Below are 42,988 nucleotides of genomic sequence, written 5' to 3' on the forward strand. Positions count from 1 at the left end.
CACCTGCGTTAACATAATAAAAAATTTAGCCTCTTTTTGTGGGGTCTCATACGAAGCAATGAACATCATCCTATTTGTTATTGTACACCCTTTAATTACCCTTACTCTTTTTTTATTACTAATTTTCAGAAAGAAAAAACCCAACCAAGCTAACAACTCAATTGGGTAATTTTGGATAAAATGTCATAAGTATTATAGCTGACATTTACTCCCTCAATCCCTATGCTGCTTCTTGATAGGACTCTTCATTACAATTCATCATTTCTTGAAACTTTTTATGGAGTAAATCCCTAATGAGTAATCTAGTGTGATTTAGACTATAATCTTCAATGTATCTATTACAATCCCTTTTAATTCTAGAATAAACTTTATAAGAAGACACTTGTTTTAGACTATTCCAATAATAAGGATTTGTACAGTCGCAAATCAATCCTATATGGCACTTATCTAAGACTTTTTCCATGCCTTTAAGGTCTACTATTAGTAACTTATCAAATTGCTCTAACAGGAGCTGAAAAAGCCTAAACATAACATCCTGACTTCGTAAATCTCTAAGATTGTAAATTTGTTTATTCTCTAATAACCGAGAACGAGTTATTTTTATCTCAAATCTCACAACATTTCCCTTTTGCTTGTAATGCTTGGACTTATTATAAATCTTAAAAGAATAATCTGTTCTTTTAAATTCCCTATAATTACCCCTTCCATTAAAAGTCTCATTACGATTTGGAGCTTTAAAGTCATACATTAAAAGCATATGATTTAAAAAGCGGTCTGCATCTATTGGTAAATCGATATTCAACCCAAATTCTAGGTTTGTAATTTTAGTTTCGTCTGGGCGGATATACAATTCATCACACATAAAATCCAATGTTTGCTCAAGTTCGCAAAAACTAAAGTCATTATAATTATGCTCTTCACCGTCAAGAATTATGTTGTGTAACTTATGCAAGCTTCCTTTAATAAATGACTTTTCCTTTAGTAAATCTACCTGCATATTATAGTACCTCCCCTTTTTAGGGTATTCTTCAATTTCCCCTGTTTGACGATTAAACTTTGATTTAAGCTCAACTGTTTGCTTTTCTTCCGTTCTAAAATCAAAATTCTCTTTCTCTGTAATGTAATATTTCATGTTGTCTATCATTAGGCTGCGTTTTTAAATGGTTCATAATTAACTGTTCTTGGGTTGTTCAGTGGCACTAAGCAATTTAATACCTCGTTTTTTTTGTAATACCGTTGGTGCTTGATGCCGTATTGAGGAATAATACCATCTCTGACCCAACGCCATAGCGTAGAAGAATCAATTTTTAATAGACTGCAAGTCTCCTTTGGCGTTAATAACTCATCAACTGTTTTAGGTTGACCAAGTTCCTTTTTGAAATCTTTTAAAAGGTTTTCGACTGTTTTTTTAATAAGGGATTGTAATTCTTTTACCTCCATCCCTTGCATGAAAAGGTGTTTCTCTTTAACCATAAATATTATTTTAAAAATTTATGATGCAAAGATGCGGGAAGGGAAATCGGGGGAAAATAAGGGAAAAAATAAATTTGAAAACACAATGTTTTCAAGGTCTACGGGGTGAAAAAAAAATATTTAAGGGATTTGTTTTAACTTTTCCCTTTTGATTTTGGCAATACCACCTATTTTATCCAAAAATTTATTATAGGATTTAAAAGGATAATGCCTGTTTTCTTCATTAGAATTAGAATTCTTGTAATATTTTAGTAATTGGTTGTGTTTTTCCTGAGAGTTAGGGATTATCTTTTGGATCTCAAGAATTTTCTTAAAATCGGCTTCTTTATCAAAGTTTAAAGACTTTTTCTCTTTATAATAGTCAAATATGTAGAGGGTATAAAAAAGGCGAAAAACATCTACTTGCTTAAGATTATCAATGTGCCTATAGTTAAGTGCTGTGTATTCTCCATTTGATAGGATATTTAAAATAGTGTTGATTTCTAGGTCAGTAAAAGACTTTTCCTTTAAGTATAGGATTATAGAGCTATTTTCTTCTTTACATTTTTCAAACTTTATTTCAAGTTCATCTTGGCGGTATAATTTTTTACCAGACAATTTATTCTGGAAGTATTCATATGCTAAAAAAGATGAGGATTTTTCTTTATTAGGAAATTCTTCAAAAGTATATTTTAAAGTTTCGGGAAACTCCTTCAAAAACTGTAAATAAGTAGAAATCGTTTTTCTTTGGTTAAAATACACACCATTGACATCAGTAAAGCCTAAAAATTGCAAGGTGTTATCGGCTGTATCATTAAACAATCGATTCTTATATGAATTATATCTATTTGTTACATATTCAGATTGAAGGTTATTAGGGAGTGATTTTTTGTTATATAAAATGCTATCAATTTTTCTTGTTTCCGTTTTGAGCTGCCTATGGACACTTTCATCTAATGTATTAAAAATTGCAATGAAATAAGATATATAAGCATCTTGGTTTATTTGGTAGTATGATAGATAGTTTGAAAAATAATCTTTAATCTCTTCTTCTGTTAATTTCAAAGAAAGGTTACCTCCATAAACACCATCATTATCAGCATCAGGATAGCCCCAATTAAAATTATATTCTAAATACTTTATTAAATTAATCAACTCTTTATTCGTGAGTAAATTTTTAAGAGATTTTAGTTCTCTTACTTTGGTGTCATTTTCAACTATCTTATCTGTCACAATATATTCCTTTAGAAAGTCCATATAATTAGGAATAACTTCATTCTGGTCTTGGAGTGGATGTTTAGATTCTTGCCAAAAGAAATAGTTAGCATTTGACAAAAGCTCTTCATAGTCAAGAAGTATAAATGCTATAAAATCTATGATTCTATTTTCTTTCGTCATATTATAAAGTTATATATATTCACTTAATTCAATAGCTTTGTCTTTGCTTGTTTTACCAATGTATTTGAGGAACATGTTTTCTGAACCATGACCTGTTGCATTTATCAATAACGCCGTTGGTATATCGGTACTATAATAATTTGTTGAAAATGAACGCCTTCCAACATGGGAGGTTATTAATTTCCACTTTTCAAATATACCCTTTTCGTTTCTATACTTTTTACTACCTTTCTTAGTTTCTTTTTTTATAGCTCCATTTTCAAGAGAATTGATTTTTGCAAGTCGGCAAACTTCTTTGATATATTCATTATATTTTTGTTCTGATATTTTTCTTGGAAATTCGCCATGACGCTTTTTTAAGATTTCTTGTATTTCAGGAAATAAAGGTAAGGACACATTCTTACTGGTCTTCTTTTGTTTAAAATCAATTATAGGCACCGTCTTATTACTTCTATTTGTTTGATAACTTATCATTTCTTTTTTAAAATTCATGAAGTCAGAAACTCGTTGACCGCAATGGCAGCTAATAAGTAACCAATCCCTAGCGTTATCTAAACGTTCATTCTTTGTAAGGTCTAATTCTTGTATTTTTTTTAATTCTTCAAAGTTTAAATAAATGTGATGGGTATTTTCATTTTTAGTCTTGATTGCGTCTAATTGGTAATGAGTTTCTATACCATTGGTACGAGCATGCACACAAAAGGTTTTTATATACCGTAAATTTCTTGCAATGGTATTTAAAGAGTACCCATCTTTAAAACAGTATTCCGTAAATTGTGTTTTAAAGTCTAAATTAACATCTTTTATAAAGAGTGTCTTTTCAAGATACTTTTCATAGCGAATTAATAGTTCTTTGATTACATTAAGTTTTTTTAATGTGGAATTACTTACTTCTCTTCTTTTAGTGTTTTTATAGTGTTCAATATACTTGATGAGTTCATTCGAGATTTTATTTTCATTCGGATTGTAAAATTCATGTACTGCATTCTTAAACCAATCTTTAGTAACCTCTGATATAATACTTTCACTAAACTTCATTAATATATAACTTTCAAGAGCTTCTATTTTATTATTTAGATATAGTATTTCACTTCTCAAGGATGCGTCTTTAGTATTTTTATTTCTCTTTTTGAATAGGTCTTTAGATACAAAAATTTTAGTTTTTGCATCAAATTGATAATTCGTGTTTTGGAATGAAAATAACAATCTAGCTGTAATATTAGCTTCTTTTTTTACCGAGCGAAATAAGAAATTAACTGTTGCCATACAAAAAACTATTTATCGTACAAATATAGTTATAATTGTATTATTATTGTACGATTAAATGCAATCTTGTGAAAATTAATGCAATTAATTCAGGCTAATATCATTTATATAAAATGCTGATTATATTGTAATTATTGTGATATACCTTGATTCAGTTAAGTTTATAAGATAATGATGATTGCATAATATGTGGAGCGATATGCTCCACCAAAGGCAACGTTTATAGCGTTGCCTTTTTTATTTTAAGAAAACAATAACGCAAGCTATTTTAATGGGTCTTTGTTAGCTTTTATCTTTATGGAAAAATTAAACTAAAATGGATTTAAAAGGAAAAGTAGCTTATATAACCGGAGGCACAAAAGGAATTGGATATGGAATTGCCGAAGTATTGTTGAAGCATGGAATGAAAGTGGCCATAAGCGGGCGCAAACTTGAAGACGCAGAGAAATCGGCATCGTCTTTGAGTTCAAGCCCGGATGAGGTTCTTGGAATTTCATCGGATGTAACAAAATTATCGGATGAAAGAAATGCCATTGAAGGGATTTTGGACAAATGGGGGCATGTCGATGTAATTCTAGCCAACGCAGGAGTTGGTCATTTTGCTCCCATAGACGAACTGGAAGATGATAAATGGCAGCAGATGATAAATACCAATTTAAATGGCGTTTATCACACTTTAAAAGCTTCTGTTGAAGCCTTGAAGCAATCTAAAGGGTATTATATAACATTGGCAAGCTTGGCAGGAACCAATTTTTTCCCAACGGCGGCAGGCTATAACGCTACCAAATTTGGGGTTGTAGGGTTTACACAAGCGGCCATGCTCGATTTAAGACCGTATGATATAAAAGTATCGACCATTATGCCGGGCTCTGTAGCTTCTCATTTTAACAACAACACACCTTCAGATTCTGATGCATGGAAAATTCAACCCGAAGATATTGGGGGATTGGTTGTGGACTTGCTAAAAATGCACCCAAGAACATTGCCGAGCAAAATTGAAGTACGGCCAACGCGTCCGGATAAGAAATAACAAATTAGCTTAAGGCAAATTTAATAGACGCTTCCACAACCTGTTGCATGTGTTGTGGGAGCTTTTTTTCTTCCCATGGATGTTTTCCTCCAAACACATGATCGGCATCTTTAATTATGACTAATTTACTTTTAGGATTCCACTGCTGAAGCGCTTGGGCCTCTTTAATATTTACTGTAGGGTCGTTTGTGCCGTGGACAATGAGTTGTGGTGCTTCAAGCCTTTCAGAAGCGGTTTTAATGGTTAAACGGGCTTCGTTTGCTATAAAATCTTCATAAAACTGATAATAATGGGGCAATTGTTGTTTCGTGCGGCTATTTTCAATATAAATTATTCCATTTTCCTGCCAATACGCCCGTGCTTTTTCATCGGCAAAACGTGCCTTGAAATCGCAAACGCTGGCCCAGGTTATAATTTTGCTTACCCGGGAGTCTTCAGCCGATTTAATGATGGAAATCCCGCCCCCGCGTGAATGGCCGATTAATACAATATTTGTGGTGTCAATTCTGCCGGCTGCATCAAAATCTTTACTTGTAACCCAATTGATAACTGTATCTAAATCGTCTAATTCAATTGAAAAATTGTTTTTTGCAAACGCTTCAGGATCTGGAAAATCTATGGGCTGTTCAACGGTGCCGCCATTATGCGAAAAATTAAACTTTACAAAGCAAAAACCGTTTTCGGCAAATGTTTTTGCTACCAAATCCCAATAACCCCAATCTTTAAAGCCTTTATATCCATGACTGAAAATAACAATAGGGGCTTTTGCTTGGTTGTTTTTTATATAAACATCGGTTAAAATGGGTTTATGGTGCTTTCCTTGAAGTATATGGTTTCTTTTAATATTCATGTTTTTGTATTTCTTTTTCCTGAAAAGGAATGGCTTCAGAAAAAATTTCGTGTATCAGATTTTTTAAAATTTCCTCAAACGTTTCGATTAGTTGTTGGTCTATTGAATATATTTTTACGGCACCTTTCCCTTGTTTATCCTTTTTGGCAAACTTGATAACTTCGCTTTGTAAATTTTTAAAGGAAATTATTCCGCCTTCAAATAAATTGTATGGTGTTTCCTTATACATCATATATGCATAACAGAGTATTTGAAAGGCTTTACTGTATTTATAATCCTCTGTAAGGGCGCTCCAGTTTATTATTTCTACGTCTTTTTGTTCCACCTTTCCGGTTTTATAGTCTATAATATTGATGATTCCGTCCACTTCTTCCACACGGTCTACCTTTCCTTTGATATAAATAGGAAAGTCGTAATCGGGATGTTTGATTTGCGACTTTACCTTGGTTTCAATTTGAAGGATTTTAATTTTTTTGCCTTTTTTTAATCGCTTTTCTTCAAAGTTCATGAAATTTTCAATGTAACGCTTGGCTACATGGTACGCAATAAGGTTTTTTCCCTGCAAATTGGATGTGCTGGTATAAGATTGTGAAAAATGCTCAGCAACCAACTTTTCAATGTTTTTGCGCATTTGTTGGATGTGTTCAATATGCAGGAATTGTCCTTCCAATGGTTTGTATAAGGCTTCGAGCGTATCGTGAACAATAGTGCCCAATGTATTGGCGGCAATGGTTTCTTCTACTTCCTCAATTTCTTTTATGCCCAAGATGGTTTGTGTGTAAAAGCTAAGCGGATTCCTGATATAATTGCTTAATGATGTAGGTGAAAAACCTTTATTGGCAACCTCTTTTAACCGCTGGATGGCTGCATTGCTTTTATTGATCTGGAAAAGCTCTTTTTTATTATTTTTTATATGTGGATTGGCAATAAATTGAGTTATGTGGTGGTTATCCTGTTTCAACATGGTTAATTGCTGAAGCAGCCTGCTCTTTTCCCCACCTTCCAAAACATCGGGTTCTGTATTGTACAGAAGGTATATGTTTTTGGCCCTTTGGAGCAAGCGGTAAAAATGATAGCTATAAATGGCATCCTTCTCTTTGTAGGTTGGAAGGCCGAAGGCTACTTTTAAATCGAACGGGATAAATGAATTATTGCTTTTTCCCGCCGGCAGGATCCCTTCATTTACCGAAGTAAGGATAACATTGTCGAAATCTAAGTTCCTGCTTTCAAGCATTCCCATAATTTGAAGCCCTTCTAAAGGTTCTCCTTTAAAGTCTACGGTTTCGCCGCTTAACAGCTCGTCGTATATTTTTTTTAAGGAACGTATTCCGGTAATAAAAGCATGCTCTTGATTAAAGGTATTAAGCTGATTGAATATTTCGTAAAAACGATAGAGATATTCCAAAAACAACGAGTTTCGTTGGTTTTCGTTGGAATAATGGACTTTCAGGGCAAGGATAATGTCAATACAGTTGTTAATAATTACATTAGTGGTCTTATTTGTAGCCGGAATGAATAATTGAGCGCTTATATTGGTAACTGTTTCATCATTGAGGTAAATAACGTTTTCCTTATTGATTTTTTGTATAAGCGCTCTCGTTTCTTCTTTTTTGCCTGTAGTAAATGTATGAGCAATGGGGTTTGATAGGATTTTTATGACATCTTGATAATACCATAAGCCATCTTTATTCTTTTCCCAGACTTCCATTAGCATTTCAAAAAAAGGGGCAAAGGGCGAAAGCTCCAAGGGAAATCCACTGGTAATATTTGCTTTGTTTATGGTTTTGGGGATGCTGTTCAAGATTGGGTTTAATAAATTTTCGTTTCCAAGAACAATTGCAGTGTTTTTTATATCAAGGCTCGGTTGGGTTAAAAGGTTCCCCACGTATTTGGCCTGACCGATATTTTTTGGGACGCCAATTATTTGTATATTTTTTTCCTCTTGAAAATGAGTGCTTATAACTTTAAAGGGATGCTGTTTAAAATAAGGCCATTGGTCTTTATATTTTCTTAAAAACAAACCGGCATCGTGTTCTGTGTGCTCAATGAAAAATGCGTCTATATCCCAATAAATATCTGCTTCGGTATTGGTGAGGAGCTCCTGAAAAATATTTTTTTCGGCATTGTTTAGGGCATTGAACCCAATTAAATAATGTTTTATACTTTTTTTACTCTGAATGTAATGTTCTATATTTTCATTGGCTTCACGGTATATCATCCCTTGATACCCAATTCCTTTTTGTATTAAATGGTTGTTGAAGGCTGTATAATACACATACAATTTTTCCCAAAATTTAAGATATTGCAACTGTAAATTGGTTTTGTTTTCGGTATTTGTCCAATGAAATTGGTCTAATTCCTTGATATGGAAAAGGTGTGAAAAAAAACTTTTTGGGTCGATTAAGTAGCGATCTATTTCATTAAAATCCTGTAGTACCGTTTGTGACCATGAGGTAAAGGTGTGAAAATCTTCTAACTGGTCTTCTGGGGTGAGTTTTTTGTAGATGCTATAAAACTCGAATGATAATTGAATATTTGTAGCTAGCTTTAAATTGGCAAGATCTTGGATAAATTCTTCAATGCTAATAATTTTTGGGGCAATAGTTGCTTTTTCTACCAATTTTAAAAGCTCGTTTCTTAAAAAGGTAACGGCTCTTTTACTGGGAAGTATAATCACTAATGTGGATAACGAGTTTTGGTTTTTGGTATATATCTCTTTGGCTACTTGAGCTAAAAATGATTTCATGTAAAAGGGTTTGCTTGTACTAAAGTACCAAAAATAAAAGCAAAATAGTATAAATAAAAAAACGCTCCGAATTTCGGAGCGTTTCTTGTATGGTTTGAATTAATCTAATTATTTAATTAGGTTAATTTCAACTCTTCTGTTTTGAGCTCTACCATTTCTAGTTGAGTTAGAAGCAATTGGCTTAGTTTCACCATAACCATGAGACTCTAATCTACCAGCGTCGATACCGTGCTCGATTAAATAAACTTTAACCGCACCAGCTCTTTCTTCTGAAAGTCTTTGGTTCAATGAATCACTACCAGTGCTATCTGTGTGCCCGTCGATAGAGAACTTAGCATTTGGATATTCGTTAAGGATTCCAACGATATCTGTTAATACTTGTGCAGATTCAGTCTTGATAGTTGATTTACCAGTGTCGAATAAGATAGTTTTAGCATAATCGTTCAATGCTTTCTGAACTGCTTCAGATAACTCAGGACAACCATTGTTAGCAACAGTACCTGCAGTTTCAGGACATTGGTCATCTTTGTCTAATACACCATCGCCATCTTTGTCAGGACAACCGTTTGTAGCGGCAGGACCAGCAACATCTGGACATTGATCGTCTTTGTCAGCTACACCGTCTCCGTCAGAATCAGGACAACCAGCAAGTTCTTTAAGACCTGGAGTTTCAGGACACTCATCTTGAGGATCAGCTACACCGTCACCATCAGAATCAGGACAACCGTTCATTTCGGCAGTACCAGCTTCGTTAGGACAAGCATCTTTAGAATCTTCGATACCGTCGCCGTCAGAATCAGGACAACCGTTGAAAGCTTCTAAACCAGGAACTTCTGGACAAGCATCATCCTTATCGTAAACACCGTCACCGTCAGAATCAGTTCCACCGAACTTGATAGCAAGACCAGCTAAGTGTTGGAAATGAGGAGTACTGTAGTCTTCAAATACATGCTTGTAGCTAGATTGTAAAGTAAGACCTAGGTTTTCAGTAAACCATACATTGAAACCAACACCTCCATTAAGAGTACCGGCTCCAATCTCGTCCAACCAAGTGTATCCACCACCTACTTCAACAAAAGGGTCGAAAATGTGTCCTTCCGCGAAATTGTATTTGATAGTACCATCAACACCGTAGTAAGACCAATCATCTACTTCGGTATCTCCAAGTTTATCAATTTTGTTTAGCGATCCTCGAACCCCTACTGAAAATCCACCACCTACGTATTTTGAAACCGATACATAAGAGATAGAAGGTAGAATGTTCCAGTGATCACTTGCGTTAAAATACTCGTCGAACCATTTCTCTGAAGCATATGGCCTATCAGAATTTGTAGGGTATGCGTCAACCGCATTTACCCCAAAGCTAATCTGCCAAGGATTGTTCTGGTCTTGAGCATTCATGTTGCTAATCCCTACAAATAGGAACGCAGCAACTAGTAATTTGCTAAGATGTTTCATGTTCAATTATTTAATTTTAAGTGTTAATTTAAAGACAAATGTAAGCTGTTACAACTTATTAACAAAAACAAATATATAATTTTTTAATTAAAATGAAAAGATAGCGAGCTTAAACTACCCCTAGTTTTTTGCCTACCTCTGTAAATGCTTTTATGGCCTTATCCAAGTGTTCACGCGTGTGAGCGGCCGATAATTGCACTCTAATACGTGCTTTTTCCTTGGGAACCACCGGGTAGAAAAATCCTATAACATAGATACCTTTTTCTAGAAGTTCGTCGGCCATAGTCTGCGAAAGTTTTGCATCGTACAGCATGACCGGCACAATGGCCGAATCTCCGTCTATGATGTCAAAGCCTGCTTTTGTCATGCCTTCTTTAAAATATTTTGTGTTTTCTTCCAGGCGGTCTCTTAATTCGGTACTTTTAGATAGCATCTCAAAAACTTTAATCGATGCGCCTACAATATTAGGTGCCAAAGAATTTGAAAACAAATAAGGGCGGGAACGTTGACGAAGCAACTCAATTATTTCTTTTTTCCCGGTGGTATAACCGCCCATGGCACCGCCAAGTGCTTTTCCTAGGGTACCGGTTATTATATCTATCCTTCCCATGACATTTTTTTCTTCCAGGGTGCCTCTTCCCGTTTCGCCAATAAACCCGGTAGCATGGCATTCGTCTATCATTACCATGGCATCGTATTTGTCTGCAAGGTTGCATATGTTATCGAGTGGGGCTACTAGGCCATCCATAGAAAAAACACCATCGGTAACAATTATTTTAAAACGTGCTCCATCTTCATTGGCTTGTTTTAATTGCTTTTCAAGATCGGCCATATCACTATTTTGGTATCTATAGCGCTTGGCCTTGCATAGCCGGACACCGTCAATTATGGATGCGTGGTTTAGGGAGTCTGAAATAATGGCGTCTTCGGCAGTCAATAAAGGTTCGAATACCCCCCCGTTTGCATCAAAAGCAGCAGCATAAAGAATGGTATCTTCAGTTCCGTAGAAATCGGCTATTTTTTGTTCAAGTTCTTTGTGGATATTTTGTGTGCCACATATAAAACGTACCGATGACATTCCAAACCCATGCGAATCCAACGTGTTTTTTGCTGCTTGGATAACTTCGGGGTGCGACGAGAGCCCTAAATAATTGTTGGCACAAAAATTTATAACCGTTTCTCCGGTACTAATGGTTATCTCGGCACCTTGTTGCGAGGTAATGATACGCTCTTTTTTATACAGCCCAGCTTCTTTAATGTCCTGTAGCTCTTGTTCTAAGTGTTCTTTTATTTTACCGTACATTTATTCTGTTTTTTTACAAAGTTATATAGATTATAATATTATACGGAGATTACTTCAATATTTTCGTTTATGAAAACCAGAAACTTTTGATTTATTTCGAATCCGGCTTCTTTTAAAACATTTGCATAATTGTTTACTTGTGTTTTGTATTTCTCTGAAGGAGCTCCTGTTTTATAGTCTATTATGGTTGCCTTGTTGTTTTTTACCACAAACCGGTCTGGCCTTAAAAATTGGCCTTCGGGGCTCATTATTTCGCTTTCGTTATAAATGGTATATGCTTGGGTATAATATTCTTTTAGCAATGGGTGTGCAACTAAATTAGATAAATATTGTTGAATCTGCGATTGTTCTTCTTTTGGAATTAATCCATTATCGACGGCCTCCGTAACTGTTTGGGCTATATCAAATGTGTAATATATTTTTGAAAGCAGATAGTGGTAGATATTTCCTTTGTCGATGGCTTCTTTTTGTTTGGTGTTCCACAGGGAGCCGGATTTGGTTATGAGCTGGAAGGTATTTCCAAAGGAATCGTTGCTTATAAATTCAATTTTTTTGGTAACCGACGTTGTTTCTTTTGAGCGCGATTGCTTCTGCGGAATGCCAATTTTATAATTGGACTCCTGCTCTTGCCAAAGCATTTTTGCTTTTAAGTAATTAATGAAAAGTCCTGCAAAACTGTTTTGGTTTTCAATTCCTTTGGCATTGCTGTCTTTTTTGCAAATAATGTACAATTGCTCGACCGCCCGTGTTAGGGCTACATAGAGAATGTTAAACTGGTCCAGTTCTTGTTTTTCTTTGTACAACTGTATTAAATCTGCCCCTGTTTGATTTATGTTTTCAACGGCACTTTTTTTACTGAAAAGGGCATAGGAAACCCCAAAAAGCTCCAAATCTACCGGAAACCATACCTTAAAGTCTTTTTCCCTATAAATATCCGTGTTTGCATAAGGATAAATTACCACCGGGAATTCAAGCCCTTTGGATTTATGAATGGTAAGAATCTGTACAGCATTGGAAGCTTGCGGTGCAACTATGCTCAACTTGTCTTTCTTCTGGTCCCAATATTCCAGAAAACTGCCAATGCTTCCGTTATTGTTCTGTGCAAAGGCAAAAACTTCATCTAAAAAAAACTGTATGTGCGCATCCGATTTATCGACCAGATTGAACGAATTGATACTGTATTCAATGGCATTGTAAAACGGAAGCTGTAAAAAATACGTCTCATCAAAACCTTCTTCCTTTAAAATTGTTGACAGACGGTACAGGTTTTTTGCAAAATAATCATGGAGGTTTTCAACTCCGTTTTTATGGGCCAGGAATTTTAAAATCTCAAGATGAAGTTCTGGATCGTCGGGCCGGTTAAAATAAGAGATCAGCTGGATGATAAAATTTACTTTAATATCGTTCTTGAGCAATAAAGTTTCAGATGAAACAATGGGGATGTCCTTCGCCAAAAGGTAATCGGCAATGGCAACCCCTTCGTTTTTTTTGCGGGTTAAAATGGCAATATCCTTAAAATTGAAGCCTTTGGCAATGCATTTGTTTATGGCGTCTAGGGTAGCGTTGCAATACGGATCTTCGTCGTTTTCGCTATCTTCCTCCTTATCGATAAAAGAAATATCAATATAGCCTCCCGGTTTACCGTTGGTTTGTTGTGTGCTCTTTTCTTTAAATAGGTCTCTATAAGTTTCGTTTTTTAAATTTTGGGAAATGTGCTTGAAAAACTCATTGTTGAACGTTACAATTTCGTCAAAGCTCCTATAGTTTTTTGGTAGGTTTTCCACAAATTGTTCTGTTTGGAAGGGCTTGCTTTCTTTATTGTAAAGTGCTATAAATTGTTCTGCTTTCCCGCCCCTCCAACGGTAAATGGCCTGTTTTGCGTCGCCCACAATGAGCAGTGTTCCGGTTTTTTCGTTCGGTAGCATGGTCTCGAGCGCATTTGAAACCAATGGTTGTATGTTTTTCCATTGCATTGTGGAAGTATCCTGAAACTCGTCTATAAAGTAATGCTTGTATTTTTCGCCAATACGTTCGTAAATAAACGGTGCGGGCTGGTTGGCAATAGCCGACGAAATAAGCTTGTTAAACTCGGAGATCAATAAAAGATTGCGGTCTTCTTTTATTTTTTTTAGCTCTTGATTGATGGCATTCAACAATGAAAGTGGCACCAGGTTTTTATAAAAATCTTGTAAAAATTCAAGTTGAAATATTTCCTGTTTTATTTTTAAAAATGATGTGGCAATCTCCGGTTGAAGCATATCGATTAAAGTGGCTTTGCTGTCTGGTATCCTTTTTGGGTATAAAGGCTGGTTGGCTATGTTTTCTTGCCAGTTTGCGGTAAATTTTAAGTTGGAAAAGTCGTTTGAGGCAATTTTTCGTAAAAATTTTGGCAAGTACTTTCCTGTAAAATCGGTGTCTTCAAGCCCTTTTTCTGAAAAAGCATGCAACAATGCTATTGCTTTATCAACAATACTTTTTTGCAGGCTGTTGTTCATTTCCTTCAACTGAAGCCCTAATTTTTTAAAATCTTCCAGGGTTTTATCTTCTAGCAATTGAACGTGTTCAATGTAATCTTCTTTTGTAAGCAGTTTGGCAATGCCCCTTAAATCGCGGGAAATATCCCAGCTTTTATCGTCATCGGTTTTTTCTAATGCAAAATTTATAAGTATTTCGGTAAGCAGTTGGTTGGAACCTGCCTGAAAAATGAGATTGTCAACGGCTTCGTTTATAAGCGATTCCTCATCCAGCGAAACCTCAAAGTTAGTGGGAAGCTTTAAATCGAACGCAAATGTCCTAAGCAGCCTATGGTTGAACTTATCTATTGTAACAATATCAAAAAAGGCATAATTGTGCAAAATGCGGGTAAGCACTTTTTTTGATTTTTCGTGCAATTCCATTGGGGAAACATTAAGCTCCTTAACAAGGCCTTCAAAAATGGGCGTTGGTTTTTCAAGAATGGCTTCGCCCGAAAACTCGTGCAGGTTTTTAAGCACCCTTTCCTTCATCTCGTTTACGGCTTTGTTGGTAAATGTAATGGCCAGCACCTGTTTAAAGGCATCCAAATTGTTTGAGCCCAATAAAATGGACAGGTATTTTTTTACCAGGGTAAAGGTTTTTCCAGAACCTGCCGAAGCATTGTATATTTGAAAGGCTGAAGAATTCAACATAAAAAGTTTATTGCAAAATAGGGAAACTCTATGAGTTATTAACAAATTATTATCATGTTTTCGGTTGCTTTTACTTAAATTTGGAATACTAAAATTATTAACTAAAAAAAGAAAGAAAATGGCTTTTGATTTACCAAAATTACCGTACGCATACGATGCATTGGAACCACATATAGATGCGCGTACTATGGAAATACATCATACAAAACATCATCAAGGATATACAACAAAACTTAACGGTGCCATTGAAGGGACAAATTTAGAGGGAAAATCTATTGAAGACATCCTTAAAAACTTGGATATGGGCAACGGAGCTGTTAGAAATAACGGTGGTGGTTTTTATAACCATAGCCTGTTTTGGGAAATAATGTCTCCAAATGGAGGCGGAACACCTTCGGGAGAACTAGCTTCTGCAATCGATTCGGCTTTCGGTTCTTTCGATAAGTTTAAAGAAGAATTTACAACCGCTGCCGGAACCCGTTTTGGTTCGGGATGGGCTTGGCTTTGTGTGCACAAGGGAGGAAAGCTGGAAGTTTGCTCTACACCAAACCAAGACAACCCCATTATGCCGGATACCGGTTGTGGAGGAACTCCAATTTTAGGATTGGACGTTTGGGAACACGCCTATTATTTGAACTATCAAAATAAGCGCCCAGACTATATTTCTGCATTTTTTAATGTAATAAACTGGAATAAGGTAGCAGAATTATATGCTGCAAACAAATAATGTTTTGGCCATGTGCCGGAATATTAATCCCGAGATTTCGGTTTTGGGATTGCTTAGTGAGTAAATAACGAGAATTTTATAGGTAAAAAAACGTTATTGAAAAACAGTCGCTCTTTTGAGTGGCTGTTTTTTTTATAGCCCATATTTGTTTTCAATTTTATCTATTTTATCAACCCATTTTTTGGGGGCATCAAAACGGTAACCAACATGGAACTCCAAGAAGCTGTGCTGGTCTTTTAAATTATAACTGCTGTCCGTATTATGGTAAAAAGACCTATAGTTATAATGAATGCCCGTAAAAAAGCTGTCAATATTATACCCTAGCCCCAACTTAACATCGGCTTGGTAATTTATGCCACTGTAAGTTTCATGGCTCGCCTGCGAATGGGTGTTGGTATAGCCTATGCCGCCATGTACACCGCCAGACACCAAAAAACGTTTGTTAATAACCCAGTTGTAGAAATAAGAAGGCCCTATGGTTATGTCAAAAGATTTGTCTTCTCCCGAGTCCTCCCCATTAGAGATTTCGGTATAAAAATAAGTTAATGTAGGCACAAAACTGCCTTGGCTTATACGTTGCCATTCATTTTGTTTAAAAATTGCCCTAAAGGAGAAAGAATCATTAAAGATATATGAAGTGGTTCCACCAATTCTAAAAATCTTAAAGTCGGGGAACAATACATTTTCATTAATTCCGGGAAGGTCTACATAATATCCCTTTGTACGGGACCACTCCAGGCTTTGCATCCATTTTTTAAAATAAAAACGCGTGCCAAGGTTAAAAAAGGTTGTTTTTCCCTTGCTATCGTTGTCGTTATTAAAATCAAGAAAAGAAGGGATAAAGCCAATATTTAATTCAATAAACCTAAACAATACCGAAAAGTTGGTTTTGAGCTCTTGATTGGGCTCTATGGTAGCACCAAACCCCGTAGAGGGGTCTTTAATTTCAAACGAATTAAAATCATTGTTCAGGGCAAGCCTAAAACTAATTTTGTTGGGATAAGTAATTATTGCCTTTTCTTGATTTGTATCACTACTGTCCGGCGTTTTTTCTTGTGCATAGGCACAACATACACTTGTATAAAAGAGTACAATACAATAAAATCTTTTGAAAAATAGAAGCATAGCGCAAACAGTTTACCTTCTTTTTTCTAAAAATAAGAAGATAAACCATTATTTGTATTGCTGTTCTTGATAAATTGCTGCATTTACCTGCATTTTTTCAAGCAATTCAATTATAGATCGATGACAAATGGCCGAGGAAGATTCCACTCTCAAAATACGGTCGCAGTCTTCAAGGTCGAAATTTGCACTGTAATCCTTGAAAATAGTATGCAGTTCCTTGAGAACATGTTTTGCACTCGATTCGTTTGTGACATCTGTAACAAATATTTCAACCATACATGGGAAAGGTTTAATTTTTAGGAAACTTGGTCATATCGGCATGTATTAATTCCCATAAATGACCATCAACATCCTCAAAGCTTCGTTGGTATGTCCAACCATGATCTTGTGCAGGTTTGGGTTCATTCCCTCCAGCTTCGATTACTTTTTTTAAGAGCATATCTACTTTCTCCCTGCTTTCCACAGAGATGGCGTTTATAACTTCGGTATCGATAGAAGAATTGCAAACAGATTTATTGGTAAATGTTTCAAAAAAAGGAACTGTCAACAACATGGCGTATATATTGTTACCCAAGACTAAACATGCTGCTTTTTCATCTGTAAATTGTTCGTTAAAAGAAAATCCTAAATGCTTAAAAAAAGTAATGGATTTGCTAAGGTCTTTCACTGGAAGGTTTAAAAAAATTTCTGTTACCATGAGTATTAATTAAATGATTTTTACAAAATTAAGGAATGCTTTTAGGATTTCTCAGGTGTCATTACGACAATAAAAAGGGTTGATTGCGACAGGGTAATTCAATACCTTTATAAAGGTAAAAAAAAGACAAAAACAAATGAAGCACATATCAATATTAATTCCAGAAGGAGATACCAGTTTGAGCAATTTAGAGGCCACTCACAAAATGTTTAGCATGACAAACAATGCCTTGCAGAAAATGGGAGAACCGCCTCTGTTTAAAATACAGCTGGTAGGCGCCACAAAAAAAAGTAGTCACAGTTACGGGATATTTAGCATCCATCCAGATATTACCATAGACCAGTTGAATAAAACAGACTTAATTATTATCCCGGCAATTCATGGCGACTACCGTAAAATTGTTGAGGCAAATTCGCTTTTTGTCCCTTGGATTATCAAGCAGCACCGTAATGGGGCCGAAGTGGCAAGTTTGTGTATTGGAGCCTTTTTATTGGCCAAAACAGGATTGTTGAACGGAAAAGACTGTACCACACATTGGCTGGCTGCCGAGGATTTTAAAAAAATGTACCCCGAAGTTAACCTGGTAGACGATAAAATTATTACCGACGAGCAGGGTATTTATACAAGCGGGGGCGCCTATTCCTCACTAAACCTAAATTTGTATTTAATAGAAAAGATGGCCGGACGCGAAATGGCCGTATTATCGTCCAAAATATTCGAAATAGACATCGATAGGGACAGTCAATCGCCTTTTATCATTTTCAAAGGCCAGAAAGACCATGAAGATAGTTGCGTTAAAAAAACGCAGGAATATATTGAACAAAACTACCATGAAAAAATAACCGTGTCAAAATTAACAAAGATCAGTGGCATAGGAAGAAGGAGCTTCGAGCGCAGGTTTAAAAAAACAACCAGCAATACCATTATCGAGTACTTGCAGCGCGTGCGGGTAGAAGCTGCCAAAAAAAAGCTGGAAAAAGGCATCAAAACAGTAAACGAAGTAATGTATGATGTGGGTTATTCCGACAATAAATCGTTTAGGGACATTTTTAAAAGAACCGTTGGAATGACGCCAGTTGAATACAAAAACCGCTACCGAAAAGAGCCTGTACTATAACATATGCAACAGGACCGGAAATTTTTAAACGGCTATCGGGAATTTACAGTTCCTAATATTTTGTTATAATTAACAGAAAACTGTTAACTCATTGCCAATCATTAGATATCATTTACTACAAATTTTTTATTTTTAAGATTGAAAGACTAATCCTGCTTACTAAAATGTATGTTGATGGCTACTTTTTTTGAAAGAAGTCATTGTAAGAAAAATCAGCTACTCAAAAAGCATCGATGCTATGATGAAGAAAAGTAAGTACAGAAAATTTGCATTTCCTTTTTTTAAATGCATGTCAATAATTATGCTGGGCATAATGGTTTCCTGCGGAAGTCAAAAAATGGCACAATCAACCCCTGAAGGATTGTCGTTTACCCCCGCAGAACCATACGAGGAGGTAATTCCCGAAAACGCACAGACCAAAAAGGGGCTTTTTGACGTCCATAGGGTAAACGACCACTATTACTTTGAAATTCCAGACACCTTGTTAAGCCGTGAAATACTGGTGGTAACTAGGTTTGTAAAAACACCCGGCGGCGCTGGAAATTATGGTGGGGAAGAAATTGGAGAGCGAACCATTTTTTTTGAAAAAGGCCCTTCAAACAAAATTTTTCTCCGCATAGCAACATTTGTAAGCCATGCCGATAAAGACGATGCCATTGCAAAAGCAGTGCAGAACTCAAACATTACCCCGATCCTCGAAGCTTTTGACGTTAAAGCCAGAAATAAGGACAATAATGCCTCGGTTATTGAAGTAACCGATTTTATCAACAGCGAAAACAATCTTTTGGCATTAAGTTCGGGGCAAAAGGAAACCTACAACTTAACTTCATTAGAAAAGGATAAATCGTACATAAAAGAAATAAATACCTACCCAATAAATACCGAAGTAAAAACGGTAAAAACATACAAGGCAAAGGTTTCTCATGGAAACGATAAAAACTTACAGGCGGCAATTCTGTCGGGAGTTGTAACCGTTGAGCTCAACAACTCTTTTATTTTGCTCCCCAAAAACCCCATGCAAAAAAGGCTTTACGACCCCCGGGTGGGGTATTTTGCCAGTTCTTATCTGGAATATGGAGATAACCAGCAAAAGGTAAACAAAAATATATATATCCACCGTTGGCGGTTGGAGCCCCGGCCGGAAGACATGGAAAAATGGAAAAATGGCAAGCTGGTAGTGCCCAAAAAGCAAATAGTTTACTACATAGACCCGGCCACGCCAAAAAAATGGCGCCCTTATCTTATTCAGGGCATCAACGATTGGCAAAAGGCTTTTGAACAGGCAGGGTTTAAAAATGCCATTATTGGTAAAGAATGGCCGGTGAACAATGATACTATGAGCTTGGAAGATGCGCGCTATTCGGTCTTGCGTTATTTTGCCTCCCCTTCTAAAAATGCCTACGGACCAAACATTATCGATCCACGCAGTGGCGAAATCCTTGAAAGTCATATGGGGTGGTACCATAATTTAATGAACCTATTGCATAATTGGTACATGGTGCAGGCTGGAGCAGTAGATGAACGGGCGCGTAAAATGACTTACGACGATGAGCTTATGGGAGAGCTTATCCGTTTTGTGTCCTCGCACGAAGTTGGGCATACGCTTGGGCTGAGGCACAATATGGGCGCTAGCTATGCAACCCCGGTAGAACGTTTAAGAGATAACGATTGGTTAACCAAGCACGGGCATACCAGTTCGATAATGGATTATGCACGTTTTAACTATGTAGCCCAACCGGAAGACAGTGTTGAGGTTAAAAACTTAATGCCCCGTATTGGCGATTATGACAAATGGGCCATCCAATGGGGGTATTCAAAATTTCCAGACAGCACAACATCAGAAGAAGAAAAAGAAATATTGAATAAATGGGTGATAGATAGCATTGCCGCAAACCCAAGATTGTGGTTTGGTGGCGAAGGAAGGGATTTCGATCCGCGCTCCCAAACAGAAGATCTGGGAGACAATGCCATGGTAGCTTCCTATTACGGAATTAAAAACTTACAACGGATATTGCCAAATTTGGCAGAATGGACCGAAGAAAAAGGAAGCGACAATTACCAAAACCTAGATGAAATATACCAAGACGTAATTAAGCAATACAACAATTACCTATTTCATGTGGCCAAAAATATTGGGGGCATTTACGTTACGCCAAAATCCCGGGAAGAAGATGGCGATGTTTACAGGCCTGTGTCTAAGGCCAAGCAAAAAGAAGCACTTATGTTCCTTAATAAATATGTTTTTACCGAGCCTGCTTGGCTATTAAATGATAGTATTTTGAATAAGGTGGAACAACCAAAGACCAAGGATCCGGTAACGAACATGATGGAAAGCATGATGTTAACGCTTATTGGCGGAAGCCGGATGAGCAGGATGTCTTTTATTGCTGAAAGGTATAATTTTAACGACCCCTATACCCCAGAAGAATATTTAAACGATGTAAGCGCATATGTTTGGAGTGATCTGGATATTTTTTACAATCCAAGTGATTACGAACGGAAGCTTCAAAAAACCTATGTAGCCGACATGATTGCCCTGTACGATCCCGATAAAGCCCAGGGGCCCATAGCTGGTTTAATGGCAAGATTGTCTGAAGAAACCACGTCTAATACAGATATCCGTTCTTTGGCATTGAATAATTTAATTACCATTCAGCAAAAAATAAAAAGGGTTTTACCACGGGTTTCCAATAGTATGGCAAAAGCACATTTGCTGTACCTCGCCAAAGAAATAGATGACGTTGTTGGGGAAACACCTTCATTTGAAAGGGAATATCGACCCATAACCGATTAATTTTTTTGTAAGGGGTTTAGTTTTTAAACGACTTAAAATTTTTCATTTTAATTAAAAACGAACAAGTGCATGTCACATCAAAATACATTGTCCAACACTAAATTCTCTGTGTTGGACTTGGTTCCCGTTCCTCAAGGATCCCACCATAAAACGGCAATGAATAACAGTCTGGATTTGGCCCGACACGCTGAAAAATATGGGTATGAACGCTTTTGGGTTTCCGAACATCATAATATGGAAAGCTTGGTAAGCTCTGCAACGGTAGTTTTGTTGGGCTATATAGCACAAGGAACCACCAAAATAAGAGTAGGGTCGGGAGGAGTAATGTTGCCCAATCATGCCCCGCTTATCGTAGCCGAACAATTTGGGACCTTGGCTACTTTGTACCCAAACAGAATAGACCTTGGACTTGGAAGGGCGCCCGGGACAGACCAATTAACTGCGCAAGCATTACGAAGGGGCAAGCAGGAAAGTGTTCAGGATTTTCCTAACGATATAAACGAATTGCAACAATATTTTTTGGAAGAAAACGAGAACGAACGTGTCCGCGCCATTCCGGGGGAAGGATTGGAAGTTCCCATTTATTTATTGGGCTCCAGTACATTTAGTGCACAATTGGCCGCCCAAAAAGGACTTCCATATGCGTTTGCAAGTCATTTTGCGCCCGCACAACTATTCAGTGCCCTGGACATTTATACCGAAGGATTTAAGCCTTCAAAACAACTGGAAAGCCCATACCCAATGGCTTGTGTGAATGTAATCGCAGCCGATACCGATGAAGAAGCACAACGTTTGGCCACAAGCCTTTATCAATTTGCAATGGGCATCGTTACAAACCTTCGTAGGCCTTTGCCGCCACCAATAGATTCTATGGAAGGAATATGGACCCCAGAACAAGAGGCAATGATAAAAAACATGATGTATTTCACCTTTATTGGTTCTAAAGCCACTATAGAAAAAGAGCTTTCCAAATTTATTAAAACGACCCAGGTGAAAGAAATTATAGCGGTTTCTCATATTTTCGACCATCGGGAGCGTATAAAATCGTATAAAATCTTAAGCGAAGTTTTTAATTCATAAGGGGTTTTCTCATAAGGGGGTATTATCCATCAACGAGTGAATTATTTTAAATTGTTGTTTTTCAAATTCGATCAAAATAAAATTTTTATGCCTTCAATTTTGTTTAATTGGTTAAAACTTATGCTATTTTAGTATCGATTAAACAACTTTTTAAAATTTATAATTACTCTCTTACGAATGATTTCAGCAAAGAAAATTGCCTTTCTATTGTTGGGCCCATGCATGTTTTTGATACTTCAGCTATTGGACGGCCCAAAGGGAATGCCCGAAAATGCATACGACATGCTTTCCATAGCCATATGGATGGCTATTTGGTGGATTACCGAGGTGATTCCCATTGGTGTGACGGCTTTGTTGCCCATTTTATTATTTCCCCTTACCGGGGCTGTAGATATTTCTGCCACAACAGCAGCTTTTGGGCACAAATATGTTTTTTTGTATATGGGTGGCTTTATATTGGCCATAGCGATAGAAAAATGGGGTCTTCACAAGAGAATAGCATTGCATATCATTAAAATAATTGGCACAAACGTATCCAAAATAATTTTAGGGTTCATGGTCGCTACCGCATTTTTGTCGATGTGGATATCCAATACAGCAACTTCTGTAATGATGTTGCCCATAGGCATGTCTATAGTTTTCCAATTAAAGGACAACCCACATACGGAAAAAAACGAGCACTTAATTTTTGGCAAGGCATTAATGCTATCTATTGCCTACAGTGCTTCTATAGGAGGCATAGGAACATTAATTGGGACTCCGCCAAATTTGGTATTGGCAGGATTTGTGGAAAAAACCTACGGCATAGAAATTACATTTTGGCAATGGGCAAAGTTTGGTTTTCCTGTATCCATTGTTTTATTGTGGATAGCTTGGTATTATTTAACAAATGTAGCCTTTAAGTTTAAACAAAAAGAATTCCCTGGCGGGAGGGAGGAAATTAATAGGTTGGTAAGTAAGCTGGGGCCTATGAAAAAGGAAGAAAAGGTGGTATTGGCCGTTTTTTTTCTTACGGCATTTTTTTGGATTACGCGCTCTTTTATATGGCAAAGAATAATCCCGGGAATAGACGATACCATTATAGCTATTGCTTCTGGAATACTATTGTTTATATTGCCATCGACCAAAAAAGACGAGCCTATAATTAATTGGAAAGAGGCCGTTAAACTACCTTGGGGGATTATTTTATTGTTTGGGGGTGGAATGGCGCTTGCAACAGGATTTGAAATAACAGGATTGGCCAATTGGCTTGGTGCCCAGGCAGGATTATTACAAGATTTGTCTTTATTGCTACTTATTTTTGTGGTAATAACGGTTGTGAATTTTTTTACTGAAGTCACCTCAAATTTGGCTACCACGGCCATGCTATTGCCCATTTTGGCACCCATTGCCATTTCTCTTGAGGTCAGCCCCTATATGTTGATGGTCGCAACTACGGTGGCTGCATCGTGTGCATTTATGTTGCCGGTTGCTACCCCGCCCAATGCTGTTGTTTTTGGTTCGGGTTACTTAAAAATTCCCGATATGATAAAATCGGGTTTCTGGATGAACGTTATCTCCATTTTGTTTTTAACGGTGGCAGTTTATTTATTGTTGCCTTTTGTGTGGAATTTTGCCCCAGAAAATTTCAGGGAATTTCTTGAAAATATAAGATAATAAACTCAGGTTAATAATACAGGGGAGTGTTTTTACGGGCTTGCAACAGTAGTTTCATCTTCCGAAAAGATGTTTTCGTCTTCAGAAAAATCCAAGGTTTCTGCATTTGGGACAAACGTTAAAATTTCATCGATGCCTTTCTCGAGCATCCGTTGGGTGGAGTACTTCCTGCTTGTCGCCAATACCAGTCCTCCTTTGGACAGCCTAAAGAAATATTTTCCCGACGGGGTGCTTTTTTTGGTAAAAGCAAACTGCTCAAGTGAATCCCTAATGGCAGCAATTATTAACTCGCAATCTGTTTTATGTTTACACGCGATGCTGGTAAAGATAGTTTTGCCCCTTTTGGAAGTAAAAACAAATTTATAATCCCCACTGTTACGTTTGCTAATTACAAACATATACTAATTTTAATTCCGGTTTTATTTTTGTTGAACAAAACTAAGGGAAAAATTCTTTTATTCTTATATGACTGAAGATTTCTTCTTTTTCTTTCGTCTTCCCCACCATATTAAAAACCCTGTTATGGGGAGCGATGTCGCTACGATGCCGGCTAAAAAAGTAGACAATTTGCCAAATTGCCCCCACCATTGTCCCATATGTAATTGCCATACAATATTTTCGGTAGTTTCGTGTTTTATTAACTTTTCACCTACGTTTATTTTTTCACCTGTATACCTGTTGTATATAGCCAAGTCGGCATTTTCTATACTCTTTAAACCTACTTTTCCCGAAGTAAATACATAGGCGCCCAGTTTTTGTTGGTCGTAATTCCAAATGCTTACCATTTTTTTATTGTTGTGCTCTTTTTCCAAAACTTCATACGCAAAAGGCACCATGTTTTTTGATACTTTGGTAGTGTCTTGTTTGGGCAAAACATCTGTTAAATGTGTTAATTCTCCTCCTGTAGCTTTAATGGTTAAATTGGATAACGAAGGAAAGAAAATAATAAGTCCCGTTACACTTAAAACCAGACATAAAAGCAAAGAATAAAACCCGTATACATTGTGCAGATCATAGTTGAGACGTTTGAATTTTGCTTTCCATTTTATGGTGAAGCTCGCTTGTCTGGTGGTTTTGTTCCAACGTTTTGGCCACCATAAAATAAGTCCGGTTATACAGCTAATTACAAAAATAATGGTTGAAATAGTTACGATCCAATGGCCAACTTCCCCGGCCAATAAAGAAGCGTGTAGATGAGCAGTTACAAAGAAGAAGTGAATGGTGCTGTCCTTTTTTAGAATTTCTCCGGTGTATGGATTCATATAAATCATTGCCAGACTCACTTCTTTTCTGTTAAAGGCCCTGATGCGAATACTTCGTTCGGGATCTTTAAAAAAAACATATTCAGAAATCATATAATCGGGATACTCTTTTTTTAAATTCTCAACAATTTCTTCTGAAGATATCCTGCTTTCTCCTGCCTCGACATATTTGGCATCACCTGCTGTAAAGTCCATAATTTCATCGCCATACACAATAATAGTTCCGGTGAGGCAAACAAATACCAAAATAATACCCGAAACAATGCTTGGCCATAAATGAATCCAGGCAACGATACGATTGAATAAACTCTTTTTTTTCTTCTTTTTTGACGTGGTTTTCTTCATTTTAATTTATAACTCTTGATTCATTTTTTGAAGTTGTTTGCTTTCAGGATACATTTGCAATGCATCTTTTAAAAGTTTTTTGGAACTTTCGCTTTGCCCTGTGCTTTTTGTGTATTGAATTAATTGATATAAAAGAGATTCTTCAGGGATGAATTCAAAATCTAATTTTTTTGACAATGCTTTATAGGTTTGTTGTACCAATTCTGGGTTTTGTGGCACTTCTTTCACCGGTAATTGGATCCCGTCAAACAAAAACTTCAATGCATCAAGTGTTGCAGGAATGGGGATGTTTCCATGATCGTATTCGGGATAATACTTCCAGTTACTTATCAAATGGTTTTCAGGACTTTCAGATAAAATGGTTTCGCAAAATTTCCGGATTGTTTTTCCGTGTTCAAGGCGATCTTTAGCATTTTCTTCCGACTCAAAAGCAAGCCCTACAAATAGCGTTTTTCCTTTAAAATTAGCTGTTTTCCATTGCTCTTTTGCCGCTTTAAACACATATTTTCCATCCCACCACACGCTAGGGTCGATGGCCATATAACCTTGAAATAAAGCTGGCTTCTCCAACAAAGTATACAAGGTAAAAAGGCCTCCAAAAGAATGCCCTAACAAAATATTATAGCCATTTGTTCTGTATTTTGAATTGATAAAAGGCAGCAATTCATCTTGAAGAAATTGGATAAATTTATCAGCCCCTCCGCTATTTTCAAATCGTTTTTCTCCGTTAGGCCCTGTAATAGTTGCATTTGTTGGAGTGAAATCTCGCGTCCGGTCGGTGTTTCTAATTCCAACAACAATCATTTCTGGGTGTGGGCGGTATAAAAATTTAGTATCAAACCTTTCTAAAGCTGCTACAAATTGAAAATTAAAATCGCCATCGAGCACATACAAAACCGGATACTTTCCTTTGGCAAAATCGGCATTGCTATAATTTTTAGGTAATTGGATATCAATAGTCCGTTCTTCGTTTAAAATCGATGAATTGATTTTATACGAATTTCCAATGGTGATAGGCTCTTGTGCAAATAGTATGTTTACAAAGATGAGAGCAAGATAAACAAGTAATTTTCTAATCATAATCCACATATGAAAAAATCAAGCTGATGAGCAATTGAAAAGCGTCATCAGCTTGTTAGTATTTTTAATTAAAATCTAAATGTTAGATTTGCCAAAAAGGTTCTTGTTTGTTGTGGTATTGCCCAGTAGGTTGCTGTCCAGTATTCTTCATCGGTTAAGTTGTTTAACTTTAACCCGATTCTAAACTTAGGTTGTTCGTAAAAAACGGAAGCATCTAGCGTATGAAAACCTGAAACTGTAACAGTATTAGCATCATCAAAATAATAATCGCCTGTATAATTACCTCCAAAACCTAACCCAAACCCTTGTAAAGATCCTCTTGTAAATTTATAACTCGCCCAGTAATTTGCAGAATTCATTGGTGTAGCCAACGGATAATTTCCTTCAATCCCAGCCTGATTATCGCCAACTTTGGTATAACGACTATCGTTATATCCGTATCCAGCAATTATGTGGAATCCATCGAAAGGATTTGCAATCAAATCAAATTCTATCCCTTCACTGGTTTGTGCACCGTCTTGAACGCTTATCAATTCATCATTTTCATCAAAGACTGAACGAACTTTATCCTTTACTTCAATGTTATAATAACTTACGGTTCCATTTACTTTTCCATTGAGCAATTCAAATTTCACTCCTCCTTCTATTTGGTTAGCGTGCTCTGGTTTAAATACTTGTCTTGTATCATCCGAAAGCGTATTAGGGGCTACGTTTCTAAATCCGTTTTGATAGTTTACAAATGCTGAAAGTTGGTTTTCGATTACGTGGTATACCAATCCGGTTTTAGGCGACCAAGCTGTTTGTAAATAATCATTTGCCCTGTCGTGAAAACGATCTACTCGAAGCCCCATCATAATATTCAAGCGGTCGTAAAGCGTTACTACATCTGACACATACGCACTATAGGTTTGTGTGTCTCTTCGGTTGGCAGCCCGGCTTGTAGTAGCCAAACCTGCTTCGTAAGTGCTTACGTTTAATACGGGGGAATCTTGATTGATAACGGTAAACTGGTCGTTTGTAGGATCATCGTCTAAGCTATTCACATAAGCATCATAATCATTAATCATTGTTCGCGAGTCGGTTGTTTGTAATTGTGTATAGTCAACCCCGATAAGAAATTTATTATTGATGTTTCCCCAATTATGAATTCCGGTTACGTTTTGTTGTACTTGTATTGTATTGAAGTTACTTGGCAAATTCATCAAGCGTCTTTGAAGCAATCTTTCTCCTTCATAATCTCCTTCTCCAGCTTTTATCAAAAGAAATAAATAATTGGCATTGTTATCGGTATTCGAATAAGATACACGTGTATCAGATGTCCAATGTTCGTTTATCTTGTATTCGGCATTTGCAAAAACATTCAACACTTCTGCTTCGCTGGTAATGTCATTGGAGGCATATGAACGTTTAAAATCCCAATTCAAATCATCAAAATTTGTAATGTTTGCAGTGGGGGTCAACCCGACATAAGTAGAATTTCTATTCGATCTAAAAAACTCAAAATCCAGGTTTACGGTTAACTTCTCATTTACCAAATACTTAAATGCCGGAGCAATCATAAAAGTTCTATTGATTCCTTGATCCTGAAACGACTTCTCACGATGAATCGCCGAATTTATTCTGAATAAAAAAGTATTATCTTTATTTAAAGGCGTATTATAGTCGATTGTGACACGCCCTAAACCATAAGCTCCTACGGAAAAGCCCACTTCTCCTTTTTCATAAGCCATCGGTTTTTTGGTAACGCGGTTTACCAGACCTCCGTAAGATATTAAAGTAGAACCAAATAAAGTAGATGAAGGACCTTTGATGATTTCCAGACGCTCTAAGTTTACCGGATCTGATAAGGACACAAAATTCGTTGCCATTCCATTACGAATAGAACCTGCACCATCGGCCCCAGAAAAACCCCTCATGCGCATTGATAAACCTGTTCCTCCAGAGCCAACACCCAACATTACGTTGGTAACACCCGGCGATGACATTAAAGCACCACGAAAATCGGTTGCCATTTGTTCGTTTAGTAATTCTTTAGGGACTACGGTATATACTTGTGGGTTGTCCAGGTTCTTTAGCGGAAGCCTTGCCACCATCTCCGTTTTCTTTTCTGCAAAAATTTTAGCAGCCGACGTTAAGGTAATCCCTTCTAGCTCTTGGGTATTTTCACTTAATAAAATTTCGGGCACCGTTGTTGTTTGGTTTGATTCTACAGTAACTTGACGTAATTCGGTATGATATCCTACGTAAGACACTACTAAAGTATATGAACCCGGGCTCACTCTACTAAGCTCGTATGTTCCGGTTTCATCGCTTACAGTACCTATTCAGGTTCCTTTAAGACTGATAGTTACATGTTCTACTGGAACACCATCTAAAGTGTTTATATTACCAATAATAGTACCGGTACTTTGTGCTTTTACTCCTATGAAAGAAAACATCATAAGAATTAAAAAAGCCATTTTTTTTGCAGTCATATCGCTTCTTATTTTAATTTAGACTTAGTTTAAATAAATGCAAATGTAATTAAAAAAGACTTCTAAGAAAACAATATTCAATTTTTAACGAAATAGCTTCTAAAGCATAAAAACATAACCTTTTTACTTGGTTTTATTAGTATATGAATAATAAAAAAGACCGCCTTTTTAGACGGTCTTTAAGTTATGGTTAGTGATATATTTTCAAGTTAATCCTGGTAAAAATTAGGCCCTGGCCAAGCATCGTTGGATGGGTTTACATCGGGCAAAACCTTATCAGGGTCAATTTCAATGCTTGTTGGAAGTACGTCTGTTTCCAACAAGAAACTCCATGTATCGCCACGTTGCCATATTTCAACAGGGAGTATTTTTTCTTCCGATGTCCCGTCGCGGTACGTAATTTTCATTTTTACGGGCATTGGTACTCCTCCTTTATTGGCAACAGTAACTATAAATGCCGTTTTTTCTTCATTTTGCCTTACACTTTCTATGGCCAAATCGATATTTCCGGTGCCGTAAAACCAATTTTTAAAGAACCAAGAAAGATTTTCACCACCAACATTTTCCATATGATTGAAAAAATCGGCTGGTTGTGGGTGCTTGTATGCCCAGGTTTTTATGTATGATTTAAAAGCATTATCAAATCGTTCAGGCCCTAAAATATACTCCCTTAAAAGTAAAAGTCCGATTGCCGGTTTGCGATAAGCCGTCATCCCTAAATTTCTCAAATTGGTTACATCTGGGTAAGTGTCTATTCCCTCTCGCGTATCGCTGTTAAACCAGCCTGTCAAGTTTCTGGTTTTATTAAGCCCGGCGGGATATTCACCAAAATCCAAAGTACTGTAATAATTAATAAACGTGTTAAAACCCTCGTCCATCCAGGCATATCTTCTTTCGTTAGTACCCACGATCATCGGGAACCAGTTATGTCCAAATTCATGGTCGGTTACCCCCCAAAGTCCGGCTTCGGTGCTGGTCCATCTGCAAAAGTTTAGTCCGGGATATTCCATGCCCCCAATATCGGCGGCCACATTTGTAGCAACAGGATAAGGGTATTCGTACCATCTATTTGAATAATTCTCAATAGAATGTTTTGAATATTCGGTAGAACGGCTCCATGCATGAGACCCAACGCTTTCTTTTGGGTAAACCGATTGCGCCAAGGCCTTTTTACCGCTAGGCAAATCTATTTTAGCCGCATCCCAAATAAATGCTTTGGATGAGGCAAAAGCAACATCCCTAGAATTTTCCATGGTAAAGTGCCAAGTTAGGGTTCCGCTTTGTTTGGCTCTTATGGAAGCATCGTTTACTTCTTCTGGTTTTACGATAAAAACAGTTTCGTTGCTTTCTTTGGCTTTTTCCATACGGTTTCTCATGGTGGCAGACATTACCTGACTTGCGTTTTCCAACTGCCCAGATCCCACTACAATATGATTGTACGGGGCGGTAATTTGGTAATCGAAATTTCCGTAATCAAGATAAAATTCACCGGCCCCTAAATAAGGCTCAACATTCCATCCCTCGATATCATCGTATACGGCGGCGCGCGGATACCATTGCGCCATGGCGTATATGGTGCCGTCTTCAACATCTAGTCTTCCCATGCGGTCCATTCCTTTTTCGGGAATTTTATATTTAAAATCCATGGAGACCGATGCAGTTCCGCCATTTGCCTTGATAGGTTCGTTAAACCAAACCTGCATGCGGGTATCGGTAATAATGTGTTTTGTAGAAGTATTCCGTCCGTTTTTAGCCTGAAGGTTCGTTATTTCGTACCCACCGTCGGTATCTCCCACATAACGGTTCCCGCCAATAGGGGTGGTTAATGTGCCCCTAGAATTTTCGGTAAAACGATTCTGCTCCAAATACAGCCATATAAACGGAAGTGCATCCGGACTGTTATTGGTATAGTTAATGGTGATTTGCCCGGTAAGCGTATGCGCTTGGTCGTCTAGTGTTGCTTTAATTTTATAATCAACCCTGTTTTGCCAATAATCAGGACCGGGAACCCCCGATGCCGAGCGGTAACGGTTTCCGGTACGGTTCATAAACTCACTAAACTCACCTTGGTTGTTTTCTACCACTTGCGCTACAGAAATACCCGTAAATGCAAGAAAGCAGAAAAATAATATTCTACTTTTTTGATACAACGATTTGTTCTTCATCTTAAAAAAATTAAATTAAATGTAATTTGATTATCATCACGAAGCAACAAAACTAATGATTTGAATGAAAAAAGCTTGTGGTTTTATACGAAAACTCTAAAAGCAGCTGGCTGAAATCGAAGAAGCTTTTACGGGAAGTCATTACGATGAGTTTGAAAATAAACAATATTTATTAATGCAATTATGTCGCATTAATAAATAATTCACTATGTTTGCTTCTTTAATTTAATTTTCGTTTTCATGAAAGAAAAATACATTGATTTAATAGGAATGTATGCAGCGATATTGTGCTTGATACATTGTTTGCTTGCTCCGTTACTGTTTTTGTTTTCCATTGGAATTTCACATAATGGATTTATCGATTTAGCCTTTTTATGTGTTGGGGGATGGCCCGTTTATAGAATCATAAGAGGCAGCGCTCCATTTTATTTAAAGGCCTTGGTCTGTATATCCTTAATTTTAATTGCTACATCCATTGTCATGGAAATGCTGTTCCATGTTCATACCATCTTGATATTCATTGGGGCATTCGGGCTTATTGTGGGGCACCTCATTAATTTCAGGTCGCATAAGCATTGTTAGTATATAGTCAAAATAGAGGGCTGTATTTGTATGTCTTTAAATTTTTTAAGAATAATATTATCAGAGATTTAATTAACATAAATAATTAAAAGCATTTTTCTTTTCATCAGATAATCTTTTGTATGTTTGTATGGCAACTATGAAGAACGGTCTAAAACATAGTATTACCTATTTGTTCCTAGCACTTTTCCTTACGGTAAAATTGGCCGGGTTGCACGTAATACTCCATAGTGACGACAAAGACCATTTGGCGCATTGTATTGTTTGTGACCATGCCATTGCAAACGAACATACACCGGTCCTTCCTGCGCAAACACAAGAAATTACATTTGAGAATATTGAGGTTTTTGTTGAAAGACCGATAATTCAGGGGCATTATTTCCATTATTGTTCCCAGGGCATTCCTAATCAGCTTTTCTCCAGGCCTCCGCCTATTTCTTAATACATTTTCATTTTTAATATATCATTTCAGTTGCCATAACGGCAATTAATACCACCGTTCGTTAAACTAGGGTTGTCTAGAACGGTGCTAAATTAGTTTAATGGCCAAGCACTTATTAAATGTGGTTATGATTTTCTGAAGAGATATCCCAAAAGTAAGGTCCGTACTCTGGACTGTCTACAAATTTTAATATACCTGACATTCAATGTTATATAAACTGTTAGGGATATGTTTAAGCATCGGCTTATGTTCGTATTCCTATGCACAAGAAACCTATTCAATCAGTGGGATTGTTGTCGATGCACGTACCCAAGCGCCCATTTCGGGAGCAAATATTGTTGGATCCCGCGCCTATGCAGTATCTGCCAACGATGGCACCTTTATTATAAAGAAACTGCAAAAAGGGAGCCATATGTTTAAAGTAACCTATTTGGGGTATGCCCCAAAGGAAATGACTATAGAGGTTAGCAAAAGCATCAGTGGTATAGTCGTGGAATTAAACGAAACCGATATGGTGCTCGAAGAAGTGGAACTGCATGGTAAAACCAAAAATCGACAGATTATGGAATCTCCGATCGTTACCATTGAGGCCTCAAAGGAGTTTATGGATTCCAACAGGGAAAACAGCCTTATGCAGACCTTGGACAAGATTCCCGGCGTCAGTACCATAAATATCGGTTCGGGGCAGTCCAAACCTGTAATCCGTGGATTGGGCTTTAACCGTGTAGGCGTTGTACAAAACGGCATCAAACACGAAGCGCAACAGTGGGGGAGCGATCACGGACTGGAAATAGACCAATATGGGATTGACCGTATCCAGATTGTTAAGGGTCCCGCATCCTTAATGTACGGCTCGGATGCCATTGCCGGGGTTGTGGACATAAAGCCTTCGCCCGTGCCCGAAAGGGACACGCTTCAGGGCGAGGTAAACCTTTTGGCAGAAAGCAACAACGACCTTTTGGGTATATCGGGGGGCGTATATTCCCGAAAGGGCAACTGGTTTTACCGGGGCCGATTGACTTATAGGGACTATGGGGATTACAAGGTTCCAACAGATAAAATAAATTATGAGAATTACATATTTGAGCTGCATGACAATTATTTGAGAAATACGGCGGGACGCGAAGCAAATGCAAGCTTTAGCCTGGGTTTTATTTCCGGTAAGGTGAAGACCGAGACTTTTATAAGCAATGTAAATGCCAAGAACGGATTTTTTGCCAATGCCCACGGACTGGAGGTTAGGACCTCGAGCATAGATTACGATGCTTCCAATAGGGACATTGATCTGCCTTTTCATAATGTAAACCATTTTAAACTGTCCAACAGTACAACTATAAACCTGGACGGGCATCGGCTGCATTTTGATGTAGGCTTTCAAAACAACTACAGGGAAGAGCATTCCGAGCCCGTGCCCCATGGGTACATGCCTAAGCCACCCAATAGTAAAGAAAGGGAGTTCAACAAGAACACCTATACTTTTAATGTGAAAGATGACCTCAAAGCAATTGGGGGGCATGCAATTACGACCGGGCTCCAGATAGAATTTCAGGATAACGGTATTGGCGGATGGGGTTTCTTGATCCCGGCATACAAACGTTTTATGGCTGGCGTATTTGTTTACGACCAATATGAAATACAGCCCGATTTCCATTTACAGGCAGGGCTGCGTTATGATTATGGATACATAAACACGCAGGCTTATTACGATTGGTACCCCTCAACGATAAACAACGGGGATGGCTCAACTTCTTATGTTTATTTACAAAGGGCCCAGGACAAGGATTTAAACTTCGGGAACTTTAGCGGTTCTGTCGGTTTGAGCTATATCCATAAGAATACCACATATAAGCTGAACCTTGGGAAGAGTTTCAGGATGCCCCTGGCCAATGAACTGGCCTCCGATGGTGTGAATTATCATATGTACCGCTATGAAAAAGGGAACCTTGAGCTGGATCCGGAGGAGTCATACCAAATTGATGTTGAAATCGGCCATGATGCACCGCTTTTTAATATCAACATGAGCCCGTTCGTGAACTATTTCAACAATTTTATTTATTTAAACCCAACGCCCAATTATTACGAAACTTTGCAGATATATGAGTATACACAAAGCAAGGTCTTTAGGTATGGCGGAGAAGTGCAGGCCGGTACCAGGCTATTCAATAGGCTAAAATTGGGAGCTTCTGCCGAATATGTGCATTCCGAACAGGTAAGTGGTGAGAAAGAGGGCTTTACCATACCATTTTCACCGCCATTGTCCGGTTTGTTTTCTGCGAGTTACCAATTCTATAAAATCCTATTCCTTCAAGACCCGGTATTTACCGCCAATTATAGGATTACGGCAAAACAGGAAGAGATTGTTCCCCCGGAAGAAGTGACCGATGGGTACCAGGTATTGAATGTATCGTTGCAAACAAAAATAAACGTCTTAAAAAATACGGCCCCGCTTCAAGTCCGCTTTAAACTGAACAATGTGTTCGGTACAAAATATTACAACCATACCAGTTTTTACAGGCTTATCGATGTGCCGGAAGCCGGAAGGAACATCTCTATTTCACTAACACAAACATTCTATTAACATTAATATTTTAAACATGATTATTATGAAATTAAACTTTAGATTTTTAGCAATTGCCGCTTTTCTAGGAATTGTATTATCCTCATGTAGCAGTGATGACGACAATGGCCTAAGCTTAAAAGCGCCCGAAATTTCAAATTTTGAATATGGAGAGGGGAGCGAGCACTCTACGGATCAGGTTGCCTATAAAGGCTCTGATGTGCACATGGAAGCAGAAATCAACGCCGAGGCTACGGTAAGCAGTATTGTAGTCTCCATTCACTCCCACGATTTAACACCCGCTGAAGGGGAAGAAGAATGGGACTTTGAACAGACCTTTACGGACGAAAAATACCTTGTAATCAACCCGACATTCCACGAACACATAGACGTGCCCGAAAATATACCTTCCGGGGAATACCATGTTGTTTTAACGGTTAACGATGAGGCTGGCAATAGTACAGAGGTGGAAGGGCACCTGCAAATAATGGCCCCCATTACCCTTAGCGATTATTCCATTGATACTTCTGTAGTAAGGGGAAGTGATTTTCATGCCGAGTTCATGATCAACGCGCTTCATGGAATTCATAACATTACGGTGGATGCGCATGCACATGGGGTAACCCCGGGAGAAGGGGAGGCCGAATGGCATTATGAAGAAGCTTTTGAAGAAGGCTATCACGGAGAGACAGAGGTTGAGTTTCACGAACACATAGACGTGCCCGCTACAGCACCTGCCGGAGAATACCATGTAGTCTTTACAGTAGAGGACGAGGAGGGAAATGTTGTTGAATACGAAACACATATCGATGTAACCGCCTCCTAAAATATTAATATACCGCATGGTGTTTTCGCCATGCGGTTTAAAACCTTTTTTTAATGAAACGCTTTTATAAATACTTGATGCTCTTTCTTGTTCCTGTCGTCCTGTTTTCTTGTTCAAGTGACGATAGTGCTGATAAAGATGAAGAGAAACCGGAAATTACCGTCAAATACAACGATGGGTTTCCTCAGGCATGTGCCGAATTGGCAAGGGGAGAAACCTATCATTTTAAGGCCATGGTTACCGATAATATAGAGCTGGCTTCATATAGCGTGGACATCCATAACAATTTTGATCACCATACACATGACGACCAAGGTGCCCAATGCGAACTGGATCCCGTTAAGGAATCGGTGAACCCAATGATATTCATGGAAAACCATAGTATTGAAGGAAGTCTGACTTCATATGAAATAGACATGGAGATTTCCATCCCCGAAGATGTGGACGTCGGTGATTATCACTGCCAGTATTCGGTAACCGATCAAACTGGCTGGCAATCCAGAACCTCTATCGATATAAAGATTGTAGAATAAGTAAATCCCGACCATGAAAATATTTTCTTATAAAAGAAGCACTTGCTCGTTGCTTACCGCATTTTTGGCTACCTTATTATTGGTTTCCTGTAGTCAAGATGACGATCAGACCATTGTTGAGCCACCAAAACCTATTATTGACAACATTGAAATCGGTTCCGGAAATGACGGTGTGGGTGTCATTGGCAGGGATTTTCATTTTGAAATGGATGCGGTGGCGGGAGACCTTCTTGAAACAGTTCAGGTGAAGATACGGCCGCAAAGCGGTGAAACCTATTCCCACGATTGGGATTTTGAGACAACTTGGGATGACTATCAAGGCCTAAAAAACACCAATGTCCATAAACATTTTGATATTCCTGAAGATGCCGCTGAAGGGGTATACGACTTTATCATCACGGTAAACGACCAAAATGGGGCCAAAGTGGAAGAAATAAGGGAAGTTGAGCTGATCGATCCGGCAAACCTTCCCGTAGACCCCTTATTGTACCTCTGGACCATGGATACGGACCAGGGCGACTCTCATTATGTTAACGAATTGCTGGAGAGCCCGGAGAACGTTGAATTTTCAAAAAATGAGGTATTAAATTCCATGGTTTTTATCCAAAACGTAAAGGGTGACGGGCAAGTGTACCTGCTTCTTGTTAAAAAAAGCTTGAACTATTTCCCCGAAACCGTCGAAGACATCGATTTTTCAAAGGTGATAGTATACGATGTTTTTCAGCATGAAAATGAAGAAGATGTATATACCTTCAGCAATGTAATATTTGGCGAGAACGGCGTTCAGGAACGTCCGGTCCCCGATTTCACCATCGGGGCTTCCATGGACAACAACGTTCCGCAGCCCAATTCCATTACAAACGGGAAGGCTTGGGAGACAGGGGCGTATTACTTTGGTGTGGTCTATACCAATTTTACACATAATATTAGCCTTCATTATTATTTCGAACTTAATATTGATGGGTTTTAAGATGCGTATATATGGATGTGACAATAAGAATTCAGTGTACAATTTCGATTTTGAATATTGGAATGAATTTGAATTTGTTTCTTATCTGTATGGAAAGGTAGCGCTAATATTTCGGCGCTACCTTTTATTATTATCATTAATGTAAAGTAAATGTAAATGGAAACATGATTCACTCTCAGAACATTACATATCGGTATCCAAAAAAAGGGGATGGTTTTAGTTTTCCCGATATTTCCCTGAAAAACGGAGAACATTTATTGGTGTTGGGCGCATCTGGAATAGGCAAAACTACATTATTGCATTTAATTGCCGGTTTGCTCACACCCAATACCGGCTCCGTATTAATAGAAAAAACTTGTTTGCAGACGCTAAAAAGTAAAGAACTCGATAGGTTTATCGGTCAAAACATAGGGTTGGTCTTTCAACAAAATAGGGCCGTTACTTCCTTAAATGTGATGGAGAATATCAAGACACGGCTATTTTTTAGCAATGTTGATTATAACCACGATGAAGTTTCAGCGTTACTCGGTCAGTTGAACTTAGAGGATTGTAAGGATAAAAAAATAAACGAGTTGAGCGTTGGCCAATTACAACGGTTGGGAATAGCCTTAGCAGTGGTGCACCGGCCTAAAGTGATTTTGGCTGATGAGCCCACCTCCAGCCTGGATGATAAAAACTGTCATTCGGTACTGAATTTATTATTGCAACAGGCCGAGGTAAATAATGCCAATCTTATCGTGATTACGCACGATCATCGTATCAAGCCTTTCTTTCAAAAAAGTATAATGTTATGAATATCGGTAAGCTTAGTATTAAAAACATATTTCATAAGCCCTTGTATTCATTGTTGAGCCTTATTTCGCTGGCCATTAGTATCGGGCTTTTAATCGGGATTAGGCAGATGGATACCTCCATAAGAAGGCATTTTGAGAATAGTACCGGTAAAATAGATATGATTATCGGGGCAAAAGGGAGCCCGTTACAGTTAGTGTTGTCCTCTGCTTTACACATTGACAACCCAACGGGAAACATTCCTTATCGGCAGGCAAAAAAAATAGCCAAAAACCCGTTGATCAAGTCGGCCGTTCCCATATCGTATGGAGATAATTATAAAGGGTATAGAATTGTCGGTACCACCCAAGGGTTTGCCCCATTGTACAATGCCGAGCTCCAAAAGGGGAGAAGTGTCCAAAAACCCATGGAGGTGGTTTTGGGCCATTCGGTGGCAGAAAAACTTAAACTTAGCATAGGCGATACCTTTTTAAGCTCTCACGGATTGGTAGAAGAAGGGGCGCACCAACATTCTGAACCGCTCACCGTCGTGGGGATTTATAAACCTGCCTATAAAGTAATCGATAGATTGATTATTACAGCATTAGAAAGTATCTGGGAGGTGCATCACCACGGTCATCATGATAATGAACATGATAAACATGAAGGGCACGAAGAAGATGGCCATAAAGAAATTACTTCAATGTTGGTCTCTTTTAGAAGCCCGTCAGCTTTTCTGACCCTGCCAAGGCAGATAAACGAAAACACCAATATGCAGGCCGTACTGCCTAAATATGAAATGGAACGTTTGTTTCAATATACCGGAGTGGGCGTACAGGCAATAACTTGGTTGGCGTACACGGTACTTGTTATTTCGTGCATCACTATTTTTATCAGTCTTTTTAAAATGGTAAAAGAACGCGCTTTCGATCTGGCACTGCTCCGAACGTATGGGGCCAGTAACCTGCAATTGGTCAAAATAGTAGCTTACGAAGGATTTTTAATAGGGCTAATAGCTTGGATGGTGGGAGTTTTGCTTTCTCAAATGGGGATGTACTATGTTTTTGAAATACTGCAAGAAAACTTCAAACAGATAGATATTCAAAAATTCCCCTGGCAAGAAGCATTGCAGATTGGGGTATTAGTACTATTTATGATAATGCTATCAATAACAATGGCCATTCCGCCTATTTTAAAGATGAACATATCTAATATATTAAGCAATGAAAAATAATAAAATCTTGTGGTTCCTGCTTTTATGTACTTTTTTATGTTCAGCACAGCAAAAGGTGACATGGGAGGACTTGGGAGCCGTTAATTATTCGGAAAAGTATTTTTCGGCATACGACTCCTACTTTTTATACCCTCATTTTGAAAAATCAGTTAAAACCTTGGAGGGCAAACGAATAACAATTTCGGGGTATTTTTTAAATATCGCTCCAGATGAAAAGATATATATCTTATCTAAAAGCCCAATGGCTTCTTGTTTCTTCTGTGGCATGGCGGGGCCGGAAACCGCAATAGAATTACATTTTACACTCAAACCAAAGTTTGCAACAGATGAATTGGTCACCATATCCGGGATATTGAAACTGAATGCAGACGATGTGGAGCATTTTAATTACATCCTGACAGATTGTAAAGGCGCAATCGTTCAATAATACATTAACCGCTATTAAATACTAAAAAATGAAAAGAAGAGATTTTTTTAAAAACGGGACCCTTACCGCTATCGGGGCCTCATTGTTAAGTCCCGCAATGCCGGGATATGCAACAGAAAGAAACCTGCGGGACACCCATAAACGAGCAAAGAATATTATTATGCTGGTGAGTGACGGGATGAGTATCGGCACCTTGAACATGGCCGATTTATACCTTAGAAGAAAAACGGGACAAGCAAGCCATTGGTTAAGGTTATATCAGGAGGATAAAGTATCCAGGGCATTGATGGATACCGCTTCGGCAAGTTCTTTGGTTACCGATTCGGCAGCTGCCAGTTCTTCATGGGGAGGCGGGGTACGTGTTCCGAACGGATCTTTAAATGTAAGCGGGAATGGGGAAGCACATTTGCCTCTATGGCAAAAGTTTAAAAAGGCGGGAAAAAAAGCAGGGGTCGTTACCACCGTACCGGCAACCCACGCTACCCCGGCAGGTTTTTGCATCAACTCGAAATCAAGAAATGCCCAGGAGCAAATTGCTGAGGATTATCTGAAACAAGGGATTGATGTGATCATGGGAGGTGGGAATAAGTATTTTTCATCCGATAAGCGAAAAGATAAAACAGATATGTATAGGCAGTACAAAACTGCGGGATACAATGTGGTAAAGACTCGTGACGAACTTCTTGATGCCGATGCCAATAAACCGCTACTTGGTATTTTTGGGGAAGAATCATTGCCGTATACCATAGATTACAACAACGATACGGCTCTTCAAACCGAATTTCCCACCCTTGAAGAAATGACCCGTAAAGCCATCGATACGATGAAAGAGCACCAAGAAGGTTTTGTGCTTTTAGTTGAAGGGGGAAAAGTGGATTGGGCTGCACATGGTAATGATATTGCGGGATTGATATACGACCAGGCAGCGTTTGATGCGGCCATTGGGGCAGCGATGGAATTTGCAGAGAGCGATCAAGAAACATTGGTTATCATTACCACAGATCATGGAAATGCCAATCCGGGCCTGATTTATGGGAAGGATGTAAATAGAAATTTTGATTCAATTCAGAATTATAAACATTCCAATGAATGGATTTTAAATGGGATTAATACAAAAACGAATACCTCACAATTAAAGGAGCGTGTGGCGTATGCCAATAATATAGCACTAACCGATGATGAGGCTAGTAATTTACTGGGATATTATGCTAATTTGAACCAAGAAGATGGTTTGTACAATCCCAAACATTTGCCTTTCAGTATTTTAGCCGACATTCAAAAACAGCATAATTCCGTAGGATGGATAAGTATGAACCATTCGGCAGATTACGTAGAGCTGGCAATGTATGGCCCCGGCAGTGATTTATTAAAACCTTTTGTTAAAAATACAGCGTTGCATTACCAGATGTTGCAAGCTGCTGAAGTTGCAAATGTTTTTTAACGATCATTACAAAATTCATTATAAATATGGTGCAATATGTTCTGAACATTTTTAAAATAATTTTAATATGAATTTTTACAATCAGTTTCTTTTACTCATTATGCTATTGATAGTTTCTTGCAAGGGAAAAACCGATAATGCTAACGATAAGCCATTCAGTAAGGAGAAAATAGTAGAATATTTTGGTAAAGATGTATCAAAAGTAGTATTTAACCATTTGTATGTTGTAGTGGATAGCCTTTCCTATGCCAAATTTATGGAGAACAAAGAATGGCGTAACTCATACGCTTCTATGGACATGGGGCTGCCCAATTTTCAGGAAGCAAATAAAACCGCTGCTTCTTGCTATGTTAGAGGGCATAAACACTACATAGAAATTTTAGGTCCAAATAATATATTTAACGAGCCTGTGGGCAAAAGCGGTTTGGGATATTCTTTAGAGAATAAGGGTGAGCATTTTCATTTGGGAATTGAACCCAGATTAAAAGCAAATGGAACATCCTATCTATCGGCAAGTGAAACTGTAGACATGCCTTTTGGCGATACGAAACAAACTTGGTTTAAGGCATTTTATACCCCAAGCCCAGGAACTGCATTATACACGTGGTATGCATTTTATAACCCATCGTTTTTAGAAGTTTTATATGGTGATGACTATACTATCTATTCAAGGGAAACATATCTTAAGGGAAGTTACACCAACGAAAAACTTTTTCAAGGCGTGGAAAAATTGGAATTAATTTGCACGATAAAAGACTATAACCGTATTGCACAAGAAATGCGTCATTTAGGCTGTGAACTTATAAAGAAAGAGAATGAGACACTCAGCATTGCTAGCGGGGATATTGTAATTTCTATTTCACCATCTACTAAAGTGGAATTCAGTAGGGTTAACAAATTGCACTGTATATTAAACAATTTAAACTATGAACAAGTCGAGTTGGGAAATTTATTGATTAAAAACAATGGTAAAGAGTCAGTATGGGATTTTTCAAAGCTTTACAAATAAAAAAAAATAACCCTTAAAAATTAAATTTTATGAAAAGAAGTAAAATAAGTCTAATTATAGCTGCATTGGTAGCTACATTAAGCATTATGGCTTGCAAAGAACAGAAGAAAAGTGATAATAAAGAAGCTGTTAAAACTGAAAATGAAGTAACTGATATGAAGGCTAAAAATAAAATTACCCTCCATAAGCTAGATGGTTCCCCGGCCTATTCTGATGCGGTGCTTTCAATGGACGCTCCTCAAAGTGGAAAGATTGCTAAAAGTGGAGAAGTTGATTTTTCATTTACAGTAAAGAACTACAAATTGGGGGCGCAGACAGAGAGTTCCAATACAAATTTACTAGCTAACTCTGATAAGGGGCAACATATTCACTTTATACTAAATAACCAGCCCTACTCGGCACATTATGAAGTCAATTTCAGAAAGGAAATCCCTGATGGTGTACATTATTTAGTGGCGTTTTTAAGCCGGTCGTACCATGAGTCGGTTAAAAACGACAATTCTTTCGTGGTAAAAAAACTAGAAGTAGGAACCAATCCTAAAGATACTTTACAAATGGATATGGATGCACCAACATTAATTTACAGTCGCCCCAAAGGGGAGTATGCTGGCAAAGATACCGAAAACTTGTTGTTGGATTTTTTTGTGTTGAATACAGAACTTTCCGAAGATGGAAACAAAGTAAGGGCTACTATCAATGGAGATGAGTTTTTAATAACTCGATGGGCTCCTTATGTTATCAAGGGGTTGCCAAAAGGAGAAGTCATTATTAGTTTAGAGCTTGTTGATAGTAATGGCAATTTGATTCCGGGCCCTTTTAATAAAGTGACCAGAACAGTGATTTTGAAAAACTAAGTTGAACAATTGGCATACAATTCAGTTTTGAAAATGGGAACCTAATTAGGAACCTAATTTCTCCCAAAAACTTGACAAGTTGACTTTTCAATGGAAATGCATATAGGTGCAGTAATTGTAGCTAAACATGCATTGTATATACTTATAAAT

The 42,988-nt window shown here is 37.7% G+C and carries 36 protein-coding genes; 18 read left to right on the top strand and 18 right to left on the bottom strand.

The window, feature by feature from the left end; translation table 11 throughout:
- Positions 1 to 220 precede the first annotated feature (220 nt).
- The 4 genes from UXI14_RS16345 to UXI14_RS16360 all read right to left on the bottom strand — a co-directional run bounded on the left by UXI14_RS16345 (position 221) and on the right by UXI14_RS16360 (position 4,116).
- Complete coding sequence (locus tag UXI14_RS16345) at positions 221 to 1,144, bottom strand: hypothetical protein (protein ID WP_335967060.1); 924 nt, start codon at positions 1,142 to 1,144, stop codon at positions 221 to 223.
- Positions 1,144 to 1,473, bottom strand: coding sequence for a helix-turn-helix domain-containing protein (locus UXI14_RS16350; RefSeq protein WP_335967061.1), 330 nt, complete (start codon positions 1,471 to 1,473; stop codon positions 1,144 to 1,146). The genes UXI14_RS16345 and UXI14_RS16350 overlap by 1 nt, the downstream gene beginning before the upstream one ends.
- 120 nt (positions 1,474 to 1,593) lie before the next feature.
- Positions 1,594 to 2,850 carry a hypothetical protein gene (locus tag UXI14_RS16355; protein ID WP_335967062.1) on the bottom strand — a complete coding sequence of 419 codons (1,257 nt, stop codon included), beginning with the start codon at positions 2,848 to 2,850 and terminating at the stop codon, positions 1,594 to 1,596.
- A gap of 9 nt (positions 2,851 to 2,859) precedes the next feature.
- A complete protein-coding gene (locus UXI14_RS16360) occupies positions 2,860 to 4,116 on the bottom strand; it encodes a tyrosine-type recombinase/integrase (RefSeq protein WP_335967063.1) in 1,257 nt (418 codons plus the stop codon).
- A gap of 316 nt (positions 4,117 to 4,432) precedes the next feature.
- On the opposite strand from UXI14_RS16360, the gene UXI14_RS16365 reads away from it, so the two are divergent.
- A complete protein-coding gene (locus tag UXI14_RS16365) occupies positions 4,433 to 5,146 on the top strand; it encodes an SDR family oxidoreductase (RefSeq protein ID WP_335967064.1) in 714 nt (237 codons plus the stop codon).
- 4 nt (positions 5,147 to 5,150) lie between these two features.
- Here UXI14_RS16365 and UXI14_RS16370 read toward each other — a convergent pair whose 3' ends face one another.
- From UXI14_RS16370 to UXI14_RS16390, 5 genes are all read right to left on the bottom strand, one after another.
- A complete protein-coding gene (locus UXI14_RS16370; RefSeq protein WP_335967065.1) occupies positions 5,151 to 5,996 on the bottom strand; it encodes an alpha/beta fold hydrolase in 846 nt (281 codons plus the stop codon).
- Entirely contained in the window at positions 5,986 to 8,742 is a 2,757-nt protein-coding gene (locus tag UXI14_RS16375; RefSeq protein WP_335967066.1) for a PD-(D/E)XK nuclease family protein, read from the bottom strand. The genes UXI14_RS16370 and UXI14_RS16375 overlap by 11 nt, the downstream gene beginning before the upstream one ends.
- 108 nt (positions 8,743 to 8,850) lie before the next feature.
- Entirely contained in the window at positions 8,851 to 10,200 is a 1,350-nt protein-coding gene (locus tag UXI14_RS16380) for an OmpA family protein (RefSeq protein ID WP_335967067.1), read from the bottom strand.
- A 109-nt stretch (positions 10,201 to 10,309) separates the two neighbouring features.
- Positions 10,310 to 11,503: a glycine C-acetyltransferase gene (kbl, locus tag UXI14_RS16385; RefSeq protein WP_335967068.1), complete on the bottom strand. Its 1,194-nt coding sequence runs from the start codon at positions 11,501 to 11,503 to the stop codon at positions 10,310 to 10,312.
- Positions 11,504 to 11,541: 38 nt separating this feature from the next.
- Positions 11,542 to 14,670, bottom strand: a complete 3,129-nt coding sequence (locus tag UXI14_RS16390) for a UvrD-helicase domain-containing protein (RefSeq protein WP_335967069.1) — start codon at positions 14,668 to 14,670, stop codon at positions 11,542 to 11,544.
- A gap of 118 nt (positions 14,671 to 14,788) precedes the next feature.
- Between UXI14_RS16390 and UXI14_RS16395 the strand changes: the two genes are divergently transcribed.
- Entirely contained in the window at positions 14,789 to 15,397 is a 609-nt protein-coding gene (locus tag UXI14_RS16395; protein WP_335967070.1) for a superoxide dismutase, read from the top strand.
- 132 nt (positions 15,398 to 15,529) lie between these two features.
- On the opposite strand, the gene UXI14_RS16400 is transcribed toward UXI14_RS16395, so the two are convergent.
- Genes UXI14_RS16400 through UXI14_RS16410 form a run of 3 tightly spaced genes read right to left on the bottom strand, consistent with a single transcriptional unit; the run spans position 15,530 to position 17,219 of the window.
- Positions 15,530 to 16,522, bottom strand: a complete 993-nt coding sequence (locus UXI14_RS16400) for a DUF4421 family protein (protein ID WP_277899966.1) — start codon at positions 16,520 to 16,522, stop codon at positions 15,530 to 15,532.
- A gap of 48 nt (positions 16,523 to 16,570) precedes the next feature.
- Positions 16,571 to 16,798 carry a hypothetical protein gene (locus UXI14_RS16405; RefSeq protein WP_277899965.1) on the bottom strand — a complete coding sequence of 76 codons (228 nt, stop codon included), beginning with the start codon at positions 16,796 to 16,798 and terminating at the stop codon, positions 16,571 to 16,573.
- Positions 16,799 to 16,811: 13 nt separating this feature from the next.
- Positions 16,812 to 17,219 carry a VOC family protein gene (locus tag UXI14_RS16410; RefSeq protein ID WP_277899964.1) on the bottom strand — a complete coding sequence of 136 codons (408 nt, stop codon included), beginning with the start codon at positions 17,217 to 17,219 and terminating at the stop codon, positions 16,812 to 16,814.
- A gap of 136 nt (positions 17,220 to 17,355) precedes the next feature.
- Between UXI14_RS16410 and UXI14_RS16415 the strand changes: the two genes are divergently transcribed.
- The 4 genes from UXI14_RS16415 (at position 17,356) to UXI14_RS16430 (ending at position 23,866) form a co-directional block, all read left to right on the top strand.
- A complete protein-coding gene (locus UXI14_RS16415) occupies positions 17,356 to 18,336 on the top strand; it encodes a helix-turn-helix domain-containing protein (protein ID WP_277899963.1) in 981 nt (326 codons plus the stop codon).
- Between the two features lie 337 nt (positions 18,337 to 18,673).
- Positions 18,674 to 21,130, top strand: a complete 2,457-nt coding sequence (locus tag UXI14_RS16420; protein ID WP_335967071.1) for a zinc-dependent metalloprotease — start codon at positions 18,674 to 18,676, stop codon at positions 21,128 to 21,130.
- A gap of 69 nt (positions 21,131 to 21,199) precedes the next feature.
- Entirely contained in the window at positions 21,200 to 22,210 is a 1,011-nt protein-coding gene (locus UXI14_RS16425) for an LLM class flavin-dependent oxidoreductase (RefSeq protein ID WP_335967072.1), read from the top strand.
- Between the two features lie 177 nt (positions 22,211 to 22,387).
- Entirely contained in the window at positions 22,388 to 23,866 is a 1,479-nt protein-coding gene (locus tag UXI14_RS16430) for a DASS family sodium-coupled anion symporter (RefSeq protein WP_335967073.1), read from the top strand.
- A 32-nt stretch (positions 23,867 to 23,898) separates the two neighbouring features.
- Here the strand turns inward: UXI14_RS16430 and UXI14_RS16435 are convergent, their stop codons facing one another.
- From UXI14_RS16435 to UXI14_RS16460, 6 genes are all read right to left on the bottom strand, one after another.
- On the bottom strand, positions 23,899 to 24,264 hold the full coding sequence (locus tag UXI14_RS16435) for a DUF1508 domain-containing protein (protein WP_335967074.1): 366 nt from the start codon (positions 24,262 to 24,264) through the stop codon (positions 23,899 to 23,901).
- Positions 24,265 to 24,327: 63 nt separating this feature from the next.
- Complete coding sequence (locus UXI14_RS16440) at positions 24,328 to 25,473, bottom strand: PepSY-associated TM helix domain-containing protein (RefSeq protein ID WP_335967075.1); 1,146 nt, start codon at positions 25,471 to 25,473, stop codon at positions 24,328 to 24,330.
- A 6-nt stretch (positions 25,474 to 25,479) separates the two neighbouring features.
- Complete coding sequence (locus UXI14_RS16445) at positions 25,480 to 26,553, bottom strand: alpha/beta hydrolase-fold protein (RefSeq protein ID WP_335967076.1); 1,074 nt, start codon at positions 26,551 to 26,553, stop codon at positions 25,480 to 25,482.
- A gap of 68 nt (positions 26,554 to 26,621) precedes the next feature.
- A complete protein-coding gene (locus tag UXI14_RS16450; RefSeq protein ID WP_335967095.1) occupies positions 26,622 to 28,877 on the bottom strand; it encodes a TonB-dependent receptor in 2,256 nt (751 codons plus the stop codon).
- Entirely contained in the window at positions 28,878 to 29,027 is a 150-nt protein-coding gene (locus UXI14_RS16455) for a hypothetical protein (protein ID WP_335967078.1), read from the bottom strand.
- Positions 29,028 to 29,236: 209 nt separating this feature from the next.
- Positions 29,237 to 31,192: a M1 family metallopeptidase gene (locus tag UXI14_RS16460; RefSeq protein ID WP_335967079.1), complete on the bottom strand. Its 1,956-nt coding sequence runs from the start codon at positions 31,190 to 31,192 to the stop codon at positions 29,237 to 29,239.
- 240 nt (positions 31,193 to 31,432) lie between these two features.
- On the opposite strand from UXI14_RS16460, the gene UXI14_RS16465 reads away from it, so the two are divergent.
- From UXI14_RS16465 to UXI14_RS16520, 12 genes are all read left to right on the top strand, one after another.
- The gene (locus tag UXI14_RS16465; protein ID WP_335967081.1) at positions 31,433 to 31,774 is read left to right on the top strand and encodes a MerC domain-containing protein; all 342 of its coding nucleotides are present in this window, start codon (positions 31,433 to 31,435) and stop codon (positions 31,772 to 31,774) included.
- A gap of 139 nt (positions 31,775 to 31,913) precedes the next feature.
- Positions 31,914 to 32,216: a hypothetical protein gene (locus tag UXI14_RS16470; RefSeq protein WP_335967082.1), complete on the top strand. Its 303-nt coding sequence runs from the start codon at positions 31,914 to 31,916 to the stop codon at positions 32,214 to 32,216.
- Between the two features lie 205 nt (positions 32,217 to 32,421).
- Positions 32,422 to 34,794, top strand: a complete 2,373-nt coding sequence (locus UXI14_RS16475; RefSeq protein ID WP_335967083.1) for a TonB-dependent receptor — start codon at positions 32,422 to 32,424, stop codon at positions 34,792 to 34,794.
- A gap of 25 nt (positions 34,795 to 34,819) precedes the next feature.
- The gene (locus UXI14_RS16480) at positions 34,820 to 35,599 is read left to right on the top strand and encodes a DUF4625 domain-containing protein (protein ID WP_335967084.1); all 780 of its coding nucleotides are present in this window, start codon (positions 34,820 to 34,822) and stop codon (positions 35,597 to 35,599) included.
- A gap of 53 nt (positions 35,600 to 35,652) precedes the next feature.
- The gene (locus UXI14_RS16485; protein WP_335967085.1) at positions 35,653 to 36,132 is read left to right on the top strand and encodes a DUF4625 domain-containing protein; all 480 of its coding nucleotides are present in this window, start codon (positions 35,653 to 35,655) and stop codon (positions 36,130 to 36,132) included.
- 13 nt (positions 36,133 to 36,145) lie between these two features.
- Positions 36,146 to 37,102, top strand: coding sequence for a DUF4625 domain-containing protein (locus tag UXI14_RS16490; RefSeq protein ID WP_335967086.1), 957 nt, complete (start codon positions 36,146 to 36,148; stop codon positions 37,100 to 37,102).
- A 164-nt stretch (positions 37,103 to 37,266) separates the two neighbouring features.
- A complete protein-coding gene (locus tag UXI14_RS16495; protein ID WP_335967087.1) occupies positions 37,267 to 37,896 on the top strand; it encodes an ATP-binding cassette domain-containing protein in 630 nt (209 codons plus the stop codon).
- The gene (locus UXI14_RS16500; protein ID WP_335967088.1) at positions 37,893 to 39,107 is read left to right on the top strand and encodes an ABC transporter permease; all 1,215 of its coding nucleotides are present in this window, start codon (positions 37,893 to 37,895) and stop codon (positions 39,105 to 39,107) included. Before UXI14_RS16495 ends, UXI14_RS16500 begins: the two co-directional genes overlap by 4 nt.
- Entirely contained in the window at positions 39,097 to 39,534 is a 438-nt protein-coding gene (locus UXI14_RS16505; RefSeq protein ID WP_335967089.1) for a hypothetical protein, read from the top strand. The genes UXI14_RS16500 and UXI14_RS16505 overlap by 11 nt, the downstream gene beginning before the upstream one ends.
- 28 nt (positions 39,535 to 39,562) lie before the next feature.
- Positions 39,563 to 40,975, top strand: a complete 1,413-nt coding sequence (locus UXI14_RS16510; protein ID WP_335967090.1) for an alkaline phosphatase — start codon at positions 39,563 to 39,565, stop codon at positions 40,973 to 40,975.
- 67 nt (positions 40,976 to 41,042) lie between these two features.
- A complete protein-coding gene (locus tag UXI14_RS16515) occupies positions 41,043 to 41,984 on the top strand; it encodes a DUF5829 family protein (protein ID WP_335967091.1) in 942 nt (313 codons plus the stop codon).
- A gap of 29 nt (positions 41,985 to 42,013) precedes the next feature.
- A complete protein-coding gene (locus tag UXI14_RS16520) occupies positions 42,014 to 42,838 on the top strand; it encodes a hypothetical protein (protein ID WP_335967093.1) in 825 nt (274 codons plus the stop codon).
- Positions 42,839 to 42,988 lie beyond the last annotated feature (150 nt).

Source organism: Galbibacter sp. PAP.153, from assembly GCF_037029175.1.
Taxonomy (GTDB): domain Bacteria; phylum Bacteroidota; class Bacteroidia; order Flavobacteriales; family Flavobacteriaceae; genus Galbibacter; species Galbibacter pacificus.

Coding starts and splice junctions, on each gene's coding strand:
- UXI14_RS16345 (WP_335967060.1), bottom strand. CDS start 1,144: ATGATAGACAACATGAAATATTACATTACAGAGAAAGAGAATTTTGAT.
- UXI14_RS16350 (WP_335967061.1), bottom strand. CDS start 1,473: ATGGTTAAAGAGAAACACCTTTTCATGCAAGGGATGGAGGTAAAAGAA.
- UXI14_RS16355 (WP_335967062.1), bottom strand. CDS start 2,850: ATGACGAAAGAAAATAGAATCATAGATTTTATAGCATTTATACTTCTT.
- UXI14_RS16360 (WP_335967063.1), bottom strand. CDS start 4,116: ATGGCAACAGTTAATTTCTTATTTCGCTCGGTAAAAAAAGAAGCTAAT.
- UXI14_RS16365 (WP_335967064.1), top strand. CDS start 4,433: ATGGATTTAAAAGGAAAAGTAGCTTATATAACCGGAGGCACAAAAGGA.
- UXI14_RS16370 (WP_335967065.1), bottom strand. CDS start 5,996: ATGAATATTAAAAGAAACCATATACTTCAAGGAAAGCACCATAAACCC.
- UXI14_RS16375 (WP_335967066.1), bottom strand. CDS start 8,742: ATGAAATCATTTTTAGCTCAAGTAGCCAAAGAGATATATACCAAAAAC.
- UXI14_RS16380 (WP_335967067.1), bottom strand. CDS start 10,200: ATGAAACATCTTAGCAAATTACTAGTTGCTGCGTTCCTATTTGTAGGG.
- kbl (WP_335967068.1), bottom strand. CDS start 11,503: ATGTACGGTAAAATAAAAGAACACTTAGAACAAGAGCTACAGGACATT.
- UXI14_RS16390 (WP_335967069.1), bottom strand. CDS start 14,670: ATGTTGAATTCTTCAGCCTTTCAAATATACAATGCTTCGGCAGGTTCT.
- UXI14_RS16395 (WP_335967070.1), top strand. CDS start 14,789: ATGGCTTTTGATTTACCAAAATTACCGTACGCATACGATGCATTGGAA.
- UXI14_RS16400 (WP_277899966.1), bottom strand. CDS start 16,522: ATGCTTCTATTTTTCAAAAGATTTTATTGTATTGTACTCTTTTATACA.
- UXI14_RS16405 (WP_277899965.1), bottom strand. CDS start 16,798: ATGGTTGAAATATTTGTTACAGATGTCACAAACGAATCGAGTGCAAAA.
- UXI14_RS16410 (WP_277899964.1), bottom strand. CDS start 17,219: ATGGTAACAGAAATTTTTTTAAACCTTCCAGTGAAAGACCTTAGCAAA.
- UXI14_RS16415 (WP_277899963.1), top strand. CDS start 17,356: ATGAAGCACATATCAATATTAATTCCAGAAGGAGATACCAGTTTGAGC.
- UXI14_RS16420 (WP_335967071.1), top strand. CDS start 18,674: ATGGCACAATCAACCCCTGAAGGATTGTCGTTTACCCCCGCAGAACCA.
- UXI14_RS16425 (WP_335967072.1), top strand. CDS start 21,200: ATGTCACATCAAAATACATTGTCCAACACTAAATTCTCTGTGTTGGAC.
- UXI14_RS16430 (WP_335967073.1), top strand. CDS start 22,388: ATGATTTCAGCAAAGAAAATTGCCTTTCTATTGTTGGGCCCATGCATG.
- UXI14_RS16435 (WP_335967074.1), bottom strand. CDS start 24,264: ATGTTTGTAATTAGCAAACGTAACAGTGGGGATTATAAATTTGTTTTT.
- UXI14_RS16440 (WP_335967075.1), bottom strand. CDS start 25,473: ATGAAGAAAACCACGTCAAAAAAGAAGAAAAAAAAGAGTTTATTCAAT.
- UXI14_RS16445 (WP_335967076.1), bottom strand. CDS start 26,553: ATGATTAGAAAATTACTTGTTTATCTTGCTCTCATCTTTGTAAACATA.
- UXI14_RS16455 (WP_335967078.1), bottom strand. CDS start 29,027: ATGACTGCAAAAAAAATGGCTTTTTTAATTCTTATGATGTTTTCTTTC.
- UXI14_RS16460 (WP_335967079.1), bottom strand. CDS start 31,192: ATGAAGAACAAATCGTTGTATCAAAAAAGTAGAATATTATTTTTCTGC.
- UXI14_RS16465 (WP_335967081.1), top strand. CDS start 31,433: ATGAAAGAAAAATACATTGATTTAATAGGAATGTATGCAGCGATATTG.
- UXI14_RS16470 (WP_335967082.1), top strand. CDS start 31,914: ATGAAGAACGGTCTAAAACATAGTATTACCTATTTGTTCCTAGCACTT.
- UXI14_RS16475 (WP_335967083.1), top strand. CDS start 32,422: ATGTTATATAAACTGTTAGGGATATGTTTAAGCATCGGCTTATGTTCG.
- UXI14_RS16480 (WP_335967084.1), top strand. CDS start 34,820: ATGAAATTAAACTTTAGATTTTTAGCAATTGCCGCTTTTCTAGGAATT.
- UXI14_RS16485 (WP_335967085.1), top strand. CDS start 35,653: ATGAAACGCTTTTATAAATACTTGATGCTCTTTCTTGTTCCTGTCGTC.
- UXI14_RS16490 (WP_335967086.1), top strand. CDS start 36,146: ATGAAAATATTTTCTTATAAAAGAAGCACTTGCTCGTTGCTTACCGCA.
- UXI14_RS16495 (WP_335967087.1), top strand. CDS start 37,267: ATGATTCACTCTCAGAACATTACATATCGGTATCCAAAAAAAGGGGAT.
- UXI14_RS16500 (WP_335967088.1), top strand. CDS start 37,893: ATGAATATCGGTAAGCTTAGTATTAAAAACATATTTCATAAGCCCTTG.
- UXI14_RS16505 (WP_335967089.1), top strand. CDS start 39,097: ATGAAAAATAATAAAATCTTGTGGTTCCTGCTTTTATGTACTTTTTTA.
- UXI14_RS16510 (WP_335967090.1), top strand. CDS start 39,563: ATGAAAAGAAGAGATTTTTTTAAAAACGGGACCCTTACCGCTATCGGG.
- UXI14_RS16515 (WP_335967091.1), top strand. CDS start 41,043: ATGAATTTTTACAATCAGTTTCTTTTACTCATTATGCTATTGATAGTT.
- UXI14_RS16520 (WP_335967093.1), top strand. CDS start 42,014: ATGAAAAGAAGTAAAATAAGTCTAATTATAGCTGCATTGGTAGCTACA.